51 protein-coding genes and 4 pseudogenes (1 of these 55 running past the window's edge) are annotated in these 56,663 nt (G+C 60.0%); 31 read left to right on the top strand and 24 right to left on the bottom strand.

All coding sequences use genetic code 11. The features are described 5' to 3' along the window. A protein-coding gene (locus tag B7L09_RS30295) for a LysR substrate-binding domain-containing protein (protein ID WP_064452214.1) crosses the window boundary here: on the top strand, positions 1 to 817 show its 3' portion. Its footprint begins 59 nt before the window's first position; the window shows 817 of its 876 coding nt (coding positions 60–876); its start codon lies beyond the left edge, outside the window; the stop codon is at positions 815 to 817. Between the two features lie 81 nt (positions 818 to 898). On the opposite strand, the gene B7L09_RS30290 is transcribed toward B7L09_RS30295, so the two are convergent. The 4 genes from B7L09_RS30290 to fae all read right to left on the bottom strand — a co-directional run bounded on the left by B7L09_RS30290 (position 899) and on the right by fae (position 5,326). Further along, on the bottom strand, positions 899 to 2,245 hold the full coding sequence (locus tag B7L09_RS30290; protein ID WP_094471892.1) for an MFS transporter: 1,347 nt from the start codon (positions 2,243 to 2,245) through the stop codon (positions 899 to 901). Positions 2,246 to 2,338: 93 nt separating this feature from the next. Further along, positions 2,339 to 3,772, bottom strand: coding sequence for an NAD-dependent succinate-semialdehyde dehydrogenase (locus tag B7L09_RS30285; RefSeq protein ID WP_064452213.1), 1,434 nt, complete (start codon positions 3,770 to 3,772; stop codon positions 2,339 to 2,341). Beyond that, positions 3,769 to 4,803: an aldo/keto reductase gene (locus B7L09_RS30280; RefSeq protein ID WP_064452212.1), complete on the bottom strand. Its 1,035-nt coding sequence runs from the start codon at positions 4,801 to 4,803 to the stop codon at positions 3,769 to 3,771. Before B7L09_RS30280 ends, B7L09_RS30285 begins: the two co-directional genes overlap by 4 nt. A 10-nt stretch (positions 4,804 to 4,813) precedes the next feature. Further along, a complete protein-coding gene (gene fae / locus B7L09_RS30275) occupies positions 4,814 to 5,326 on the bottom strand; it encodes a formaldehyde-activating enzyme (protein ID WP_064452211.1) in 513 nt (170 codons plus the stop codon). Positions 5,327 to 5,615: 289 nt separating this feature from the next. On the opposite strand from fae, the gene B7L09_RS30270 reads away from it, so the two are divergent. Then, positions 5,616 to 6,557, top strand: coding sequence for a class I SAM-dependent methyltransferase (locus B7L09_RS30270; protein WP_094471891.1), 942 nt, complete (start codon positions 5,616 to 5,618; stop codon positions 6,555 to 6,557). 140 nt (positions 6,558 to 6,697) lie between these two features. On the opposite strand, the gene B7L09_RS30265 is transcribed toward B7L09_RS30270, so the two are convergent. After that, positions 6,698 to 7,471, bottom strand: a complete 774-nt coding sequence (locus B7L09_RS30265) for a helix-turn-helix transcriptional regulator (protein WP_094471890.1) — start codon at positions 7,469 to 7,471, stop codon at positions 6,698 to 6,700. Positions 7,472 to 7,582: 111 nt separating this feature from the next. Between B7L09_RS30265 and B7L09_RS30260 the strand changes: the two genes are divergently transcribed. Both B7L09_RS30260 and B7L09_RS30255 read left to right on the top strand, forming a co-directional pair. After that, positions 7,583 to 8,686: an extracellular solute-binding protein gene (locus B7L09_RS30260; protein WP_094471889.1), complete on the top strand. Its 1,104-nt coding sequence runs from the start codon at positions 7,583 to 7,585 to the stop codon at positions 8,684 to 8,686. Positions 8,687 to 8,751: 65 nt separating this feature from the next. Beyond that, the gene (locus tag B7L09_RS30255) at positions 8,752 to 9,879 is read left to right on the top strand and encodes a DmpA family aminopeptidase (RefSeq protein WP_094471888.1); all 1,128 of its coding nucleotides are present in this window, start codon (positions 8,752 to 8,754) and stop codon (positions 9,877 to 9,879) included. A gap of 48 nt (positions 9,880 to 9,927) precedes the next feature. Here B7L09_RS30255 and B7L09_RS30250 read toward each other — a convergent pair whose 3' ends face one another. Together B7L09_RS30250 and B7L09_RS30245 are read right to left on the bottom strand one after the other, a co-directional pair. Next, positions 9,928 to 10,380 (bottom strand): cupin domain-containing protein, encoded by a 453-nt coding sequence (locus B7L09_RS30250; protein ID WP_094471887.1) that lies wholly within the window; start codon positions 10,378 to 10,380, stop codon positions 9,928 to 9,930. Positions 10,381 to 10,525: 145 nt separating this feature from the next. Further along, entirely contained in the window at positions 10,526 to 10,975 is a 450-nt protein-coding gene (locus B7L09_RS30245; protein ID WP_094471886.1) for a winged helix-turn-helix transcriptional regulator, read from the bottom strand. Positions 10,976 to 11,182: 207 nt separating this feature from the next. Between B7L09_RS30245 and B7L09_RS30240 the strand changes: the two genes are divergently transcribed. The 5 genes from B7L09_RS30240 (at position 11,183) to msrA (ending at position 14,793) form a co-directional block, all read left to right on the top strand. Continuing rightward, on the top strand, positions 11,183 to 11,965 hold the full coding sequence (locus B7L09_RS30240; protein ID WP_094471885.1) for an SDR family NAD(P)-dependent oxidoreductase: 783 nt from the start codon (positions 11,183 to 11,185) through the stop codon (positions 11,963 to 11,965). A gap of 170 nt (positions 11,966 to 12,135) precedes the next feature. Then, on the top strand, positions 12,136 to 12,555 hold the full coding sequence (locus tag B7L09_RS30235; RefSeq protein ID WP_094471884.1) for an organic hydroperoxide resistance protein: 420 nt from the start codon (positions 12,136 to 12,138) through the stop codon (positions 12,553 to 12,555). Between the two features lie 547 nt (positions 12,556 to 13,102). Beyond that, positions 13,103 to 13,555, top strand: a complete 453-nt coding sequence (locus B7L09_RS30230; RefSeq protein ID WP_094471883.1) for an Ohr family peroxiredoxin — start codon at positions 13,103 to 13,105, stop codon at positions 13,553 to 13,555. Between the two features lie 108 nt (positions 13,556 to 13,663). After that, positions 13,664 to 14,116, top strand: a complete 453-nt coding sequence (locus tag B7L09_RS30225; RefSeq protein WP_094471882.1) for an Ohr family peroxiredoxin — start codon at positions 13,664 to 13,666, stop codon at positions 14,114 to 14,116. Positions 14,117 to 14,286: 170 nt separating this feature from the next. Continuing rightward, the gene (gene msrA, locus B7L09_RS30220; RefSeq protein WP_094471881.1) at positions 14,287 to 14,793 is read left to right on the top strand and encodes a peptide-methionine (S)-S-oxide reductase MsrA; all 507 of its coding nucleotides are present in this window, start codon (positions 14,287 to 14,289) and stop codon (positions 14,791 to 14,793) included. A 156-nt stretch (positions 14,794 to 14,949) separates the two neighbouring features. On the opposite strand, the gene ptrR is transcribed toward msrA, so the two are convergent. Then, positions 14,950 to 15,828: a putrescine utilization regulator PtrR gene (gene ptrR, locus B7L09_RS30215; protein ID WP_094471906.1), complete on the bottom strand. Its 879-nt coding sequence runs from the start codon at positions 15,826 to 15,828 to the stop codon at positions 14,950 to 14,952. 101 nt (positions 15,829 to 15,929) lie between these two features. On the opposite strand from ptrR, the gene B7L09_RS30210 reads away from it, so the two are divergent. Beyond that, positions 15,930 to 17,321: an aldehyde dehydrogenase family protein gene (locus tag B7L09_RS30210; RefSeq protein WP_094471880.1), complete on the top strand. Its 1,392-nt coding sequence runs from the start codon at positions 15,930 to 15,932 to the stop codon at positions 17,319 to 17,321. A gap of 74 nt (positions 17,322 to 17,395) precedes the next feature. Here the strand turns inward: B7L09_RS30210 and B7L09_RS30205 are convergent, their stop codons facing one another. Together B7L09_RS30205 and B7L09_RS30200 are read right to left on the bottom strand one after the other, a co-directional pair. Continuing rightward, on the bottom strand, positions 17,396 to 18,340 hold the full coding sequence (locus tag B7L09_RS30205; protein ID WP_094471879.1) for an aldo/keto reductase: 945 nt from the start codon (positions 18,338 to 18,340) through the stop codon (positions 17,396 to 17,398). Then, complete coding sequence (locus B7L09_RS30200) at positions 18,327 to 19,613, bottom strand: NTP/NDP exchange transporter (RefSeq protein WP_094471878.1); 1,287 nt, start codon at positions 19,611 to 19,613, stop codon at positions 18,327 to 18,329. Before B7L09_RS30200 ends, B7L09_RS30205 begins: the two co-directional genes overlap by 14 nt. 124 nt (positions 19,614 to 19,737) lie before the next feature. Here B7L09_RS30200 and B7L09_RS30195 point away from each other — a divergent pair, with 124 nt between their 5' ends. Continuing rightward, a complete protein-coding gene (locus tag B7L09_RS30195; protein WP_255142999.1) occupies positions 19,738 to 20,502 on the top strand; it encodes an alpha/beta hydrolase in 765 nt (254 codons plus the stop codon). 45 nt (positions 20,503 to 20,547) lie between these two features. On the opposite strand, the gene treS is transcribed toward B7L09_RS30195, so the two are convergent. Then, complete coding sequence (gene treS, locus B7L09_RS30190) at positions 20,548 to 22,614, bottom strand: maltose alpha-D-glucosyltransferase (RefSeq protein WP_094471876.1); 2,067 nt, start codon at positions 22,612 to 22,614, stop codon at positions 20,548 to 20,550. A gap of 371 nt (positions 22,615 to 22,985) precedes the next feature. Here treS and B7L09_RS32595 point away from each other — a divergent pair, with 371 nt between their 5' ends. Continuing rightward, positions 22,986 to 23,777, top strand: a complete 792-nt coding sequence (locus B7L09_RS32595; protein ID WP_010455347.1) for a hypothetical protein — start codon at positions 22,986 to 22,988, stop codon at positions 23,775 to 23,777. Positions 23,778 to 23,937: 160 nt separating this feature from the next. Here the strand turns inward: B7L09_RS32595 and B7L09_RS30180 are convergent, their stop codons facing one another. Further along, complete coding sequence (locus tag B7L09_RS30180) at positions 23,938 to 25,341, bottom strand: MFS transporter (protein ID WP_094471875.1); 1,404 nt, start codon at positions 25,339 to 25,341, stop codon at positions 23,938 to 23,940. Between the two features lie 128 nt (positions 25,342 to 25,469). Here B7L09_RS30180 and B7L09_RS30175 point away from each other — a divergent pair, with 128 nt between their 5' ends. Beyond that, positions 25,470 to 26,369, top strand: coding sequence for a LysR family transcriptional regulator (locus tag B7L09_RS30175; RefSeq protein WP_094471874.1), 900 nt, complete (start codon positions 25,470 to 25,472; stop codon positions 26,367 to 26,369). Positions 26,370 to 26,460: 91 nt separating this feature from the next. Beyond that, a complete protein-coding gene (ilvD, locus tag B7L09_RS30170; RefSeq protein ID WP_094471873.1) occupies positions 26,461 to 28,143 on the top strand; it encodes a dihydroxy-acid dehydratase in 1,683 nt (560 codons plus the stop codon). A gap of 115 nt (positions 28,144 to 28,258) precedes the next feature. On the opposite strand, the gene B7L09_RS32970 is transcribed toward ilvD, so the two are convergent. After that, positions 28,259 to 28,984 carry a methyl-accepting chemotaxis protein gene (locus tag B7L09_RS32970; RefSeq protein WP_438269360.1) on the bottom strand — a complete coding sequence of 242 codons (726 nt, stop codon included), beginning with the start codon at positions 28,982 to 28,984 and terminating at the stop codon, positions 28,259 to 28,261. A gap of 132 nt (positions 28,985 to 29,116) precedes the next feature. Next, a pseudogene (locus B7L09_RS32965) lies at positions 29,117 to 29,872 on the bottom strand (MCP four helix bundle domain-containing protein); the annotation flags it as partial. A 223-nt stretch (positions 29,873 to 30,095) separates the two neighbouring features. Between B7L09_RS32965 and B7L09_RS30160 the strand changes: the two are divergent. Together B7L09_RS30160 and B7L09_RS32590 are read left to right on the top strand one after the other, a co-directional pair. Next, positions 30,096 to 30,896 carry a CAP domain-containing protein gene (locus B7L09_RS30160; protein WP_094471871.1) on the top strand — a complete coding sequence of 267 codons (801 nt, stop codon included), beginning with the start codon at positions 30,096 to 30,098 and terminating at the stop codon, positions 30,894 to 30,896. Beyond that, positions 30,848 to 30,997 (top strand): annotated as a pseudogene (locus B7L09_RS32590) (GFA family protein); the annotation flags it as partial. The gene B7L09_RS30160 and the pseudogene B7L09_RS32590, both read left to right, overlap by 49 nt. Here B7L09_RS32590 and B7L09_RS30150 read toward each other — a convergent pair. From B7L09_RS30150 to B7L09_RS30130, 4 genes are all read right to left on the bottom strand, one after another. Continuing rightward, positions 30,994 to 31,353: a hypothetical protein gene (locus B7L09_RS30150; protein WP_094471870.1), complete on the bottom strand. Its 360-nt coding sequence runs from the start codon at positions 31,351 to 31,353 to the stop codon at positions 30,994 to 30,996. The pseudogene B7L09_RS32590 and the gene B7L09_RS30150 sit on opposite strands and share 4 nt — an antisense overlap. Positions 31,354 to 31,746: 393 nt before the next feature. After that, positions 31,747 to 32,247 carry a CinA family protein gene (locus B7L09_RS30140; protein WP_094471905.1) on the bottom strand — a complete coding sequence of 167 codons (501 nt, stop codon included), beginning with the start codon at positions 32,245 to 32,247 and terminating at the stop codon, positions 31,747 to 31,749. Between the two features lie 71 nt (positions 32,248 to 32,318). Then, complete coding sequence (locus B7L09_RS30135) at positions 32,319 to 32,591, bottom strand: hypothetical protein (protein WP_094471869.1); 273 nt, start codon at positions 32,589 to 32,591, stop codon at positions 32,319 to 32,321. Positions 32,592 to 32,715: 124 nt separating this feature from the next. Further along, complete coding sequence (locus B7L09_RS30130) at positions 32,716 to 33,438, bottom strand: cysteine hydrolase family protein (RefSeq protein ID WP_010455367.1); 723 nt, start codon at positions 33,436 to 33,438, stop codon at positions 32,716 to 32,718. A 152-nt stretch (positions 33,439 to 33,590) separates the two neighbouring features. Between B7L09_RS30130 and B7L09_RS30125 the strand changes: the two genes are divergently transcribed. The 5 genes and pseudogenes from B7L09_RS30125 to B7L09_RS30105 form a co-directional block, all read left to right on the top strand. Next, positions 33,591 to 34,484 carry an AraC family transcriptional regulator gene (locus B7L09_RS30125; protein WP_094471868.1) on the top strand — a complete coding sequence of 298 codons (894 nt, stop codon included), beginning with the start codon at positions 33,591 to 33,593 and terminating at the stop codon, positions 34,482 to 34,484. Between the two features lie 193 nt (positions 34,485 to 34,677). After that, a complete protein-coding gene (locus B7L09_RS30120) occupies positions 34,678 to 35,193 on the top strand; it encodes a hypothetical protein (RefSeq protein WP_094471867.1) in 516 nt (171 codons plus the stop codon). A 396-nt stretch (positions 35,194 to 35,589) separates the two neighbouring features. Further along, positions 35,590 to 36,888, top strand: a complete 1,299-nt coding sequence (locus tag B7L09_RS30115) for a sialidase family protein (protein WP_094471866.1) — start codon at positions 35,590 to 35,592, stop codon at positions 36,886 to 36,888. Continuing rightward, entirely contained in the window at positions 36,885 to 37,499 is a 615-nt protein-coding gene (locus B7L09_RS30110; protein WP_094471865.1) for a hypothetical protein, read from the top strand. Before B7L09_RS30115 ends, B7L09_RS30110 begins: the two co-directional genes overlap by 4 nt. A gap of 31 nt (positions 37,500 to 37,530) precedes the next feature. Then, positions 37,531 to 39,060 (top strand): annotated as a pseudogene (locus tag B7L09_RS30105) (LTA synthase family protein); the annotation flags it as partial. On the opposite strand, the gene B7L09_RS30100 reads toward B7L09_RS30105, so the two are convergent. Beyond that, positions 39,017 to 40,162, bottom strand: a complete 1,146-nt coding sequence (locus B7L09_RS30100; RefSeq protein ID WP_094471864.1) for an ISAs1-like element ISPa60 family transposase — start codon at positions 40,160 to 40,162, stop codon at positions 39,017 to 39,019. The pseudogene B7L09_RS30105 and the gene B7L09_RS30100 sit on opposite strands and share 44 nt — an antisense overlap. Before the next feature lie 23 nt (positions 40,163 to 40,185). Here B7L09_RS30100 and B7L09_RS30095 point away from each other — a divergent pair. After that, positions 40,186 to 40,806: pseudogene (locus B7L09_RS30095) on the top strand (sulfatase-like hydrolase/transferase); the annotation flags it as partial. A gap of 388 nt (positions 40,807 to 41,194) precedes the next feature. Then, positions 41,195 to 43,450: a catalase/peroxidase HPI gene (gene katG, locus B7L09_RS30090; RefSeq protein ID WP_094471863.1), complete on the top strand. Its 2,256-nt coding sequence runs from the start codon at positions 41,195 to 41,197 to the stop codon at positions 43,448 to 43,450. A gap of 143 nt (positions 43,451 to 43,593) precedes the next feature. Here katG and B7L09_RS30085 read toward each other — a convergent pair whose 3' ends face one another. Continuing rightward, positions 43,594 to 44,325 carry a glucose 1-dehydrogenase gene (locus tag B7L09_RS30085; RefSeq protein WP_094471904.1) on the bottom strand — a complete coding sequence of 244 codons (732 nt, stop codon included), beginning with the start codon at positions 44,323 to 44,325 and terminating at the stop codon, positions 43,594 to 43,596. A gap of 197 nt (positions 44,326 to 44,522) precedes the next feature. Between B7L09_RS30085 and B7L09_RS30080 the strand changes: the two genes are divergently transcribed. The 3 genes from B7L09_RS30080 to tspO all read left to right on the top strand — a co-directional run bounded on the left by B7L09_RS30080 (position 44,523) and on the right by tspO (position 46,863). After that, positions 44,523 to 45,506, top strand: a complete 984-nt coding sequence (locus tag B7L09_RS30080) for an AraC family transcriptional regulator (RefSeq protein WP_094471862.1) — start codon at positions 44,523 to 44,525, stop codon at positions 45,504 to 45,506. Between the two features lie 37 nt (positions 45,507 to 45,543). Continuing rightward, positions 45,544 to 46,359, top strand: a complete 816-nt coding sequence (locus B7L09_RS30075) for a DUF1206 domain-containing protein (protein ID WP_094471861.1) — start codon at positions 45,544 to 45,546, stop codon at positions 46,357 to 46,359. A 63-nt stretch (positions 46,360 to 46,422) separates the two neighbouring features. Beyond that, positions 46,423 to 46,863, top strand: coding sequence for a tryptophan-rich sensory protein TspO (gene tspO, locus B7L09_RS30070; RefSeq protein ID WP_094471860.1), 441 nt, complete (start codon positions 46,423 to 46,425; stop codon positions 46,861 to 46,863). Between the two features lie 37 nt (positions 46,864 to 46,900). On the opposite strand, the gene B7L09_RS30065 is transcribed toward tspO, so the two are convergent. Beyond that, positions 46,901 to 47,359, bottom strand: coding sequence for a winged helix-turn-helix transcriptional regulator (locus tag B7L09_RS30065; protein WP_094471859.1), 459 nt, complete (start codon positions 47,357 to 47,359; stop codon positions 46,901 to 46,903). Positions 47,360 to 47,484: 125 nt separating this feature from the next. On the opposite strand from B7L09_RS30065, the gene B7L09_RS30060 reads away from it, so the two are divergent. The 4 genes from B7L09_RS30060 to ycaC all read left to right on the top strand — a co-directional run bounded on the left by B7L09_RS30060 (position 47,485) and on the right by ycaC (position 51,027). Continuing rightward, positions 47,485 to 48,768 carry an MFS transporter gene (locus B7L09_RS30060; RefSeq protein ID WP_094471858.1) on the top strand — a complete coding sequence of 428 codons (1,284 nt, stop codon included), beginning with the start codon at positions 47,485 to 47,487 and terminating at the stop codon, positions 48,766 to 48,768. Continuing rightward, a complete protein-coding gene (locus B7L09_RS30055; RefSeq protein WP_094471857.1) occupies positions 48,765 to 49,724 on the top strand; it encodes an EamA family transporter in 960 nt (319 codons plus the stop codon). The genes B7L09_RS30060 and B7L09_RS30055 overlap by 4 nt, the downstream gene beginning before the upstream one ends. A gap of 51 nt (positions 49,725 to 49,775) precedes the next feature. Further along, positions 49,776 to 50,231: a VOC family protein gene (locus B7L09_RS30050; RefSeq protein WP_094471856.1), complete on the top strand. Its 456-nt coding sequence runs from the start codon at positions 49,776 to 49,778 to the stop codon at positions 50,229 to 50,231. 163 nt (positions 50,232 to 50,394) lie between these two features. Then, entirely contained in the window at positions 50,395 to 51,027 is a 633-nt protein-coding gene (gene ycaC / locus B7L09_RS30045) for an isochorismate family cysteine hydrolase YcaC (protein WP_094471855.1), read from the top strand. 200 nt (positions 51,028 to 51,227) lie between these two features. On the opposite strand, the gene B7L09_RS30040 is transcribed toward ycaC, so the two are convergent. Continuing rightward, positions 51,228 to 52,136 (bottom strand): glycine betaine ABC transporter substrate-binding protein, encoded by a 909-nt coding sequence (locus B7L09_RS30040; protein WP_010455394.1) that lies wholly within the window; start codon positions 52,134 to 52,136, stop codon positions 51,228 to 51,230. 318 nt (positions 52,137 to 52,454) lie between these two features. Between B7L09_RS30040 and B7L09_RS30035 the strand changes: the two genes are divergently transcribed. After that, positions 52,455 to 54,491: an NADH:flavin oxidoreductase gene (locus tag B7L09_RS30035; protein ID WP_010455395.1), complete on the top strand. Its 2,037-nt coding sequence runs from the start codon at positions 52,455 to 52,457 to the stop codon at positions 54,489 to 54,491. A gap of 68 nt (positions 54,492 to 54,559) precedes the next feature. On the opposite strand, the gene B7L09_RS30030 is transcribed toward B7L09_RS30035, so the two are convergent. After that, positions 54,560 to 55,336 carry a pyrroline-5-carboxylate reductase family protein gene (locus tag B7L09_RS30030; RefSeq protein WP_010455397.1) on the bottom strand — a complete coding sequence of 259 codons (777 nt, stop codon included), beginning with the start codon at positions 55,334 to 55,336 and terminating at the stop codon, positions 54,560 to 54,562. Continuing rightward, a complete protein-coding gene (locus B7L09_RS30025) occupies positions 55,326 to 56,033 on the bottom strand; it encodes a TetR/AcrR family transcriptional regulator (RefSeq protein WP_010455399.1) in 708 nt (235 codons plus the stop codon). Before B7L09_RS30025 ends, B7L09_RS30030 begins: the two co-directional genes overlap by 11 nt. Positions 56,034 to 56,663: the final 630 nt, after the last annotated feature.

Here is a 56,663-nt window from a genome sequence, read left to right as displayed (position 1 = left end):
CAGCTTCAGCCAGGCTGCCGTGGGCCTTAACGTGACCCAAGGCGCCGTCAGCCGCCAGATCAAACAATTGGAAGACTACCTCGGCGTCGCCCTCTTCATCCGCACGCCCCAGGGCCTGTCCCTGACCGAAGCCGGCTTCGCCCTCTCCCCGCACCTGAGCGACGCCTTCGACCATATCGAACGCGCCCTGCAAGCCGTGCGCGTACCCAACCTGCGCCAGCGCCTGCGCATCGTCGCGCCGCCGACCTGGGCCACGCGCTGGCTGTCGGCGCACTTACGACGCTTTTGCGAGCGCTATCCGGCTATCAACCTCAGCGTCACGCATCAGAACAGCCATGACAGCCTGGCAGAGATCGACTGCCGAATTCGCTTCGGCCTTGAACCAGACCCGCATTGCCGCAGTGAATTGCTGGTGATGGAACGCCACATCGCCGTGGCCAGCCCGGAGCTGTTCAGCGACGGCCAACCGCCCAACCTGCAGCGTTTCCCATTGCTGCACATCCTGCACGACGGCAAGCGCTTGAAGGTCTGGGAAAACTGGCTGGCCGCCATGGGCCGGGACGACATCGACGCGGGCCAGGGCCTGGAATTCAGCACCCTGGACCAAGTCATACACACCGCCCTGGCTGGCGGCGGCCTGGCCGTGATAGACCGGCAAATGATCGAGCGCGAACTGGCTACTGGCAGTTTATTGCCGATCACCGCGGTGGAAGTGATCGGCCCGTATGGTTATTGGCTGGATGTGGCGGCGGACAAGCAAGGGTTATCCAAGGTTCGGTTGTTTACCGAGTGGTTGAACCGAGTGCGTAACCCTTGATAGCGACTACATAGCCATTGTTTGGGTAATGGCGGCGATGGGCTCCATGGAAGCTGGCCTGCCTGCAATGGCATCCACTGCTTATGCCTGATATACCGACCCACCCTCTACCGGACTCTGCGCCTTGCACGCCTGGCTCAGCGTCAACGATTTAGTCTCCGGCGCCCAAGCCCAGGACAGCAACGCACCCAGCGCCAGAATCGCCGCCAGAATGCCCATCGTCGGGCTCAGGCCAATCCCCGCTACGCTCACCGGCAACAGGAACGTACTCACTGCCGAGCCCAAACGGCTGACCGCGGTCGCCAGGCCAATCCCGCTGGCCCGCACTTCGGTGGGAAAGCTCTCGGCCGGGAACACGCCCACCAGGTTGCTGACCGCGGACAACACCAGGGTAAACAAGCCAAACACCAACACCATCAAGAACGCAGCGCTACTCGGCAACACCGCCAACCCGAACAACGCAACGGCCAGAATAATGAACGAGTTGATCAGGAACCCCCGGCGGGAGAATTTGATCGTGCACCAGATCCCGATCAGCGCACCGAGGATCAGCAGCATGTTCAGCATCAGTTCGGTGCCAAAACCTTCGGCCAGGCCCATTTTCTGCAGAATCGACGGCAGAAAGGTGTAAATGGCGAAGTACGGCATCACGATGCAGACGAAGAACAGGCAATTGAACGCGGTGCGTTTGCGGTATTCACGGCTGAACAGCACGGCGTAGCCGGAACGGGTTTCGGTGGATCGGGTTTCGTCGAGTTCAATGTTGTCGCCCAAGTGCTTCTTGACGATCGCTCGTGCCTCGGCGATTCGGCCCTGATTCACCAACCAGCGCGGCGACTCTGGCGTGCCAATGCGGGCAATTAGGATCAACGCTGCCGGAATGGCCGACGAAGCCAGCATCCAGCGCCAGGCATCGTCGCCCAGGCTGAGCATGGCGGTGCCGACGAATGTCGCAGCGACGTATCCGAAGGTCCAGATCACGCTGAATGATCCCAGCAGCACACCGCGATGTTTCTTCGGTGCAAACTCGGCCAACATGGCGTGACCGACGCTGAAATCACCGCCCAACCCGATGCCGATCAACACTCGGCAGAGAAATAACCCCATCGCCGTTTCCGCATAGAACTGCATCAAAGAAGCGAGGGTGATCAGCACGAAGCTGACCAGGAAGATTTTCTGCCGCCCCACTTTGTCGGAAATCCAGCCGAAAAACAGACTACCGAGAAACAGCCCGATCAAGGCCGAAGCACCGATCAACCCTTGCCAGAACGCATCAAGCTGCATCTGTGGACTGAGCAATGTGAATGCAATACCGATCAGGCCAAGGATGTAGCCATCGGTAAAGTGCGCGCCGAAGGTCAGGCCGGCGATTTTCAGGTGAAAGCGCCCGATGGGCAGGTCGTCGATTTTTGTTGGTTGAACGGACATGTGCGTCTCCCATTGTTGTTATTGACGGAGAAATGCACCCCCAACACCCCGCTACCGCAGCCAAGCCAGCGCCCACCTTAGAGCGACGTTGTCTCACAAGCCCCCCATCAACAAGTATTTGATCTCCAGATAATCATCCAGCCCGTACCTGGAACCCTCACGGCCCAACCCAGACTCCTTGATACCGCCAAACGGCGCGACTTCAGTAGAGATAATCCCTTCGTTGATACCCACCATGCCGGCCTCCAGACCTTCAGCCATGCGCCACACCCGGCCGATATCACGACTGTAGAAATACGCAGACAACCCGAACGGCGTGTCATTGGCACGTTGCAGCACCTCGGCCTCATCCTTGAAACGGAAGCACGCCGCCACCGGCCCAAAGGTTTCTTCCCGGGCGATCAACATATCGCCATGGGCTTCAGTCAGGATGGTCGGTTCGAAGAAGGTGCCCCCCAACGCGTGGCGACGACCGCCACACAGCAGCTTGGCGCCCTTCTCCAACGCATCGCCGACATGGGCTTCAACCTTGGCCAGCGCCGCCGCGTTGATCAGCGGGCCCTGTTCGGTTTCGCCGTCCAACGCGCTGCCCACACGCATCGCGCTGACCGCCTCCGCCAATTTGTGGGTGAAGGCCTCATACACCCCGTCCTGGATAAAGAAGCGGTTGACGCACACACAGGTCTGCCCGGTGTTGCGGAACTTGGAGGCCATGGCACCTTTGACGGCGGCCTCCAGGTCGGCATCGTCGAACACAATGAAGGGCGCGTTGCCGCCCAGTTCCAGCGAAACTTTTTTCAGCGTGTCGGCGGCCTGGCGCATCAGCAGTTTGCCGGTGCGGGTGGAGCCGGTGAATGACAGTTTGCGCACCACGCTGGAAGCTTGCAGTGCGCCGCCAATGGCGACGGCATCACCGGAGACGATGTTGAACACACCCGCCGGAATACCCGCCTGCTCCGCCAGCACCGCCAGGGCAAATGCCGACAGCGGGGTTTCTTCCGAAGGCTTGAGGATCATGGTGCAACCGGCCGCGAGCGCCGGGCCGACTTTGCGGGTGACCATCGCCAGCGGGAAGTTCCACGGGGTGATGGCAGCCACCACGCCAATTGCTTCCTTGGTCACGATGATGCGTGCATCAGCCTTGTGGGTCGGGATCACGTCGCCATAGGCGCGCTTGGCTTCTTCGCCGAACCACTCCAGAAAACTCGCGGCGTAGACCACTTCGCCCATCGCTTCGGCCAGGGGTTTGCCCTGTTCCAGGCTCAGCAGTTGGGCCAGGTCCTTCTGGTGGCCCAGCATCAGTTCGCTCCAGCGCTTGAGGCGCTGGCTGCGCTCCTTGGCGGTGAGCTTGCGCCAGGCCGGCAAAGCGCGGTTGGCGGCCTGGATGGCCAGGTCGGTGGCTTGCGCGCCCGCGCGCTGGACGTCTGCGATCAAGGCGCCATTGGCCGGGTTGAGCACCGGGTACGTCGGCCCACCGCTGGACCATTGGCCATCTATGTAGTTGCCAGTACGGATCAGCGGGTTCATGCCACGGCCTCGATCAGGTTGAAACGGTCCAGGCCCGGGCGGGCCTCGCGCAGGATGCGCTTGCCGGCGGTGTAGTCGTTGATCACATCGCACGGGGTGTAGTTGCGTTCCAGCTCGTGCAGTTCTTCGGCATCCAGCTGGGTGTCGAGGGCCGCGAGTGCGCTGTCAAATTGCGCGGTGGTGTCGGCGCCCACCAGCATCACATCGACGCCGGGATGGTTGGCGACCCAGGCCTGGGCGATCTGCGCATTCGACACGCCACGGGCACGTGCCACGCGTTGCACCGAATGGGCGATGTCGAACGACGCCTGGTCGCTGTACATCTGCTGGGTGAAGAAGTCGGTCTGGTTGCGGGTCGACTGCACTTCGCCGGTGAGCAAGCCACGGGCCAGCGGGCTGAACACCGAGACACCCAGGCCCTGGTCGCGGCAGAACGGGATCATCTCGCGCTCTTCTTCACGGTAGGCGCAGTTCAGTTGCAGCTGCATATTGATCGGCTTGACCCAACCATTGCGCTCGCAGGCCATGAGGATCTTGGCCAGTTGGCCGGTGAGCATGGTCGATACGCCGATATAACGGGCCTTGCCGGAACGCACAATGTCGTTCATCGCGGCCATGGTTTCTTCGACCGGTGTATTGACATCGAAGTAATGCAGCATGAACACGTCGACGTAATCCATGCCCAGCCGGCGGAGGGACGCGTCGATGCTGTCCATGATGTGCTTGCGCGAGTGGCCGCTGGCGTTGATGCCATTGCGGGTGCCATAACCGACTTTGGTGGTGACCACGATGTCTTCACGCCGTGCCACGCGCTTGAGGATGCGCCCCACCACTTCTTCGCCGACACCCGCCGAATAGAAGTCAGCCAGGTCGATGAAGTTGACGCCGTTGTCCAGAGCGTGAGCGACGATCGGCTCGCTTTGCTTCTCATCGAAGATCCACGGTTTCCAATCCGGGGTGCCCATGTTCATGGTGCCCAGGCACAGGCGCGAGACTTGCAGGCCGGAGTTGCCCAAACGGATGTAGTGCATGGCAGTCTCCTCAGGCCTTGGGCGTGTAGAAAGGATTGCTGATGTGGTTGACCACGTCGGCCAACTGCGCAGTGTGCGGTGTGCCGGTCAAGGCGGCGCGGATCGCGGTGCGGCAGGCGTTGTAGTTATTCAGGTAGACGGCGTCCAGGTCATCGCAGGCCGGGTTAACCCAGTTGGCGGTAACGATGGCCCACTCGTCTTCGGCTTCCGGCGGCAACGTGCTGTCGAGCAAGGCTTCGAGCACCGCCTTGGCGATCCCGGCCTGGGACGCGCCCCAGGTGGCATTGCCGTGCAGGTCACTGCCGATGGCGGCTTTGTTGACGTAAAGGGTCATGGGTTTGACCGGGATATTCGGCTGGGCAATCACCATGAACGGGCAATGGCCCTGGCTTGGGGATGCGAGGCTGGTGGCGAACGCTTGGCCGGCAGGGCCATTGCGTGGGCCGATCAGGATGTTGATGTGGGCAGCATTGACGCCTGGGCCTTCGAAGCCTTCGCCGATGTACAGATCAAGTGATTTCATTTTCGCAAACGCTCTTCAGAGATAGAGGTTGAGCACAGATGCACGCCGACCGTCGCGGCCGCGTGACAACAGGCGGGAATTGAAGAGCGCAGGACGTGACAATGAGGATGAGTCATGGGGGCAAACNTCAAATCCGCTGTCTATCAGGTATGAGCAGCGGACTCGGCGGAAATTCATTTTTGATACACGCGTCTTGAATATTCTGCGTACATCCCGACCATCGCAGCCGTTCGCCCGCCCACAATTGTGTTTAAAATGCCGCCCCCACAATTTTGCTGGCCCCTGCCCGATGAACGCTGACGCTCTCTCCACCCTTCACGACCATTTGCTGACGGCCCTGGCCGATGCACCCGCAGAAACCCGCCGGCTGTTCCATGGCCGGGGCCGGTGCTGGCCTGGGCTGGAGCAATTGACCGTCGACTGGCTGCAGGGGGTGGTGCTGGTGTCGCTGTTCAAGGAACCTGAAGCAGCGCATCTGGAAGAGTTGAAGCGGTTGCTGATGGCGGTCACTGAATCGGCGCAGTGGCAACAGTCAGGGGCGCAGACCCTGTTGCTGCAACACCGCTACCTGCTGCAAAGCACCACCGAATGGCTGCTTGGGGAAGCGATGGATGAGCTGACCATCACCGAAGGTGGCCTGCGTTACCTGATCGACCTGGGCCGCAAGCAGAACACCGGGTTGTTCCTCGACATGCGCTACGGTCGCGACTGGGTAAGGGCCAATGCCGATGGCAAGCGCGTGTTGAATCTGTTCGCCTACACCTGCGGCTTTTCGGTCGCCTCCATTGAGGGAGGCGCCGAACACGTGGTCAACCTGGACATGTCCAGCCCGGCGCTGAACCGTGGTCGCGACAACCATCGGCTNAATGGTCACGACCTGAGCAAGGTCACCTTTCTGGGCCACGACTTGTTCAAGTCCTGGGCCAAAGTCACCAACAGTGGCCCCTATGATCTGGTGATCATCGATCCGCCGTCCTTTCAGAAAGGCAGTTTCCTGCTGACCAAGGATTACCAGCGCGTATTGCGTCGGCTGCCGGAGTTGCTCAGCCCCCAAGGGACGGTGCTGGCGTGCATGAACGATCCGGCGTTCGGGGCGGACTTCCTGATTGATGGCGTGATGCGTGAAGCGCCGGGTTTGCGGTTTGAGCGGCGGCTGGAGAATCCGCCGGAGTTTCCGGATGCTGATGTTGAATGCGGGTTGAAGGCGTTGGTGTTCACACTCGGCGATTGAGTCCGGTCCCTGTGGGAGCGACGGTGCGACGGTGCGACTTGTTCGCGATGGCGGTGGGTCAGCCGGTATCTGTGTTGAATGATAAACCGCAATCGCGAGCAAGCTCGCTCCCACAGGGGGATGGGGTGATTCGTAATGGATCAACGCGGCTGCAACACCAACGCAAACAGCTCGCCGTGACCGTTCACATTGAGCTTGTGATAGAGGTTGCGTCGATGCACTTTCACTGTCTCCGGCGAGATGCCCATTTGCTGGGCAATGGCTTTGCTGGAGAAGCCTTGGAGAATCAGTCGAGCCGTTTCGACTTCCCGCACGGACAATCGCGCATCGAAGCGATCCAGCAAGGTTGCCAGATCACCGGCCACGGCTTCGGCAGTCGTGCCTTCTGGCGGCATCAATTGCTGATGCCGGCGCATGGCCGACAGCACCCAATCGCGCACGCACAGCAACCGCCCCTGCTCATCAAGCGTGAACCGCGTCGAGCGACCCAGCGATAAGCCGAGCACGGCGCCGTCGATGTTGATCATGAACTGCAACTCGTCACCGCCGACCACCGAGCGGAAGTAGCTCAGGTAATACTCGCTCTGCTGAAACTGGTCGGGGGCCACCGAGTCAAGGCTGTGCAGGCCATCGGCAATGCCCGCGCAAGCCGCTTGGTAAAACGGATCGAGCAGGTACATGCCGGCGCTGTAGTCCGCCAGTTCTTCGTGTTCGGTGGCACCACCTTTTGAGTCGAAGTCGATCAACAAGCGAGGCACTCGCCCCTCCCGCATCACCGCCACCAGTGCGTTGTCCAGCGGCACCAGCAGCCGCAGCGTGTCGACCAGCGCGCGCCAGAAACCGTCGTGACCCAACGCGCCAAATACCCGCGCCAGCCCCTGGTGCACCGGCAACTCTTTCAACAACGCGTCCACGCACTACCCCTTTCGAGTAACCCATGATGGGAATGGGTGTGTACCCCGCCTGCCGATACGCTGCAAGCACCTGTTCATCACCGGCCTGCAGCAGGCCAGGAGTGCCGCATCATGAGTCGTCGCCGTCAACAGATCAATCTTGGACTGAGCGCCTGTTTGTGCGTTTCGCTGTCGGCGCTCGCTGCCGAGGGGCCCACGGTGCATGTCTACAACTGGTATGACTACATCGGCCCCACCACCTTGCACGACTTCAAGCGCGACACCGGAATCGAGCCGGTTTACGACACCTTCGACAGCGCCGAAGTGCTGGAAGGCAAACTGCTGACCAGCCGCAGCGGGTACGACGTGGTGGTGGCGAGTAACTTCAGCCTGCCGACCCTGATCAAGGCCGGCGCCCTGGCGCCATTGCCTCGCGCACAGATGCCGGATTTCAAGAACATGGACACCGAGCTGCTGGCGAAACTGGCCAACAACGATCCGGGCAACCAGTACGCCGTGCCGTACCTGTGGGGCACCAACGGCATCGGCTACAACATCGACAAGGTTCGGGCCGCGCTGGGTGACAAGGCGCCGGTGGATTCCTGGGACCTGGTGTTCAACGAAGAGAACCTGGCCAAGCTCGGCCAGTGCGGCGTGGCGATGCTCGACTCGCCGTCGGAGATGCTGCCGGTCGCCCTTCACTACCTGGGCTTGCCACCGAACAGCACCAATCCCGAGGACTATAAAAAGGCCGAAGCGCTGTTGCTCAAGCTGCGGCCGCACATCGCCTACTTCAACTCCTCCAAGTTCATCAGCGACCTGGCCAACGGCAACATTTGCGTGGCGGTGGGCTGGTCCGGCGCGATGCTCGAAGCCAAGACCAACGCCGAGCAGGCCAAGAATGGCGTGAAGATCGCTTATAGCCTGCCGAAGGAAGGTGCGCCGGTCTGGTTCGACACGCTGGTGCTGCTCAAGGACGCACCGCATCCAGAGCAAGGCCTGGCCTTCATCGACTACCTGATGCGCCCCGAAGTCATCGCCCCGGTCAGCGATCACCTGTCCTACCCCAACGGCAACCGCAGCGCGACACCGCTGGTGGCCGAAGCGACCCGCAACAACCCCGCTGTTTATCCGTCGGCCGAAGCACTGGCCACGTTGTTCACCCTTCAACCGTTGCCGCCGGCTACCGAGCGGGTGCGCACACGGATCTGGAGCAAGGTGAAGAACGGGCAGTAATCCCAGCTGCTACAGGGATCGCATCAGCCACGCATTTTTTGAATAAATTCAAGATGAGAGAAACGATGAAACCACGTGCCCGCGACTTGAACATCCAGTTCGGCCAGCTGCAACCCGGCCCCCTCAACGCCATCACCGATGTGCCCGGCGTGCGCGTCGGCCACAGCGATGTGCGCGGACGGACCGCCAATGGCCGTGACATCTATACCGGCGTGACCCTGATCGAACCGCGTGCCGGGTCCACCAATCAGCAACCGTGTTTTGCCGGCGTCCATGTGCTCAACGGCAACGGTGACGCCACGGGGCTTGAGTGGATTCGTGAAGCCGGCCTGCTGACCAGCCCGATCGCCTTCACCAACACCCACAGCCTGGGCGTGGTGCGTGATGCGCTGATTGCTTTGGATCGCGAGGCTCAGCCCGATGACGGACGACTTTACTGGAACATGCCGGTGGTGCTGGAAACCTTTGACGGTCTGCTCAGCGACATCAACGGTTTTCATGTGAAGCCCGAACATGTGGCCGAGGCCCAGCGCAATGCCGTCGGCGGACCGGTGACGGAAGGCGCAGTGGGCGGTGGCAGCGGGATGATCTGTCACGAATTCAAGGGTGGCATCGGCACGTCTTCGCGCCAATTGAGCAAGGCGCAGGGAGGCTGGACCGTCGGTGCGATCGTCCAGGCCAACCATGGCATTCGCAATGAACTGCGCGTCGACGGTTACCCGGTCGGTCGCTATATGGAACAGGCTGACTCACCGTTCCTCAGGGCATCGCTGCCTTATCCGGGCATGGGCTCGATCGTCGTTTGCCTGGCCACCGATGCGCCGCTGCTGCCGCATCAATGCACACGCCTCGCACAGCGTGCCAGCCTCGGGCTTGCCCGTACCGGCGGCGGCAACGAAGACCACAGCGGCGACATTTTCATTGCCTTCGCCACCGGCAACCAACACGTGCCACCGGCCGCTTACGAAGGGAAAGGTGCGCCTACTTGCGACAACCTGAGCATGGTCAACAACGACCACATCAGCGAGTTGTTTTTGGCCGCGACTGAAGCGGTGGAGGAAGCGATCATCAACGCCGTGCTGGCCGCTGAAACGACTGAAGGTAACGGCCACACCGTGCCGGGTCTGGACGCGAAAACACTGCTCAAGGCCTTGCGTCAGGCGGGTTGGCCAGGGGAGACGGTCGGGATCTGAATACCCTTTAACGAAGACGCCCGATGCAGTGCATCGGGCGGCTATCGCTTATTTTTCCAGGATCAACAGCGGCGTGTCTTTTTTCACGAGGTACGTCGCCAGCTCCGAGGCTTTGCCGTCACCGATGTTCTTCGCGACATGCGCAGTGCCTGCGGGGATGTACAAGGAGTCACCGGCCTTGAGCGTGACGGGCGCCCGCCCTTCGAGTTGATACTCAAACGTGCCCGAGATGACGTAAGCGACTTCCACCCCAGGATGAGAATGCTTGGGGGAAGTGACGCCCGGGTCGAAATCGACACGCACCTGAATCACCTCACCCTTGGAAATGTCGAGGTCCTGGCGCACCAGGTCCGTGCGGTGAAGGCCTGTCTGCCAGCTTTTTGCCGGAGTGGCTTGCGCCGGCGCTTTGGCTTCTTCAGCCGCGAAAGCGTTAAGTGATACGGCGGCAGCCAGGGCGATGCCGAGCAGGCCTGCGGTGTGACGGGATGTGATACGGGACATCGCAATTCTCCAATGAATGCCGCGGTTGCGGTGGCTTCATTACGAGGTCGCGGTGTATCGCGCAAGTGTCGAGAACAGCATGGTTTTGTATGCCCAGGTAACTACCGGCGCCGGGGATACGTTCGGATACAACCGCAGATGCGCGTCAATGCGCAACGCCGAATTTGGTCACGATATCTTCTGGCTTGAGACGTCGCCCGTCCGTTGAAACCAACTGCAATTTCTGGATGGGCTGACGATCCTGTGCGTCGACCATGACGGATCCCGCTTCGCCGGGTTCGTACAAAAACTCGTTGCCCCACTGCGACAAGGCAATCAGGACGGTTTGCAAGGCCCTGCCCTTTTCAGTGAGCACGTACTCCTTGTAGATACTTCCATCAGCCGCCGGCTCCATCCGCATCACACCTTCTGCCACCAGGCCTTTGAGGCGGGTGCTCAGAATGTTTTTCGCGACATTGAGGCTTTTCTGAAAATCGCTGAAGCGCCTTGTGCCTGAGAGCGCGTCACGAATGATCAGCAAGGACCACCAATCGCCAATGAGGTCCAGGGATCGAGCGACCGGACACGGACTGCCCTGCAAGCTTTTGCGTTTCACGTAAACGAACCTCCACCAAAAGGGTGCCAACGCTGACGCAAATTCGGTCAGATGGCAGGTGGTTGCATAATACAACCCATACTGGTAAAAATCACTTCCGTTGGTTTCATAATGAAACCTACAACCCGATTTCGAGTGATTCCCTGTGCCAGACGCACAGTGATTTCGCCCTCAATGGTTGCATGATAAAACCGTAGGAGATTCCCAATGAAACTGGCTGGAAAAACTGCATTCATCACCGGCGGCAACAGCGGCCTGGGCCTGGCCACCGCCAAATTGTTCATCGCTGAAGGCGCAAAAGTGGCGATCACCGGGCGCAGTCAAAAAACCCTGGATGAAGCCCGGGAAGCGCTGGGTCCCAACCTGCTGGCGATCCAGGCGGACCTGACCGACGTGAAAGAGATCGAGCGCGCCGTATCAGAAGCCGTCGCGGCATTCGGCAAGCTGGATATCGTGTTCGCCAATGCTGGCATTGCCGGACAGACCCCGGTCGGCGGCACCTCGCTGGAAACGTTCCAGACCATCATCCAGACCAACCTCACCGGCACGTTTTTCACCGTGCAGGCAGCCGAACCGCATCTCAACCCGGGCGCTTCGATCATATTGAACGGGTCGGTGCATGCCGTCATGGGATGGCCGGGTTACAGCGCCTACGCAGCAAGCAAGGGCGCCGTTCGCTCGATGACACGGGTGATGGCCGCAGAATTTGCGCCGCGTGGCATTCGCGTCAACCAGATTACCCCCGGGGCTGCACGCACACCGGTCTGGGACCCCCACACGGCAAAAGTGGGCATGGATGCGCTGGAGGAAAAACTGAACACCACCATCCCGCTCGGTCGCATTGGCGAAGCTGAAGAAGTGGCCACCGTCGCCTTGTTCCTCGCCTCCAGCGACTCTTCGAATGTCGTGGGCGCAGAGATTGTCGTCGACGGTGGCGCAACCAGTTCGCCATTGGGCGCACCGGCTCACCGAAAAAACTGGCAGGCGTAACGGGTTTGTATCGGTGTGTATGTTCGCTGACGATCTTACACAGCGATACACAACCAGCGGATCAGGACATATAGGCACTACATAAAGGTGGAAAAGTGGGGCTTCTCCCGTTCGTCCGTAACGCGGCGACATAAACGGTGAGGCCCCCAACCCTTTAGCAGGAACCCGTCATGATCAATGAAATCGACACCGTGCTGTATACCGGCAAGACCCACACCACTGGCGGCCGCGACGGCGAATCGCGAAGCGATGATGGGCGTCTGGACATCAAGCTTTCCCCGCCAGGCTCTTCAGGGGCTGGCACCAACCCGGAACAGCTGCTGGCTGCTGGCTGGTCGGCCTGTTTCATCGGCGCGATCGGTAAAGCGGCTGCCGCGCTGAAGGTGACCTTGCCGAGCGGCGTCGCCGTTGATGCCGAAGTGGATCTGGGCAAGACCGACAACGCCTTCTTCCTCCAGGCTCGCCTCAATGTCAGCCTTCCTGGCCTTGATCCTGTCGTCGCACGGGCGTTAGTGGATGCTGCCCACCAGACCTGCCCTTACTCCAAAGCAACCCGTGGCAACATCGACGTCACCCTCAATCTGGTTTAAGCCGGGCCCCATGGCGGCCTGCCTTCCCGGCAGGCGGTACCGGGTTGTTCCCTGAGCATTTATCCATCCTGCCGCCGTTGCCCAAGGATGAAATCGGTCTAAAAAGTCCGGTTTGCGATTCGCAGCCTTTGCTATTCTAAAACCTGTAGGTGAAGACGCAGACTGATGCGCAAGAGGATAGCGAGGAAGCGTGGGGCGCGCTCCTAAGGGTACACGGTTAGAAAGATCTCCGAGGTGAGGTCCAGCCCTTATGCCGTGTGAAGCAGGACAGCACAAAACTGTTCTGTCAGAAGCCTGATAAACCTTGTAAGCCAGAGACCAGCGCTGGCCACCTACTCGATTTCGAAGCCCGCCCTGTGCGGGCTTTTTCGTTGTACGAATAACCGGGAGCCAATGCCACTTCCTTCCCATCCGACCGTTTGTCGCCAAGCAGGCCTTTCCCCTATTGACTTCAATTGGCAACTGCGCGAGTATTATTTCCATCGCATACGATACAAACGTATACGCCATACAACCAAACCTTACTGCACCTTTGAGGATTCATCCCATGAGCAAGATCGAAAAAGTCCTGGCCTCCGGCAAAACCCACACCACCATGAGCAGCACGGGTACCACTTCGCGCGGCCATAATGGCAGCCTCGACATCGTGCTTTCGTCGCCCGGCAGCGACAAGCCCGTTCATGAATTCAAAGGCACTCAGCCACACCCGAAAGCCGAGCAACTGTTTGCCGGTGCCTGGTCGGCCTGCTACATCGCCGCCGTCGGTCTTGCTGCCAAACAGCGCAACGTTGAGCTTCCCTCGGATTTGTCCGTCGATATCGAAGTCGACCTGGGCCAGACCGGCGACGCTTACTTCCTCCAGGCACGCCTGACGCTGCGCGCTCCAGGTCTGGAGCAGGGTGTCGCAACAGAAATCGCCCACGCCGCCGACCAGATCTGCCCGTACTCCAAAGCAACCCGCGGCAACATTGACGTGGCCCTGAACGTCATCACGGCCTGATACACCGCGAAGCTTTGACATCAATTGGCTTTCTAGAAATATCTTATATATCGCATGCGATGTAAGCGCATACGAACACCAAATATTGAAACATTCAGGTAATCATCCATGAGCAAGATCGAAAAAGTACTGGCCACCGGCAAAACCCACACCACCGCCAGCAGCACCGGCAGCACCTCGCGCGGCCACAACGGCAACCTCGACATCGAACTCTCGACGCCCGGAAACGCCCAGCCTGCGCACGTCTTCGCCGCTACTCAACCGCATCCGACCGCCGAACAGTTGTTTGCCGGTGCATGGTCGGCCTGCTACACCGCCGCCGTCGGGCTGGTGGCCAATGACCTGAACGTGGTGCTGCCGGCGGACATGTCCGTCGACATCGAAGTCGACGTCGGTCAGACCGGTGCGGAGTACTTCCTTCAAGCTCGTTTGACCCTGCGCGTGCCCGGCCTGGCGGACGACGTTGCAAAGACATTGGCCCACACCGCCGACCAGATCTGCCCGTACTCGAAGGCAACCCGTGGCAACATCGACGTGGATCTGAAAGTCCTCACGGCGTGACACACCGCGCGGCGGGTTCGACGTGTCCGTGCACGTCGACCCGTCGGAAGGCAGAAACGAGGTTTTCGGGCGCGACCGGTCTGATGCAGAATGAGTTCACGCCACTGCAGACCTCGATCGAGCCCCTGCGCAATAACCTGATCACATCAATGAACACTGAGGAGTAAGCGATGACCACGCAAACTGAAACCGCCCTTCTGGCCGGCGGCTGCTTCTGGGGCATGCAGGATCTGATAAGGAAACAAAAAGGCGTGCTGTCGACGCGCGTGGGTTACTCCGGCGGCGATGTGCCCAATGCCACGTACCGCAACCATGGCACCCACGCCGAAGCGATCGAGGTCGTGTTTGATCCGGCCATCACCAGCTACCGCCAGATCCTTGAGTTTTTCTTCCAGATTCACGATCCGTCGACCGCCAATCGCCAAGGTAACGACATAGGCCTCAGTTACCGCTCGGCGATTTTCTATCTGAACGAAGAGCAGCAAGCGGTGGCCGAGGACACAGCGGCCGATGTGGATGCCTCCGGTCTGTGGCCCGGCCGGGTCGTGACTGAAATCGTCCCTGCGGGCCCGTTCTGGGAGGCGGAGCCGGAGCATCAGGATTANCTGGAAAGACTGCCCACCGGTTACACCTGCCACTTCATTCGGCCGAACTGGAAACTGCCGAAACGAGCGTGATGCTTTGAGGTCTGGGTTCCGTCAACGGAACCCAGGCAACTTTGCGTCAGGTGTTGGTTTTCAGCTTGGTCCACAACCGTGTGCTCAACCGTGCAATCGNCAGACCGCTATCGCGAGCAGGCTCACTCCCACAGGGTTTTGTGTTTATTCAGGGATTCAGGTTTCTGGCCGCACCACACCGCGCTCTTCCAGCAGGCGCACAAACATGGTCAGGCTCTGCGACACCGTCCCTCTGCGCCACACCAGCCAGGTGCACAAAAACCGGAAGGATTGCGACAACGGCCAGACGCTGACCGTGGTGCAGCCCGGCATGCTTTCGANCATGCTGCGCGGCATCAGCGCCAGGCCGGCGCCGGCGCTGACGCAGGCCAGCATGCCGTGATAGGACTCCATTTCGAAGATTTTCCCGGGCACTGCCGCGTCCTTGCTGAACCAGCTTTCGAAGTGGTGGCGGTACGAGCAGTTGGAGCGGAAGGCATAGATGTTTTCGCCGTTGACCTCCCGCGCCCGATGGATCGGTGAATGATTGAGCGGCGCGATCAGCACCATTTCTTCTTCGAACGCCGCCACGCCCTCCAGCGTGGCATGCAGCACCGGGCCGTCGACAAACGCCGCCGCCAGGCGCCCCGACAACACGCCCTCGATCATCGTGCCCGACGGTCCGGTGCTCAGGTCCAGCTCGACCTTGGTGTGCTTCTGGTTATACGCCGCGAGCAACGCCGGGATACGCACGGCGGCCGTGCTCTCCAGCGAGCCGAGGGCAAACGCGCCCTGGGGCTCCTCGCCCGCCACCGTCGCGCGGGCTTCTTGCACCAGGTCGAGAATACGCCGCGTGTAGCCGAGGAAATTCCACCCGGCCGGTGACAGACGCAGGCGGCTTTTCTCGCGGATAAACAGCTCCACGCCCAAGTCCTGCTCCAGTTGCTTGATACGCGTGGTCAGGTTCGACGGCACGCGATGGATCAACTGCGCGGCGGCGCTGATGCTGCCTTGCTCGGCAACGGCCTTGAAGATTTCCAGCTGCACCAGATCCAAAGTCATTCTCCAAACGTGAACGATATGCTCAGCATTATTCAGTTTCCAGAAAACTAACGCCACCGTAACCTGAGCGTATTCCCACCTAGCAGGACGGTGCCATGACCAACGTTTCCAGCCTCACCCACGCCATTTCGATCAACCCCGCCACCGGCGAGCAGATCGGCCACTACCCGTTTGAATCCGCTTCGGCGCTGCAAGCCGCCCTGTCCCGTGCCGCTGCCGGGTTCCGTGTCTGGCGCAGCACAGCGGTTGCGCAACGCTCACAGCTTTTGATCGCCCTGGCGCAAGCGTTACGCGCTAACGCCGCAGCGATGGCGAACATGATTACTCTCGAGATGGGCAAGCCGATCACCCAGGCCCGCGGTGAAATCGAAAAATGTGCCCAGCTCTGCGAGTGGTACGCCGAACACGGCCCGGCCATGCTGACCGCCGAGCCGACCCTGGTTGAAGGCGGCAAAGCACGCATTGAATATCGTCCGCTCGGCCCGATTCTCGCGGTGATGCCGTGGAATTTCCCGATCTGGCAAGTGCTGCGCGGCGCCGTGCCGACGATGCTCGCCGGCAACACCTACGTGCTCAAACACGCGCCAAACGTGATGGGCAGCGCCTACCTGATGAAAGCGGCGTTCCAAAAAGCCGACTTCCCTGAAGGTGTGTTCGAGGTCATCAACGTCACGCCAGAGGGCGTCTCCACGGCGATCGCTGATCCNCGCATCGCCGCCGTCACGCTCACCGGCAGCGTACGCGCCGGCATGGCCATCGGCTCCCAGGCCGGTGCNGCGTTGAAGAAATGCGTACTGGAACTGGGCGGTTCGGATCCTTTCATCGTACTCGACGATGCCGACCTCGACGAAGCGGTCAAAGCCGCCGTGATTGGCCGTTATCAGAACACCGGGCAAGTCTGCGCAGCCGCAAAACGCTTGATCGTCGAACAAGGCATCGTCGAGGAATTCACACGCAAGTTCGTCGAAGCCACGCGCAACCTGGTGGTCGGCGATCCACTGGCCGCCGACACTTACATCGGCCCGATGGCTCGCTTCGATCTGCGTGATGAACTGGATCAACAGGTGCGCGACACCCTGGAAGAAGGCGCGACATTGCTGCTGGGTGGCAAGAAGGCTGAAGGCCCGGGCAACTTCTACGAGCTGACTGTCTTCGGNGATGTCACCGACCAGATGACCTCGTTCAAACAGGAACTGTTCGGCCCGGTGGCCTCGATCATCACCGCACGCGATGCCACCCACGCGCTGGAACTGGCCAATGACAGCGAATTCGGCCTCGCCGCGACGATCTACACCGGCAACGTCGAACGTGCCCAGCAGATGGCCGGCGAACTGGAAACCGGTGGTGTGTTCATCAATGGCTACTGCGCAAGCGACCCGCGCGTCACCTTCGGCGGCGTGAAGAAAAGCGGTTTTGGCCGCGAGCTGTCGCACTTCGGCGTGCGCGAGTTCTGCAATGCCCAGACGGTGTGGCTGGATCGTCGCTGATCGCCCCCAGCAATAACTAGCGCCTAACCGACGTNNCTGGATCGTCGCTGATCGCCCCCAGCAATAACTAGCGCCTAACCGACGATATCGATCAACTGCTCACGCTGCGCACCGGTCAGCATCGGCCCGAAACCGGCGCCGGCGTTGTCCGCCATGTAGCGCGGGTTGCCGGTGCCGGGAATCACGCAGGTCACCGCTGAATGCGACAGCAAGAACTTCAGCGCCATCTGCGGCCAACTGTTGACCCTCACGTCCGCCGCCCAGCGCGGCAAGGGTTTGTCCTTCAAACGGGTAAGCAGGTTGCCGCCGCCGAACGGCCGATTGCAGATCACCGCCACGCCGCGTTCGCGGCACAACGGCAGGATGCGTTTCTCGACGCCGCGGTCATCCAGCGCATAGTTGATCTGCAAGAAATCCAACGGCTCGGCCTTGAGCACCGCTTCCACCTCGTCATACGCCGACGCCGTGTAATGGGTGATGCCGATGTAGCGGATGCGCCCTTCTTCCTTCCATTTGCGCAACGTCGGCAAATGGGTTTGCCAGTCCAGCAGGTTGTGGATCTGCATCAGATCGATGCGATCGGTTTGCAGCAGCTTGAAGGACTGCTCCATCTGCGCGATGCCTTCTTCGCGGCCACGGGTCCAGACCTTGGTGGCCAGGAAAGCGGGCGAACGTGGCTCATGAATCGACAGCAACTCACCGGTCGTCTCTTCCGCCCGGCCATACATCGGCGAGCTGTCGATGACCGTTCCGCCCTTCTCGAACAATGCGCGCAGAACGGCGGGCAACTGCTTGTAGGCGGGGCTCGACGGCTCGACATCAAACCCGCGATAGGTGCCCAACCCGACGAGGGGCAATGGCTCGGAGCTGGAAGGAATGGCGCGGGTCAGCATGTTCTTGCCTCCTGTGTCCTTCGACGGCGTGGTTGCAGCGAAGGCCGGGCCGAAGGTAAAAACCGCCGAAGCACCGGCAGCCAGCGTGAGTATTTGGCGACGTGTGTATTGATCAGTGTGGCTCATGGAATGACCCTTCCACCTTTTTGCTTTCAGCCTGTTTTTCCTGATGCCTGGCCAGCCACAGGCATAACCAGCCCCACAGCCCGGCAAACGGCACGATCACCAGCGCCACCAGACCAAAACCGGCGCCCAATGCCGTCAGACCGACCGACAACCAGCCACTGGCGGCGTCTCCGCCGCGATACACCAGGGTTTCGATCACATTCTTGGCCTTGTACTTTTCCTCGCGGCTGACCACGGTCCACAACACTTCACGCGCCGGCCGCACGATGGCGAACTCGACCGCACGACGCAGCCCCTGCGCCAGGGCGACGGTAGCGGGCACCGGCGCCAGCGCCATGGCGCTGAACGCCACGATGGTCGCCAGCGGCAATGCCACCAGCGCCCCGCCGACACCGACCAGCCGAATCAACGGCGCCGTCAGCAGCAGTTGAAAGACCAAGGTCAGCGCCGACACGATCAAATCGACCACGGCGAAGAATTGCGTCCGGCTGGCCACATCAGCATAGCTACCCGCCACAATCCGTCCCTGCTCGAAATACAACAAGGTTGCGGCGCTGGTGTGCAGCAGCATGAACAGCACCAGCCCCAGCAGATAAGGCGAACGCGTAATCAACGTGATCCCGGCCAGCATGCTGCCGCCCATGCGCCGATCATCCATCAAGCGGCTGCCGGACTGCGATTGGGTCCGGGAGAGCAGCGCCCGATAGCAGCGCACCGCGACTTCCAGCAGCAACGCCGCCGCGACGGTCAACGCCACCGGGCCCAGTCGCGTGGCCATGGTCGCCGCCAGCAACGGCCCGATGAACGTGCCCAGGGTGCCCCCCGCCGCGATGAATCCGAACAGCCGCCGCCCTTGTTCACTGGAAAACCGGTCGACCAGCACGCTCCAGAAAATGCTGACGATGAACAGGTTGTAGAGGCTGATCCAGACGAAAAACACCCGCCCGACGGCCACCGGCGCGATGTGATTGGCGATCAACACACCAAACACCAGCATCGACGCGGCGATCACGCGATAGATCAACGGCACGAACCGCGTGGCGGGCAGCCGCGACGCCAGCGCGCCGAACACCGGCACCATCAGCAACATCACCACGAACGTCGCCGTGAACAGCCACTGCAATTTGTCGGCACCGCCCTCAAGGCCCAGGGCATCGCGCAGCGGTCGCACCAGGTAATAACTGGCCAGCACGCAGAAATGGAACGCGAACCCCAGCATCAGGGCGGTTCTTTCGCCGGGCTGCACGTCGAGCCATTTTGCCGCGATGGGCATGGGCGCCCTCCTCTGTAGCCGGGCTCGATGTGCCTCGCTACCGATGAACTAAACTCTGGCTCCGATCCAGTGGATTGGGTTTCTCAGCCCAGAGCCGTCAATGTCGCCCACTAAAGTTAGCCGAATGCCACGAACCCTGGTGTTAATCGTCGTCATCCTGGCCGCGTTGTACCTGGCGCTCTGTGCGGCGCTGTTCGTGTTTCAGCGCGCGCTCATCTACTTCCCGCAGCCCAGCGCCATCGAGACGCCCGAAACGCTGCTCAAGCTGACGGTAGTCGATGCGGACGTGCGGGTGTCGGTCAGGCCCCACGACGGGCCGAAGGCGTTGATCTATTTCGGCGGCAATGCCGAGGATGTTTCTCGCAACCTGCCCGGCTTCGCCCAGGCTTTCCCGGAGCATGCGATCTATTTGCTGCACTATCGAGGTTTCGGGGAAAGCTCCGGCTCGCCTTCGGAGGAGTCGATTCAGCGCGATGCCATGACCTTGTTTGACAAGGTCTACGACACTCATCCGCACATCGCCGTGGTCGGCCGCAGCCTCGGTTCGGGGGTCGCCGTGCGTCTCGCCAGCCAGCGGCCGGCCTCGAGCCTGATCCTGATTACGCCCTACAACAGCCTGGAAGACCTCGCCGTGCGTCAGTTCCCGTGGTTTCCGGTGAAGTGGTTGCTTCAGGAGCGCTTTGAATCATGGAAGTACGCGGCGCACATCACGATACCGACGCTGCTGATCGCGGCGGAGCACGACGAAGTCATACCGCGTTCAAGCACCGAGCAGCTCTACACGCATTTCGCCAAAGGCGTGGCCACGCTGCGGGTCATACCGGGGGTGGGCCACAATTCCATTTCCGAGAGTCCCGAATACCTGAAATTACTTGGCGATGCGCTGTGAACAACGCCTGTCTACGACCTTGTCCCCTGACACCTGCCAACGCCCTCAAATCATCGGCGAACTGCTCACCACGCGCAGTGCCAACCCTTCGTAGGCGTCCAGCGTAATGGTGAAATCACCCTCAGGCGTGAGATCACCTTCGACTCGCTCGTTGATGATGTCGACCACCGGGCCCGGCGCAATGTTGGGTAGGTGCAAGGTTTCGGTGATCGGCGTCGAGCCGAAGTTAAGCGCAGTGATTTGCGTGCCCTTCCCTGCCGGCAATTCGTGGACCATGACCAGCAGCCCCGGGTGCTGAACGTCCGGAATAAGGATCTGCCGACTGGCGGCGATATCGTAGGCGCGGCGCGCGGCGAGGATTTTTTTGAGTTGCGAGACGAACGAATCCGGGTCTTTCAATTGGCTGGGCAGGCTGCCGTACAAGGCCTTCGGACGCGGCATTTGCCCTGCGGACANNNCGGCATCCGGNTTNAAGTCCACCAGGTCATAGGCACCACGATGAATCCAGCGGGTGTCGCCGTCCCCCATTAAGTGCTCGACCTGTTCGGCCGGCAACGGCAGCGCGCCGACCAGGTCCCAGCCCGACAGCGCGAATACGCCCGGTTGCATGGCGTTGTACATCACCAACAGCAAATGCACCTGGCGAATCTGTTGGATGTCCGCCGCCGTCATCGCGTCGAGATCACGTATCCCCAGCGCTGCCGTGATGATGCTGACGGTGGTGCACGACACACCGTTGGTGACGAACTTGAGGTTGTAGGGCGCGTGCTCCCCCGCCAGACGTTCGTACATCTGCTCGCGAATGTGTTCACGCAGGATGTTGCCCGGAAAGGTCTGACCCTGGTAGAGGTAGGTGTCATGGGCGTGCAAGGTCCAGAAGTGCACCAGTTCCAGGGTCAACTCATCATGATTCTGCAAGGCATGGATGAGCGAACCGGGGTCGATCCCCTGGCTGTGCATCTCACGCAACATCAGGCGCAGGAACTCGGTGTCGCCCATCAGCAACGCATGCTGATAAGCCGGCCGGGTGATGAAGTCATAGGAAAGATCGGCGCCGCCGTGGGACATGGCCGCGATATCGTCCACGGTGAGGTTCAGCTCTTGAAAACTGAAACCGCCGGCCTTGCGGATCGCCCCGGCCAGCAGCTGGTTACCGGTGATCGATAACGGATGGCTTTCCGACCAGGCGGTGCCATCCAACTTGCGCTCCACGCCGAGAAATCCGTTGGCGTCGAGGCGCAGGATCTTGGCGCCCATCACATCAATCGCATGCAGGGCGTCGCCGATGATCATCTGCTGCGCCGCAAACGACGGGTCCAGCCAGTTAAGCGACGGTTGGCCTTCCTTGAAGTAATGCAGGTAAACCCAGCGGCGCGGCTTGCCATCCACGCCCATAACCACTGGTGTTGCGCTCCAGTCGGTTTCCTTTACGCCGGGCTCGAAGAAGATCACCCGCTGCAACTGGCCGACGATGTAATGCTTGTCGCGCAGCGCATCCACCTGCAGCGGGCTGAGGTTCTGCGCATCACGGCCCTCGGCTACTTCGGGTAGCAGCGGCCAGTCCTCTTCGCGAATTTCCACCATGTGGTAGAGGCCCGGATAGTCTTCATAGGCCATCTCGGCCAGGCGGAAATCGGCGCCCTTGCCGGTATGGGACGGAATCACGTCGTCAATGATCACCGCATTGTGCGCGGCGGCCATGCGCGTCAGCGCCTGCAACTGTGCCTCGGTGCCCAGTTGCGGGTCGATGTCAAAACTGATGCGGTCGAAATTACCGTCGATGGTCGGGGTATGCCGTGTGCCCGTCAGGCCGCCCGACATTTTCAGCGGCCCGTTGTGAATGCCTTGAATGCCGATTTTCGACAGGGCATGCCATAAGGTTTCATCGCCCAAAGCCTCCAGCACGCTGCCGTCTTCGCGGGTGACGATGGACGCCGGGTAGGCGGTAAACCACACCGACGACAAGGCGGTGGCATCACGGGGCCGGGTATGCGCATACGGCTGCTGCCACAACCGCCCCTGGCCCGAATAGAGCTTGGCCCGTTGGCGCGCCGCGTTGAGCATCGATTGTTCAACCAGCCAGGTCACATGGTTTTTGTCAGCCGCGGTCATAAAAGCAATCACCTGTTGTCGGGTTCAATGTGCGCGTGGCCATCCCGTGCGTACCTGCACCGGTGGACCCGTCCTTTTCATATGAGGCCCTGCGTTGGCATTCGTTGCATGCCGGGTTGACGATTCAGAACCCGCATCCTGTTTCACGTCATACCGGTGGGTGAATCCTTAGCACCTCTATGTCCCCCCGGAGCAACCTAGGCATAAGTGACGTAAATTCGCCTCTGTTACGCCACCACGGGTTCTCTTTTCAGCGCGGGTAGGACCCAAAAACGTCCAGGCTCAAGTTAATTCGACGCTGACGTCGGATCGCCGGACTCATGCAAAGCCTCTTGGCGTTTGAACCTCCCCTGATCAAATAGGAAAACAGGATGAAAACGCCAAACGTTGTATTGGGCATCGCCCTCCTTGCCACCACCGGCTTGATATCGGCGATGACCCACGCCGCCGAACCACACGCTGGCGCTGCCGGCGGCAGCCGGGGAGGCGGAGATCGGGATGCAACGGCCCCTTTGGTCCAACACGCCGCTGATAAACCCGCTGACCAACACCTTGCCGAGGGCGGTGCTGACCGCTTGAAAGAACGGCAACTGGCATCCGACGGTTCCGACCACCTCAAGCAGAACAGCCTTGCCGAAGGCGGTGCTGACCGCTTGAAAGAGCGGCAACTGGCATCGGATGGCTCCGATCATCTGAAGCAGAACAGCCTTGCCGAAGGCGGTGCTGACCGCTTGAAAGAGCGGCAACTGGCATCGGATGGCTCCGATCATCTGAAGCACAACAGCCTTGCCGAAGGTGGCGCTGATCGCTTGAGAGAACGGCAACTGGCGTCCGACGGCTCCGACCACCTCAAGCAGAACAGCCTTGCCGAAGGCGGCGCTGATCGCTTGAGAGAACGGCAGCTGGCATCCGACGGCTCCGACCACCTCAAGCAGAACAGCCTTGCCGAAGGCGGCGCTGATCGCTTGAGAGAACGGCAACTGGCATCCGACGGCTCCGACCACCTCAAGCAGAACAGCCTTGCCTACGGTGCCAACAGCAATATGCGCGGTACGCGTGTAGCGGAAGGCGGGTCTGATCGTTTGATGCAGAACCGTGTTGCCGACGGTGGCTTTGACTTCGGTTCCGACACGAACTCGGACTTCTGCTACGCCTGCCGCTGATCGAGCACCCATTCAATGCTCGATAACAAAGCCCCTCACCACAAAAGCTCCACGCTCAGGTGAACAGCAAGACGTCTACAAGGGGCTTTTTCAGTTCCTGAATAGCACCTCTATGTCCCCCCGGAGCAACCTAGGCATAAGTGACGTAAATTCGCCTCTGTTACGCCACCACGGGTTCTCTTTTCAGCGCGGGTAATGCAATGACGAGCGCCAGGCCAATCAGTCCCGCCGCAACTGCAAAGGTGATTGCCATGCCATGGGCGACCGCTTCCGGGGCTGCGCGGGTGACGTCGGTCGTCGATGCCGCCAGCGTAAACACTGCGCCCATGACAGAGGCGCCAGTGATGAGCCCGAGATTGCGTGACAGGCTGAGCAGACCGGCAATGACGCCGCGCTGATCCTGGCTCACACCGGTCATGATTAATGTGTTGTTGGCCGCCTGAAACAGCGCATAGCTGGCGGTGATCACAGCGATGGGCGCGAGGTAGCCGAGGACGCCGAAACGCGTCGGCATCATCGACAGCACACACGCACCGAGCGCCATCGCGACGAGCCCCAAAACGGTCATGCGCTGAGCACCAAAACGGTCCACCAAGCGGCCGGCGGGCACGCCAGCCAACGCCGCAACGAGCGGACCGACGGACAACGCGAGCCCGACCAACGCGGCATTCAAACCGAGTGCGCCCGAGAGATAAAACGGCCCGACCACCAGCGTCGACATCATCACCGTCGAGACGAGCATGCTCATGGCCAGGCTCGCGCTCAATCCCCGATCACGCAACAGCGCCAGTTTGATCAGGGGCGACGCAACCGTCGCCTCGATGAACAGGAAAACCCCTGCCCCGGCAACAGCGATGAGCAATAACCCAAGGTTGAGCGATCCCCACTCGCCTTCCCCCCCTGTCATTGCCAGCGCATACGCACCGAGCGTCAAGGCTAGCACCAGCGTGCCCGCAAAGTCGAAACCGCCGCGCCGAGCCTTTGGCATTTGGCGATCCGCAGGCAAGTAGCGATACGCGAGCACCCCATTCAAAATGCCCAACGGCAGATTAATCAGAAAAATCGCCTGCCAGCCGAAACCAGAGATCAACACACCGCCGAGCGACGGACCCAGCGTAGTGCCGATCGCCGACATCGTGCCGAGCATTCCCATGGCGCTGCCGGTCTGCGCCTTGGGCACCGTCTCACCGACCAACGCCACAGTGAGCGCCAACATGATTGCCGCGCCGAGGCCTTGCACCGCTCGCGCGGCGACCAGCCACCCCAGCGAAGGCGCGAGGCCACAGGCCAGTGAAGCCAAGGTAAAGATGCCGATTCCGCTCAACAGCAAGCGACGGCGACCGACGATGTCGCCCAAGCGCCCGACGCTGACGATCAACGTGGTGATTGCGAGCAGATACGCGAGGACGATCCACTGGATTTGCTGGAAAGAAGCGTCGAGTGCCTGGGACAAGGCTGGCAAGCCGGCATTGGCGATGCTGGTGTCGAGTGAAGGCATCAACATCGACAACGACAGGCTGGCGAGCGCCCAGCGAGCCGAGCCGGATGGCGTGGTGCGTTTCATGGTTGTGCCCTTGATGAAGTGTCGGCCTTCAGCGTATGCCCGCGCCTGGCATGGCGGAAGACGCACCACTTGCACTTGATACCTGCACATGACGCCATGTCATCACCCAGCCGTGCTAACGTTGAACCATGACCACTCCCGACCTGAACCTGCTGATTACCCTCGATGCGCTGCTCACCGAAGGCAGTGTGGCGCGTGCCGCCCAACGACTGCGGCTGAGCCCTTCGGCGATGAGCCGGGCGCTGGCGCGACTGCGTGAAACCACCGGCGATCCCCTGCTGGTCCGCGCCGGACGCGGCCTGGTGCCGACGCCCCGGGCACTGGAACTGCGCGAACACGTCAGCCAACTGGTGCAGCACGCCGAAGCGGTACTGCGCCCCGCCGAGCAGCTCGACCTCAAGCACTTGATGCGAACCTTCACCCTGCGCACCAGCGACGGCTTTGTAGAGAACTTCGGGCCAGCGCTGATTACCCGGCTCAGCGAAGAAGCACCCGGGGTACGGCTGCACTTTTTGCAGAAACTGAACCAGGACAGCACGCTGTTGCGGGACGGCACGGTCGATTTGGAAACCGGCGTTGTCGCGGACACCACCAGCCCGGAAGTGCGCACCCGCGCGTTGTACCAGGACCGTTTCATCGGCGTGGTACGGCCGGGGCATGCACTGAGCAAGGACAAGATCACGCCCGCCCGGTACGCGGCCGGCCGGCACGTCCTGGTCTCGCGGCGCGGACGGGACCAAGGGCCGATGGATGATGCATTGAACACGCTTGGACTGACCCGGGAGATCGCCACCATCGTCGGCGGTTTTTCCGCGGCCCTGGCGCTGGCCCGGGCTTCGGACCTGATCGCTACGGTGCCCGAACGTCACACCCACACGCTGCGCGCCGGCCTGCACAGTTTCCCCCTTCCGGTCGCCACGCCAGTGATCACCGTTTCAATGCTCTGGCACCCGCGAATGGACGCCGATGCCGCGCACCAGTGGTTGCGTGGGTGTCTTCGGGAAGTGTGTTCGGGGTCGCTGGATTAGCAAACTGATTTTTGTCACCGCCGGGTCTAGACTCTATGCGTTGCTTCGGGCCATACCGGTCGGGCCAGCGAGCTGGATAGGAGGGAACGTCATGAGCGACAAAGACGATTTGCGTAAGTACTCCTCTCAAGTGGTCGACGGCGTGGAGCGCGCGCCCGGCCGCTCCATGCTGCGGGCCGTGGGCTTCACGGATGAGGACTTCAAGAAACCGCAGATCGGCATCGCCTCGACGTGGGCGATGGTCACGCCGTGCAACATGCACATCGACAAACTCGCCGTTGAAGCTGAAAAAGGCGCGAATGCCGCAGGCGCCAAGGGCGTCATTTTCAACACCATCACCATTTCCGACGGCATCGCCAACGGCACCGAAGGCATGAAGTACTCGCTGGTGTCCCGGGAAGTGATCGCCGATTCCATCGAGGTGGTGGCCGGTTGCGAAGGCTTCGACGGGTTAGTAACCGTGGGCGGGTGTGACAAGAACATGCCGGGGTGCCTGATCGGCATGGCGCGGCTGAATCGCCCGTCGATCTTCGTCTATGGCGGCACCATCCGCCCGGGCGCTGGCCATACCGACATCATTTCCGTGTTCGAGGCCGTGGGTCAGCACGCCCGCGGTGACATCAACGAGATTCAGGTCAAGCAGATCGAGGAAGTTGCAATCCCCGGCCCCGGCTCCTGCGGCGGCATGTACACGGCCAACACCATGGCCTCGGCCATCGAGGCTTTGGGCATGAGCCTGCCCGGTTCCAGTTCCCAGGACGCCGTCGGCAGCGATAAAGCCTCGGACAGTTTCCGCGCCGGTCAGCAGGTCATGGAGCTGCTCAAGCTGGACCTCAAGCCACGCGACATCATGACCCGCAAAGCGTTCGAGAACGCCATCCGCGTGGTGATCGCCCTCGCCGGCTCGACCAATGCCGTGCTGCACCTTTTAGCCATGGCGCATGCAGTGGACGTCGAACTGACGCTGGACGATTTTGTCGAGTTGGGCAAGATCTCCCCAGTGGTGGCCGACCTGCGCCCCAGCGGCAAGTACATGATGAGCGAGCTGGTGGCCATCGGCGGCATCCAGCCGTTGATGAAGCGCATGCTCGCAGCCGGCATGCTGCACGGCGACGTGCTGACCGTGACCGGCAAGACTCTGGCAGAAAACCTGGAAAACGTGCCCGACTACCCCGAAGGCCAGGACGTGATTCTGCCGTTCGATCGGCCGGTCAAAAAGGACTCTCATCTGGTGGTACTGCACGGCAACCTCTCGCCGACCGGCGCGGTGGCCAAGATCACCGGCAAGGAAGGTTTGCGCTTTGAAGGCACGGCGCGCGTGTACCACGGTGAAGAAGGCGCGTTGGCCGGGATTCTCAACGGCGAAGTCCAGGCTGGCGACGTCATCGTCATTCGCTACGAAGGGCCCAAGGGTGGGCCGGGCATGCGCGAAATGCTCTCGCCCACGTCTGCGGTCATGGGCAAAGGGCTGGGCAAGGACGTCGCGCTGATCACCGACGGCCGCTTCTCCGGTGGTTCCCATGGATTCGTGGTGGGGCATATCACCCCGGAAGCCTTTGACGGCGGGCCGATTGCGCTGATCGAAGATGGCGACAGGATCACCATCGATGCTGAAACCCGGCAGATCACGGTGGATGTTTCTGACGCTGATCTGGCCGAGCGCAAGACCCGCTGGGTACGGCCGGAATCAAAATACAAACGCGGGGTGTTGGCCAAGTATGCGAAGACTGTGTCCAGTGCTTCGGAGGGGGCGGTGACGGATAAGTACCTTTAAGATCAACAGATCGCAGTCTCGTTTCACTCGACAGCTCCTACAAGGGTTTTGCATTCNACAGCTCCTACAAGGGTTTTGCATTCCCCTGTAGGAGCTTGCGATCTTTTAACGATGCCTACAGTCGAAACCGATCCACCGACTGCGAAAGCTTACCCGCCAGGCTCGACAGTTCATCCGTCGTCGAAGCCGTCTGGCCAATAATCTTGCTGTTGCCTTCCGACATCCCGGCAATCATGTCCACCTGATGCGCGATTTCGTTGCTGGCCAGGCTCTGCTCGCCGATCGTGCGGGTGATGTCATTCACCAGTTCAGTGGTATTGAGCGTGGCTTCGAGGATTTCGCGGATCGCGCGCTCGACGTCGGCCGTCACGGCCATGCCTTTGTCGACCTGTGCTACGCCCGCCTCCATGCTGGTCACCGCCTCACGGGTGCTTTGCTGGATGCGCGAGACCATGCTGGCAATTTCCTGCGTGGAGGCGCTGGTGCGTCCCGCGAGACTGCGGACTTCGTCGGCCACCACGGCAAAACCGCGGCCCTGCTCACCGGCGCGAGCAGCTTCGATGGCGGCGTTGAGGGCCAGCAAGTTGGTTTGATCGGCGATGCCCTTGATCACCTGAATGATGCTGAAAATCCCCTCGGACTCCTTGTCCAGCGTGCGAATCACCTGGGCTGACTGCTGCGCCGAACGCGCAATGCCGTCCATGTCATTGACCACCTGATGGATCACGCGACCACCATCCTTGGCCAATGCCTCGGCCTGGTTGGCCATGTTCAGCGCGCGCTCGGCGTGACGGGTGATTTCCTCGATGCTGGCGGTCATTTCACTGGCGGCAGCGGCCATGGTGCTGGCGGCGACGCTTTGCTGTTGGCTGCTGTCGGCGACCTGATGGCAGCCGCTGCTCAACTGCACGCTCATGCCGCTAACGCCATGCGCATTGCTGCGAACCACCTCGATCATGCCGCGCAAGTCACGCTGCATGGTGGCCAGGCTGCGAATCAAGGCGCTGGCTTCGTCCTTGTGGGTCGGTTCGACGATAGGCTCGCTGAGGTTGCCATGGGCGATGCTTTGGGCAATGCGGCTGGCGGTCTGTAACGGCCCCATGATGCTCAAAATCACCCAGCGGCCCTGGATCAGTAGCAACAACAGGCTGGCGATGAGCACGATACCCAGGGTGAAATTCGCACTGCTGATGGCCTGTTCGGTGCCTTTGCTGGTCTGTTGGGTGTTGGTTTCAATCACCTCGCTGAGGGCGGCCATCTGGTCTTCCAGTTGGCTGAACGCGGTATTGAACGTGCCGAGTTCCTTTTGTGCCGAATCCGGATTTTCCAGCGCGAGACCAACAATGCGCTCGGCCGCGCTGATGTAGGTGTCGAGGCTCGGCTTGACCTTGTTCAGGCCCGCCTTGATGGTGTCGTTGACCGGCAACTTGAGGTTTTCACCCAGCACTTCACGAAAATGCGCCGCATGCTCCTCGATGGAACTGCGCACCTCGGCTTTGCTGCTGGTGCTTTTGCCCAGCCCGACCACCATCGCGGACAGCACATCGGCGCGCAGTGCGTCGTGCATCATGTCGGCTTCGAGGTGATTGCGCAGCGCGGTCATGCTGACCTCGTTGTCCTTCACCGCTTCGGCCATCCGGGTGTTTCCCACGTAACTGACCAGGCTCACGATCAGCGCGGTGAGCAAGCTCGTACCAATCAGCAGCAACAAACGTAATTTTATAGACATGGGTAACCCTCTCGGTACGTCGCTTTTATGAACACGTTATCGGCTGCGCTGGCCAGTCTTTGAAGCTGGACGCCGGACTTTCAGTGTTTTGCGACATGCGGTAGGTGCCGCCGGTCCTCAGTGTGATTGCGCGCCGCCGCTTTCTGATCGCTGCAGCCATCGCCAAACCTTGCGCAGGGCCGCTAAAGTAGCGCGACGAAAATCAGGGACCCCATGAAGTCCCATGCGCCAACCTCGCCTTGCCTTGCGTTTTGTCTCGCTCTGTTTCATGCCTTTGCTTGCTCTGTTTGCCAGTCCTGCTTATGCCAGTGGTGAACGGCAACTGGTGGAAGCCATCAACGACTACCGCGCCCACCCGCAACGTTGCGACAGGCGCCCGGCCCAACGTTTGGCCCCGCTGTCATTGAAGTCGAACCTGGCGTTGCCGATTGGCTATGGCGGCGGTTTGCGCGATCGATTAAAGGCTTCAGGCTATGCAGCGGTGACGGTGCGCACCCTGCGTGTGGTAGGCGCGCAGGACGCCGACGAAGCGTTTGACCTGTTTCAGGACGAATACTGCGGGGCGCTGCTGGATAACCAGTACGCCGACATTGGCGTCAGTCGAGCCCGAAGCGAGTGGCAGATCGTGCTGGCGCAACCCGTTCTCGATAGCCGTGTGGGTGATTCCCGTGCGGCGAGCAAGGGGCTGTTGGCGCAGGTCAATGCCGCCCGGGCCAAATCACGGATGTGCGGTCGTCAGCGCTACCCCGCCGCACGACCGCTGAGCTGGAACCCCGCCCTCGGCGCCGCGGCGCAAGGGCACAGCAAGGCCATGGCCTATGGCAATTACTTTGCACACCGTGACCCCGACGGTGATGGCCCGGCGGATCGAGCAAGAGCCGCCGGTTACCGAGGTCGGCAGATCGGCGAAAACATCGCCGCCGGGCAGAGCTCACCGGGCAAGGCAATGGCAGGCTGGCTGGCCAGCCCCGGGCGCTGTTCTGGTCTGATTCGAAGGGGGCGTTTTCGGACTGGGTTTCGATAGCGATCGGTACGCTGGATACGCCTTTCCTGGCCTTAAAGCAGAAACACACCTGTATTGAGTCCAAAGCGTGCTGGTACGAAGCCGATTCGCTACAGGGCTAGCGCTTGCGCGCCAGGCGTTGCTGCCAATTGCCGCCATTGGCGCGCTGGCATTGTTCTTCAGAATCAAACTGCACATGGGCCGCGACCGATCTGACGTGTACATCCGCTTCGCTTAATGCTGTAGCCGTCAGTTCGACCATGCGTTCGCCCTGCCCGCCCGCCAGCGCCTGATCCTTGTTGGTCTGGGTGTCGAAAACCCAGACAACCCTGAGGCTGGAAGGAAATTCGTCGTAATCGACTTCGTGGGTCAGCCATTCAAAGCCGACGATTTGCGTTTTGGCCGTTTCGCACGCTTCAGTCAGGGTGGCAATCAGGCGACGCTCGATGTGTGCCTGATCGCGTTTGCTTAAACCCATGGGGAATCCTTGTCATTGTCGATAATTTAGAACGATTTCACTCGTGTACTTCTTCGGGCAATCGATGCTCCCGGCAAATCAAATCGATTTCGCCGGACTCAAGGGGTTCCTGAGTCAGCCCACAAAAGGCCCCGCCAGCCACTGTCTGATGGAAGCGACAAGACCGGCAAAGTCCGAAACCCGGCACATTTTCCCCTTGCTGGATATTCCTCAACAGCTCCAGCAGCAACCCTTCCAGATCCTCTGATCGAGCGCCCATACGCTTGGCGGCAGCGACCAGAAAATCCNNCGTCATCCTGCTTCAAGTCGATGCCCAGATTTTGGGCGCTGATGGTTTTGTTCATGCTGTCGAGCCCCGACTCACTCGAACGGGATGACCGAAGTCTTCATCATCTAACCCCGCTCGCCGTTGAGCATGGCCTGATGAAACGTCGGCAATTCTTTCAAAGCATACAACGACGCCTGCTGGAGCACGGACTCCCGACCGCCAGAAAATCGCTGCTTGCGGCTGAATACCGCCATTTCCTGCCCTGCCATGAAGGCCCATGCAAAGCAAACCGTTCCGGCTGGAATACCATCAACATCCTCCGGCCCCAGCAGCCCTGTCGTGGACACCGCCACGTTGGCCGGGCTGTCACGCAGCGCGCCGATGGCCATTTCCCGAGCCACTTCGCAGCTGGTGAGATTAAAGGTCTCGATAGTGATTGCACTGACGCCGAGCAAGCGTTGCTTGGCCTCGGGTGAGTAAACCACGTAGCCGCTTTCAATCAGCTCACCGCTGCCGGGCACCTGGGCCAGCAGCGTGATGATACTTCCCGCCGTGCAGGATTCTGCGGTGGTCAGCCGCAACGACTGTTGACGCAGATAATCGACGACTGTTTCAACGATCGACATCGCCATTAACCCGTTTTCCGTGTTTAACACCGAATCAAACTTCAGCCTCAGCGGTGCACCGGCGAAGCTCATCAACCGCTCCTCTTCCTTAGTGCTCGGTGATAATCCTCGCCCGCGATGGCGCGCAGGTACGCTTGATCGGCCTCAACCCTGAGGTCGCGCCATTCCTGCCAGCTCACGATTCCCAGACGATCCATCTCGTCAGACTGACGAATCAGCGCCTCGTGATACGCATCGGGGCACTCCATGCGCAGCTTCAAGTCCTCAAGGACAAGATGCCAGGTGTTGAGCGCACGCAGCTTTTGCTCTTGCGCCGGAGTCAGCAGATTGGCAAACGAGTGCATGGCAGCGCCCCCCGAGAGTTCTTTCAGAATGGATCAATCCATCGTGAAAGCGGTTCAGGTACACCGACCAAAGGCAGTTTTTCAAGGCTGCGCCCAATGGTGAGACGCAGTCCATTGTCATGGCTTATTTCCCGTTAAGAAACTCGACCGTTTGCGCCGTACTCCACAACGCATTGGCGATGTAGCGATAGTTGATCAGCGCTGCCAGGTAGCCATCGCCCTCGGGAGTCGTCGGGCCGGCGGTGGCGTCCCGAACCACGGCCACTTCGAAGCCAAGCTCCAGCAATTCACGCAAGTGCGACTCGACACAGAGGTTCGCCGCCATGCCCGCCAAAATGATTTGCGACACGCCGTGCTTGCGCAGCTGCAACGCCAGGTCATTGGTTTCCGGGCCGTACACCTTGTGCGGTGACGCGATGATGGTTTTGCCGTCGAGAATGTAGGGCTTGTACTCGGGCATGAAGTCGGCACCGGAGTTCTCGAAACCGTCGAGGGTCAGCGGCCCCTTGCGATCAAACATGCAGATACTGTGCATGACCTTCTCAAGCGGTCCGCCGAAATGCCAGTCGTGGTCACATGGATAGTAATAGTGCGGCGAAACGGCGACCGTGATGCCCGCGCCCTTGGCAGCCGCAAACAGCTGGCCGATGTGCTTGACAGTATCGTGCTCGACGATGCTTTTTCCAAACACGCCCCAGCTCACGCCTTCGGGGCTGAGGAAGTCGATTTGCGGATCGATCACCACCAGCGCGGCCCGCGAGAGGTCAAGCTTCATGCCGGGATCGGGCAGCGCAGGCTCTGCCGGGTCTGCATACTGGGGGGCGATGCGGTTCGAATCGTTGCTCATGACAGTGGACTCCGGTCGATAACAGGAAAATCGCTCTGCGCCATGGCGCCCGGGTGGGGCGTTGTCTACCATCGGCGAGAACTTCATCCTATTGCCCTGCCCTGCGCGGCTTTTGCCAGGACGTGCAGAGTCTTTACCCGGTCGTCTCTATCATGGATATCCTGTCCGAATTCTTCGAACGCACCAACCTTCAGGGCAGGCTGTTCTTCTCTGGCAGGGTCGATGGCACGCTGGTGCTCGACAAGCCTCCTGGCATGGCGTTCATCCATGTCATCAGTGAAGGCGGGATCGACATGGTGCAACCCGGCCTGCCGAAGATTTCCATCACCGAACCCAGCGTGTTGTTTTGCCCGAGCAGCTGCCGCTACCAGTTGCGCGCCAGTTCGGCACACGGCGCCGAACTAATCTGCGCCTCGTTCCAGTTCGGGCGCAACGCCCTGCAACCCTTCCCTCTGGGCCTCAAGGAAACACTGGTTTTCCCGTTCAGTGAACTGCAGAACATCACGCCCGTGATCGGCTCACTGCTTGCCGAATTCAAGGATCAGGCCCCCGGCAGAACCAAAGCGCTCAACCTGTTGCTTGAGTACATTTTCGTGGTGTTGGTGCGCCGTTCGGTCGTCGAGCAAAAGATTTCCAGCGGCCTGCTTTATGCGCTTCAGGATGGGCGTCTTGGGGCGGTTTTCCAACGTGTTCACCAGGCGCCGGAGGCGCTGTGGACTGTCGAGAAACTTGCTGGCCTGGCGAACATGTCCCGGTCGAAATTCTCTGCGTATTTCACGCAGATCATGGGTGCATCACCAATGGGCTACGTGACGGCCTGGCGGATGAAAGTGGCCCAGGATCTGCTACGCAACGGGGTTCAGATCAAAGTGGTTGCCGCGTCGGTTGGGTACAGCTCGCAAGCTTCTTTCTCCCGTACTTTTCTCAACGTGATTGGCTGTCCACCGGCCGAATGGTTGAAACGTGACGCAGGTGGGGAGTTGCCGCGGGTGACCGCGCGCGTGCAGCGGGTTCGGTCGGATGACGCGGCAAATGAAACTGCGTGAGCTCGCGTTTTTGTGTCTTCTAGCGCCTTGAGTTTTATACTTCTGTCCCGGCGGCCAATACACCGGGGTGCGGTATCACCACCTCCCATGGAAGACGTCCGCGCACGACAAATGAATCGAATGGAATCCATCACAATGAGTTTCCACCGCTATAAAGAAAGTATCCGCTAAAGCCTGGATCGCGCTTGCGGCCTTGATTACGGCGTCAAGCGGCATTGCAACGATTTACGCCACGCTTCACGAAACCAACCCCAACAATCCCCGCTTCATCGGTCGCTGGATGACCGATTACACCTACCCGATCACCAACGGCACGTTCGAATTCAAGGGGATGACAGAGTATTTCCGCAACGGGCGGTACAACGTCAATGGCGTTGTCTTTGTGGACGGAACCGTTGAAGCCAAACCTTACCGGCTTGAGTACAGCGTAAATGGAGCCGGCAGCTGGACGGCCGATTCCAGCCTGCTTTCGTTCACATTGGCTGACATGAAATCGATTCCCAAGTCTTACGTGATCAACGGCACAGCCATTCCCCCCTCGCTGGTTGCCAGGTTTGCCGGGCCTTCCATGCCGACCTTTAGCGACGGCTTAGCGTCCGGCGCTTCCGACGAACTCAAAATCCTGATGATCAAGGACAATGAGATAACGCTTGAGGGTAAAGACCCGGCAGGGAATGCCTTCACCCTACAGACGTACAGACAGCACTAGGTTCCTGGTGGGTTCTGGTCTGAAAGATTCTGTGTCTGTGCTGCCTTACTCGCGGGCAGCCACGCTCCCACAGAGGGATTTTGTCGATCACTCCTCATGTGAACGACGCAAATCCTGTGGGAGCGTGGCTTGCCCGCGAAGAGGCCCGAACAAACAACCCACCCCCCAATGACTCGACAGTGACAACCCCGGCCTTTGCGACCAGCGGCAAAATGTCATACAGCCCGCCTCAACCCCTCTAGTTCGGCAGTCTCAGACACCCAATCAAACTCCGCGCATCGACATGACCGCACGCTACAAATACCCGCTTACAATTTAGCCAATCATAAAACCCGATCGTGTACTACCAAGTGTTAGGTTGAGCGCCTTATCGATCCATGAGATGCCAACGTAGTCATGCGCATCAAACCTCCCGGTTTTCCTGCCTTCTGTGCTTACCTTCTACTGTCCTGCCTGTTTGCGACCGCGTGGATCATCAATCCTGCCAATACGCACTCTTCCTTTGCCCTGATCAGTCCCGTGATGGCAGTGGCCGGCAAAGTGGCCAAGCCCATCTATACCAGCCGTTTCGCCTCCTCCGGGCTGGTGGATTTCGTGCATTCCTCGGCGGTCACCGCCCTGCCCGACGGCAGTCTGATGACGGTCTGGTTTGCTGGCTCCCGCGAAGGCGCAGCCGATGTACAGGTGCGCTCCGCCCGGTTCGACTCGAAAACCGGCGAATGGGGTGCTGAACAGGTATTGGCCACTCGGGACTCGACCCAACAGGGCACTCGTAAATACATCCGCAAGCTGGGCAACCCGGTGGTGGCCCTCGCGCCGGATAATCGCGTGTGGCTGTTTTATGTCTCCGTGTCCATGGGTGGCTGGGCCGGAAGCGCGGTCAATGTGATGGTTTCCGACGACTTCGGTGAACATTGGTCCGCTCCGCGCCAACTGATCACCTCGCCCTTTCTCAACATCAGCACCCTGGTCCGCTCGGCACCGGTGTTTCATGCCGACGGTTCCATCGGCCTGCCGGTCTACCACGAGTTCCTGGGCAAGTTCGCCGAATACCTCTACTTGAGCGCGGACGGTGCGGTGATCGACAAATTCCGCATCAGCCACGGCACGAATTCATTGCAGCCCACGGTGGTGCCGCTGGACGGCCAGCGAGGCATCGCCTTGCTGCGTTATGCCGGCAACACCCACCACCGTGTTCTGGCGACACGCACTGACGACGCAGGGCAAACCTGGAGCGAGCCTTATCCGCTCGACCCCTCGAATCCGAATTCCTCGCTCGCCGCCGTCGCAACACCCGAACATGGGTTGCTGGTGGCGCTCAACGACCTGATTGAGGGGCGCTTCAAGCTGAGCCTTTATGGGACCGACGCCAAAATGGACGATTGGCGCTCGTTGCGCGACCTGGACAAATCACCCGATCCACTGGGCGCGCCGTTTTCTCCCGAAGCCTACAAGGAGATCATTGGCAGAGAATTTCGCGGCTCCAGCGGCGCACGCCGCCAATCACTGGAAGCGGAGTTCCTGGATAATCTCGACAACCGTGTCTGTAAAAACCAGGAATGTGAATTCGAATACGAATACCCCTACTTCATCCGCAGTCCCGACGGCATGTATCACTTGGTTTATTCCTGGAACAACACCTTCATCAAGCACGTTACCTTTAACGATGCATGGCTTAACGAGCGTCTCAAATGATCAGTCTGTGGCAAGCACATGTCAGCTTCGCAATGATCATCTTTCTGGTGCTGCCTTCGTTCGGTTTGCCCAGGACCCGGCGGATGGCACTGCTGGCCGCGTTGCTGGCCGTCAGCTTCATCTCGCTGGAAGGGTTGTCGTTGGCCGCGTATTTGCGCAGCTACATTGATGACCTCGCGATCACCACCCTGGTGTTCATGGCGTGGGGCTGCTTGCGTCGGCTGGACATGTTGCCACCGGCACGGGGCAAAACCGGCGTATTGATCCTCTTCGCCGCGATGGCCGTGGTGCTGTACCCGGCCACTCTGGGCATGAGTGATGTGGACCCCTATCGGATCGGCTACAGCCCGCGCCCCATGTTGATGTTCTTCGCAGCGCTCACGCTGGGCCTGTTTTACCTGCGCAATGGCCTGGCCGTCTTGATGCTGGCCACCGCAACCCTGGCCTTCATCGTCGGGATCAAACCTTCGCAAAACTATTGGGATTACCTGGTTGATCCGCTGCTGGGTCTGTACTGCTGCGGGGCACTGCTGATGCTTGCCCTGCGCTGGACGTATCGCTGCTCAATCAAGCGGCGTGGTGCGGTGGCCGACGAATGCAAATCCGTTTGAGATTTAACGACTTTTTAACAGGGGATCAGGGATGGGTTGGCTGCACTCGAGACGTTTACATTATTGGCTAGGCGCTACAGCGATTGCGTTTGTGCTGTTTGCACTGCTGAGGGTGGTGTTCTTCTTCGGCTTTTCCGGGTTCGAACCCAACGCCCTGATCGACACAAAGGGCGTCTGGAAAACCCTGAGCATCGGCTTCAATTTCGATCTGCGCCTGGCCATTCTGACGATGTTGCCGTTGGCGTTGCTGGCCTGGATGCCTCGCTGGAACCTGCTCAGCAGCCGTCTACTGCGCCGCATCGCACGCGTTTACCTGGTCGCAGCCCTGAGCGTGCTGCTGCTGATCTACATCATCGACTTTGGCCATTACGCCTACCTGGGCGTGAGGATCAACGCCACCGTGCTGCGCTTCATCGAGGATGCGCAGATCTCCCGCGACATGGTTTGGCAGACTTACCCGGTAATCTGGATTTCACTGGGTTGGCTGGCGACGGTCGCGTTGGTGACACTGGCCCTGGTGCGTCTGGAGCGCGTCACGCTGGACCGCCCTCGCAAGGTCATTCGCAAGCTCTCCGCGGCGTGGGGTGGCGCGTTGATGGTCGTCTTGGTGCTGCTGGGCATCTTGGGTCGTGTCGAAAACATGAACCTTGAAAACCCCGTTCCGTTGCGCTGGAGCGATGCGTTCTTCTCGGGTAATAACCAGATCGCCGCGCTGGGCCTGAACCCGGTGCTGTTTCTCTACGATACGGGCAAAGTCGGGCAGTCGCGTTATGACGAGGCGCAAGTGCGCGAACATTACGCGGTCATGGCCAACTACCTGGGCGTCGACAAGCCCGACCCGCAGACCCTTGATTTCGTGCGGCACCAGGCGCCCCAACCGTACAAGATCCCGGGTTCCCGTCCCCCGAACGTGATGTTCATCATGCTTGAATCGCTGGGCACCAGTGCCGTCGGGGCCTACGGCAACCCGATCAATCCGACGCCCAACCTCGATCGGCTGGCCACTCAGAGCTGGTTCTTCGAGCATTTCTACGTACCCGTAACGGGGACCGCGAAAACCGTCTGGGCCAGCATCAGCGGGGTACCTGATGTCACGCGACAGGAAACCGCGACGCGTAATCCGCTGATCACCCAGCAAAACACGCTGATCAATGCGTTTACCGGTTACGAGAAGATCTACACCATCGGCGGCAACTCTGGCTGGGCCAACATGAATGCCCTGATCCGGCAGAGTATCGACGGCGTGCGGCTGTTCGAAGAGCGGGACTGGAAATCGCCGGTGGTGGATGTCTGGGGCATTTCCGATCTGGACCTGTTCAAGGAAACCGACCAGATCCTGCAAGCACTGCCCAAGGACAAACCGTTCTTTGCGTATGTGCAGACGGCCGGCAATCACCGCCCGTTCACGATCCCCAAGAGCAATGACGGCTTCGAGGTCAAGCACCCGACCCTGGACGAAGTACAGGCTGCCGGATCGCGCAGTGTCGAGCAGTACAACGCCGTGCGCCTGCTGGACTTCAACCTCGGCCGCTTGATGGAAATCGCCAAGGCCGGTGGCTTTCAGCCCGATAATCATCAGAGGTTGCAGCAATCAGCCTTCGTGCCTTGATGCCACCCTTGCGCTTGACCGGATCCAACCGGATCAAATTCAATGTAAGTTGCTTGAGAACGGCCATGTTGTGGGCAGCATGCCCGGTTCGGATCCGCATCTGATCGTCACCAAAAATGACATCCATGCACCAGTGGACGCGGTTCTCCACGCCCCAGTGCGCCCTGATGGCATGTGCGATGCGCTCTGCATCCGGAGCAAGACTGCTGATGTAGTAACGGCGCTCCAGGCTGGTCTGGTTGCCCACAGTCCGCTCGGACTCCAGCATCACGAAAGTGCGCAGTCCTGGCCAGCGTTCTGGCTGTGGCAGGCACTGGAGTTGGTCGAAAACATGGCAGCGACGAACCTCCAGCCGGCCATGGTCCTTCTCGACATGCTCGAAGTGCGCATGGGGTACCCGGGCAGGATCGCCGTCCAAAAAGGTGTCAGCGAAGTCATCGATCGCTTCGGCCAGCTTCGGCTGGTTTCCCTTGATGGCCAGCAGATAGTGCGCCCCGCGATCGAGAATGGCCTGTGCAATGTCCGGCTGGGTACCCATGGCATCGATCGTCACGGTGCAGCCCTCAAGCGCCAGTGTGGCCAGCAGCTCAGGAATGGCGGTCTTCTCGTTGGACTTCTGGGAGGTCGCCCTCTGCCCGAGAATCAGCCCTGAATCAGCCGCAAAAGCGCTGACCAGGTGCAACGGGGCCGTGTTTTTCTTGCCGGAGCGGCGACTGGTCTTGCCGTCTAGGGCAACCACTTGCGGAGAAAGGGCCGGTAGGATCGCCGCAACCCAACAGCGGAAGGCCTGCTCGAACTCCTCTGGATCGATCAGGCTGAATAGCCGTCCAAAGGTGTCGTGTGAGGGAATGCCGTGGGGTAGTTTCAGAATACGGCGGAACCAGTCCAGCCGCTGCTCAGCCCAGAGTTCGATTTCGATGAAGGTGTCAGCGCCGGCAAGCACGCCGCAGATAGCCACGACCAGTGTTTCGACCAGGTCGTGACGAATCTTGCCCTGCTGACGGGGATCATTGATGGCGACCAGAACATCGGAGATTGGTATGTGATGCGACATTGCAGGGCATACTCAATAACGTGACGCTGGAGCAAGCCCAGGCTGCCGGTTCACGCAGCGTCGAGCAATATAACGCGGTGCGCCTGCTGGATTACAACATCGGCCGCCTGATGGAAATCGCCAAGGCCGGCGGCTGGTACGACAACAGCATTTTTGTGTTTTTCGGNGACCACAACACCCGGATCGCGCAGATCCCGTTCCTGGCACCGGCCTACGAGCAACTGGGCCTGGAAAGCAACGCGGTGCCGATGATCATCCACGCACCTGGCTTGATCGGAACGCGCCAGGTCAAGGAAGCGGTTGGTCTGGTGGACTTGCTGCCCACCGTGGCGGGGATGGCCGGCCTTGAGTTCCGCAACAGCGGCATGGGCCGTGATATCCAGCAGCCCGCGCCCGAGGGTGAACGCGTGGTGCCGCTGGTATTGCGTGAGGGCACGTTCCCGCTGATTGCCGGCGTGACTCAACACTACATGGTGCAGATGGAGCACGACGGCAGCTCGCCGACCCTTCACGACTTGGCCTCAATGACGCCACGGGACAATGTTGCCGAGAAAAACCCTGAAGAGTTCAAACGCCTGTCGGCGCTGACCCGCGCCATGCATGAAACCTCAAGGTTGATGCTGTATCAGAACGTGCGCAAGTAACCGCTCAGGCCTGCAAACCCGCGTCTAAGCTCCAGATAGACGCGGGCCCTCCCCGCGCCCCCCGTAAAAGACTCTGCCTATCACTCCCCAATACTCCACCTATTAGCTGACTTCCCAAGTGGGGTCTAACCTGTATCCAGCGCTGGCGGAACAAGCTGGCCGGTTTAGTGCTGATAAGGAGACAGGAATGAGCCCGACGCTTGACTAGGCCACCCGTGGGCCACCGCCGCTGTCCANGCCACCGCCGCTGTCCAATTCCCGTGTGGTCCAGACCATCAGTTGATCCAACTGTGGGTCCTGCAGCCTATGTCATTGAGTTCGCTCGTTGCTATCTAACGCCCACCCCGGGCCGATAGCCGGATGAAACACGACCAAAGGTAGCTCACACATGGCAAATGAATCGAAATGCCCGTTCAATCACGCCGCTGGCGGTGGCACGACGAACCGCGATTGGTGGCCGAACCAACTGAATCTGAAGATCCTGCACCAGCACTCGTCCCTGTCCGACCCTACGGACGAGGGCTTCAACTACGCCGAAGAATTCAAGACCCTGGACTTTGAGGCGGTCAAGCGCGACCTGACGGCGCTGATGACCGATTCCCAAGACTGGTGGCCGGCGGACTTCGGTCACTATGGGCCGCTGTTCATACGCATGGCCTGGCACGCCGCTGGCACGTACCGCACGGGCGACGGTCGTGGCGGTGCCGGCTCCGGCCAGCAACGCTTTGCACCCCTCAACAGCTGGCCGGATAACGTCAGCCTCGACAAGGCGCGCCGGCTGCTCTGGCCGATCAAACAAAAGTACGGTCGTAAAATCTCCTGGGCCGACCTGATCGTCCTCACCGGCAACGTCGCGCTGGAGTCCATGGGCTTCAAGACCTTTGGTTTTTCCGGTGGCCGTGCGGACGTCTGGGAACCCGATGAAGACGTCTACTGGGGCTCGGAAAACAAATGGCTGGGCGGCGACACCCGCTACGGCAAAGAAAGCGCTCCCGTGGAAGCTCCCGGTGACGGCCCTCTCGTCGCCGAACCCGGTAAAAATGAGGAGAGCCGTACCGACCACGGCCGCAACCTCGAAAACCCGCTGGCCGCCGTGCAAATGGGCCTGATCTACGTCAACCCCGAAGGCCCGGAAGGCGAACCAGACCCGGTCAGATCCGCCTTAGACATCCGCGAAACCTTCGGCCGCATGGCAATGAACGACGAAGAAACCGTGGCGCTGATTGCCGGCGGCCACGCCTTCGGCAAAACCCACGGCGCCGGCCCTGCCGACAACGTCGGCGCCGAACCCGAAGCGGCGGGCCTCGAAGCTCAGGGCTTTGGCTGGAAGAACAGCTTCGGCACCGGCAAAGGCCCGGACACCATCACCAGTGGCCTGGAAGTGACCTGGACCACTACGCCTACAAAGTGGAGCAACAACTACCTTGAAAACCTGTTCGGCTTCGACTGGGAACTGAGCAAAAGCCCGGCCGGTGCGCACCAGTGGGTCGCCAAAAACGGCGCCGGTGCCGGTACCATCCCGGATGCTTTCGACCCGTCCAAACGGCGTAATCCGACGATGCTGACTTCGGACCTGGCCCTGCGATTCGACCCGATCTACGAACCGATCTCGCGGCGCTTCCTGGCCAATCCGGATCAGTTGGCCGACGCCTTCGCCCGTGCCTGGTTCAAACTGATCCACCGTGACATGGGCCCCCTCTCCCGCTACCTTGGGCCAGAAATGCCCAGCGAAGAACTGCTGTGGCAGGACCCGATCCCAGAGGTCGACCACGCGTTGGTCAACGACAGCGACGTCGCAGCACTCAAGAGCAAAGTGCTTGCTTCGGGCCTGAGCGTCTCGCAGCTGGTATCGACGGCGTGGGCAGCGGCTTCCACCTTTCGTGGCTCCGACAAACGTGGCGGCGCCAACGGTGGTCGTCTGCGTCTGTCTCCGCAGAAAACCTGGCAAGCCAACCAGCCTGAGCAACTGGCAAACGTGCTGGCGAAGCTCGAGAGCATCCAGAGCGAGTTCAACAACAGCGGCAAGAAAATCTCGCTGGCGGATTTGATCGTTCTGGCGGGTGATGCAGGTGTCGAACAGGCGGCGAAAAACGCCGGCCACAGCGTCACGGTGCCGTTCACACCAGGGCGGATGGACGCCTCGCAAGAGCAGACGGATGTCGAATCTTTCGGCTTCCTCGAACCCATCGCCGATGGCTTCCGTAACTACCTCAAATCCCGCTACAGCGTGTCGGCCGAGCATCTGCTGATCGACAAGGCGCAACAGCTGACATTGACCGCGCCTGAAATGACCGCGCTCGTGGGTGGTCTTCGCGTGTTGAACACCAACGTCGGGCAAACTAAACACGGCGTGTTCACCCAGCAGCCAGAGGCGTTGACCAACGACTTCTTCAAGAACCTGCTGGACATGGGGGTGGAATGGAAACCGACCTCGGAGGCTAACGAGGCGTTTGAAGCACGCGATCGCAAAACCGGTGAAGTGAAGTGGACCGGCACGCGGGTTGATCTGGTCTTTGGCTCTCATGCGCAATTGAGGGCGCTGGCTGAGGTGTACGCGAGCAGTGACGCGAAGGAGAAATTTGTGAAGGACTTCGTGGCGGCGTGGACCAAGGTGATGAACCTGGATCGGTTCGATGTAAAGTGATGAAAACGTTAAGTCTATGAGGCCTGGAATGGGCCACCTCGATCCGGTGATACGGATGGGGGTGGCCCATGTTTTTTGACTGGACTAGACGGCTGTTGCTTCAGGCGACACTCAACCGGCAGGTGACAGATCAAAGTCCACCTTCAACCACCCGATGCCCGAATGGATTCGCCGGTGACCCAATGCGAGTCGTCGGATGCCAGGAAAACAGCCAGCGGCGCAATGTCTTCGGGCTCACCGAAACGGCCGAGCGGCGTACCGGCGATCAGCTGTTCACCAAACGCTCCGGCGAAGTTGCCCTCCGTCGCCGGCGTATTGGTGTGACCGGGCAAGATCGAGTTGACCCTGATCCCTCGCGGCCCGAGCTCTCTGGCCAAGGCAAACGTCAATGTATCAACCGCGCCCTTGGTGGCCGAATAAACGCTGGAAGCCAAATAGGGATCGGTGCTGAGAATCGAGCTGATGTTGATGATGCTGCCCGAGGGGCCAAACAGCTTGACGGCTTCTCGGACCGCCAGGAGATACCCAAGCACATTCAGATTGAATTGCTGGTGGAACGCGTCCTCGGTGAGGTCTTCGATCATTTGAAATACCGCGACGCCCGCATTGTTCACCAGAATATCCAGCGCCCCGAAGTCCGCCCTGACCGTGTCGAACAGGCGGACCACATCGGCTGATAGACTGATATCCGCCTGAATGGCGACGGCTTTACCGCCCTGCCCCTGAATCTGCGCGACCACCGCATCGGCGTCGGCTTTGCTCGACGCGTAGTTCACAACGACCGTTGCTCCTGCCGCGCCCAATGCTTTGGCAATACCTGCGCCGATGCCTTTCGATGCGCCCGTGACAACAGCAATTTTTCCTTCAAGTTTCATGAGGCTGACCTTTACCTGAGTTGATTGATCCATCGCAGGTCTGCCTGCCATCAGGTTTTGAAGGCCTGAACGCAACCTGCCGCTTGCCCCCAGTATCCGGGCAGGTGAAGGACAAACGTTTGCCAGTTGTTATCGAATGCTTGCCTATTCTTCTCGCATGGCTTGCCCTGCTCGCGGCGATGGCTCATGTTCAGCGCATGAATCCTGCGATCGAAGAACTGCGCCGCCTCGTGATGCGCGCGGAAAACAAGTGGACGGACACCGGGCTGCCGCGTGTGGCGATGGTCCAGGCGGAGGCGTGTGCGAGCCAGGTGTATCAACCGATGCTGCACCTGGTGCTCCAGGGTGCAAAAACCTTGTCTATCGGCGATCAGGTTTATCAGTATCTGCCGATGACCTACTTCCTCGTGCCGGTGGACGTGCCCGCCACCGGTGAGATACACCCCGGCGGACCAGGCTTGCCCTATCTTGCGATCAGCCTGACCCTGGACCCGAGCGTCATCGCGACGCTGCTGACAACCGACATCAAGACGACCGCGCCGCCACCCGCAAGCCGCTTTGCGGCGGTGCCGGCACAGGCTGAAATGATCGACGCCTGGTTGCGCATGATGCGGCTGATGGACCGCCCAAACGAAGCCGCGGTACTGGCGCCGATGCTTGAGCGGGAGATTCTGTTTCGAGCCTTGCAAGGACCGCTAGGGCCGATGCTGCGTGAAATCGCTCGCCCGGATGGTCGTCTGGCGCAGATACGCCGCGCCACCCAATGGATCCGTGAGCACTACACCGAACCCTTTCGCGTCGAGCCACTGGCGACCATGACCGACATGAGCGTTGCGGCGTTTTATCGGCATTTCAAATCCATCACAGGCATGACGCCCATTCAATATCAAAAGCGCCTGCGCCTGCTCAGGGCTCGCTGGTTATTGCTGTTCGACCCTCGCGATGCCGCTTCAATTGCCTTCACCGTGGGGTATGAAAGCGCATCACAATTCAGCCGTGAATATGCACGCCTGTTCGGCATGCCACCGGCGCGTGATGCTGCAAGGTTCAGGGCGCCCGTTGTATACGGATGGGGGTGGCCCATGTTTTTTGACTGGACTAGACGGCTGTTGCTTCAGGCGACACTCAACCGGCAGGTGACAGATCAAAGTCCACCTTCAATCGAACCCCTCCCAGCCTGAAAGGTCTGCTGCTTAGTACTTCTCTGGAATAGCCCCCATGTCTGCGCACCAAAGCCTTGTTGTACTCGCTCGGGGAGGGTATGCCGCTCGAGGCGTTCTTTACCTGATCATTGGCATCTTCGCGTTGCTGGCGGCTCAAGACTCGACAAAACCGAAGGACAGTCATCGGAGTCTGGAGGCCGTGTTAAGCCAGCCTTTCGGTTATGTTTTAGTTGGATTAGTGGTGGCGGGGCTGCTCGCGTTCGCCTGTTGGCGAGTGCTGCAAGCCCTGCGCGACGTTGATCATCACGGTAACAATATGAAGGGCCTGGTCATTCGGGCAGGACTGTTGGCAGGAGGTTTGGTCAACGGCGCGCTGGCGTTTTTTGCGTTGGGCTTGCTCATCAGCGGCATCAGAAGCTCGGGCGACTCCAGCGGTGGGCAGACCAAGGATCTACTGGCGCATCTGTTGTCCTGGGAACACTCGAATGTCTTGGTGTACCTCGTCGCACTCGTCCCTCTTGGTGTAGGTATTGCCCACATCATCAAGGGCTGGAAGTCGTCGTTCGAGAAATATTATGAAGCGGACGAAGACGTCATGCGCTACGTCCGTCCCGTCTCTCGGTTCGGTCTGATCGCCCGTGGCGTCGTCTTTATCGAGATCGCCCTGTTGCTGATGATCAGTGGCTCCCGCTATAAAGCCATGGACCCACCCGGCATGAAGGAGGCCCTCGATGCGCTGCAGAATCTACCGGCGGGCGGCGTCATCTTGATGGTGATGGCCCTGGGGTTGATCGCCTTTTCGGTGTACAGCTTGTCCGAAGCCGCCTGGCGCAAGATCAACATGGATGTGCCTGGCGTACCGGGCGCATAGCGGCATGAACGTCCGACCGGTTTTTGCATCCCCCACACAGCTGACCTCAACCAAGGACTGATGATGACTTTTCTGATTTTTCTTTTAGCCTGCGGTGCTGCGGCCAGTACTGGCCTACTTTTCAAACCGGGCCAGTGGTACGAATCACTCGTCAAACCGAGCTTCACGCCACCCAATTGGCTGTTTCCAGTCGCCTGGTCGATTATCTATCTGCTGCTCGCCTGGACCGGGTACCGGTTGTCGCTGATACCTGGAAGCCAGGTGGTGCTGGCGTTATGGGCGGCGCAGATTGCCCTGAATACGCTGTGGACACCGGTGTTCTTCGGCGCGCACCGCATTTTCGCCAGCATGGTGATCCTGACGCTGCTCTGGCTGGTGGTCGCCGCCATGGTGGTGATGGCGATGCGGCTAGATGTAATCACTGGCTTGATCCTGTTCCCCTACCTTGTGTGGCTTTGTGTGGCGGCGGCGTTGAATTTTTCCATCTTGCGCAATAACCGCTGATGACGAACTTCGAGTGGGCAACTCGACGGCTGTCTATTCACGACTCGCCGTCGACAAGTCTCACCCGGTGGCAGTCTGAAGGTCCCAGTTTTTGCCCGGTGGATGAACGAACATCCATCGGCATCAGGGCCTGGCCGGACGCGTTGTCCAACAGCACAGAACGCGTCTCCTGCGGCTGGAACAGAAAACGTTCGCCCCACTGCCTCATGCTGATCACCACCGGAAAGATCTCCCGCCCTTTGTCCGTCAGGACGTACTCCTTGTAGGCGCTACCATCTGACGCCGGTCGAACGTCGAAGACCCCGACCTCAACCAATGCCTTCAGCCGCGAGGCCAGAATATTTTTGGCCACGCCCAGGCTCTTCTGAAATTCGCTGAATCGGCGAATGTCATCAAAGGCGTCGCGAAGGATCATGAGCGACCAGCGATCCCCAATCACCTCAAGTGTTCTTGCTACCGGGCATTCGCTGCTCTGCGGTGAAGTGCCTTCGACCATCGTATTTACCTTTTGGATAACGGTTGCCAAGTCTGTCGACCAAGCTGGTTGCAATTTGAAACTTGATTCAGCAATAATCAAATCAGGTTTTTAATTGCAACCAGCTTAACGCCATGGAGGCGTTCATGACAGCAGATGCCGACGCAATAGCCAAACGTAACACCGGGCAGCCTTCGGGATTGCCGCCTGCGGAAGCCGGAGAAAGCAGTAGGACTGACCCGTCTTCGGGGCTTTCTCCGTCACTCACGTTATTGTTTTCTGTCACCTGCGCGCTGGCCGTCGCCAATGTTTACTTTGCCCAACCTTTGCTTGCCTCGATGGCCGACAGCCTGGGGGGCACTTCAGGATTGATTGGGGTCGTGGTGACGGCTACTCAGGCCGGATACGCGCTGGGGTTATTGTTCATCGTACCGCTGGGCGACAGGGTCAACCGTAAACGGCTGATTTTGACTCAAGTGATGCTGTCTGCCCTTGCGCTGGCGGCCGTCGGCGCATCACAGCAGTGGCTGGCTCTCTTGGGCGCCATGATTGTGATGGGCTTACTGGCCGTGGTGGTTCAGGTGCTTGTAGCCTATGCCGCCGCGCTCGCAACGCCGTCACAACGCGGGCAGGCCGTGGGAACCCTAACGAGCGGAGTTGTCCTGGGCATTCTGCTGGCGCGGTTTATCTCTGGGCTGATCGCCGATCTGGCGGGCTGGCGCGCCGTCTATTTCGTGTCCTCAGGGTTGATGCTGACCCTCGCGGCGGTCCTGTGGAAAGTGGTGCCCGCCACGGCTTTGCCACGCAATCAAGACACCTACCCCGCGCTGATCCGGTCGCTCTTCAAGCTGTTTATGTCCGAACCGGTTTTGCGGATCAGGGGCCTGTTGGCCTTGTTGATCTTTGCCGCTTTTTCCGTGCTGTGGACCTCCATGGTGCTGCCGCTGAGCGCTCCGCCACTGTCGCTTTCACACACGGCCATCGGCCTGTTTGGCTTGGCCGGCGTCGCCGGTGCCTTGGCTGCCAGAAGAGCCGGCCAGTGGGCCGATAGAGGTTGGGGGCAACGGGTGACCGGCCTTTCGCTGGGGCTCCTGACGCTTTCCTGGTTGCCCATCAGTTTTGCCGAGACGTCCCTGATCGCGCTGGTTTTCGGCGTGGTCGTGCTCGACTTCGCAGTGCAAGCCGTGCACGTCACCAATCAGAGCTTCATTTTTGCTGCACGACCCGACGCCCAGAGTCGCATGGTCGGCGCCTACATGTGCTTCTACTCGGTCGGCAGTGCGCTGGGGGCGGTCGCCGCAACCCAGGTTTATGCGCGCTGGGGCTGGACGGCTGTGAGCCTGCTGGGCGCATTAATCAGCGCTGCGGCTTTGGCGCTTTGGGTTTTTACGAGTCATCTATCACCGACCAATCAAGGACGATCAACATGAAAGCCAGACACCTGCTGCTCGCCATCTCGATTACGGCCATTTGGGGTGTGAATTTTTCAGTGATCAAACTGGGCCTCACCACCATTGACCCGCTGATTCTTGCCGGCATTCGCTTCACGCTTTGCGCACTTCCAGCGATCTTTTTCATTCCGAAACCTGATGTGCAGTGGCGCTACATCATTGGTTACGGCCTGGTCTTCGGCATAGGACTCTGGGGCGTTGTTAACCTCGGCATCAAGTCGGGCCTCTCCGCAGGCATCGCTTCGCTGGTGCTTCAGTTCAGCGCGTTTTTCACGATCCTGCTGGGCTCATGGATATTCAAGGAAACCATTTCCCGCTACCAACTGGCGGGCATGGGCATCGCCTTCTGTGGCTTGTTGAGCATCATCTCGATTGTTGACGGGACAGTGACGACGGCCGGGCTGATCCTGGTGCTGCTGGGCGCGGTGGCCTGGAGTGCAGCCAACGTAATCAACAAAAAAGCCAGGACCACTCAGGTCTTTGCTTTCCTGGTGTGGTCCAGTGCGTTTTCGCCCATCCCTCTTTTCGCGCTTGATTACGCGGTCAACGGCTCGACGGGTTACAGCGCATTGGTGAATCAACTCGACTACCGTGCCGTCCTGTCGATCCTGTTCCAGGTCTACCCCAATACCCTGTTCGGCTACTGGGTGTGGAATTCACTTCTGAAACGGTACCCAGTGTCTACCGTCGCGCCGTTATCGTTATTGGTGCCGGTATTCGGACTGCTGGGTTCAGTCATGATTTTCAATGAGCCCCTGTCATTCAACAAAATCGTCGCCGTCGTTCTCATCGTGTCGGGGCTTGGCGTCGGCTTATACGGACAGCGTTTGCTCAGTGCCGTGCTCAGGCGAGAAGACCGACGCCATAGTGCAGCTGAAGCAAGTGCATCGCTGCCTCATGGACGGGCAACCGAGGCCACACGAAAAATCTTCTAATGCTGAGTCAGCGGTCGTTACCATGGACACGGGTTCAACAGGAGGAATGCAATGGAGCTGAAGTTCAGTCACGTCGATGTACTGGTCAACAACCTCGAAGAAGCCTGTGCTTACTACGCACAGATACTGCAAGCCAGGATCTCTAAAACGCTGGTCTGGGAACGCGGTGGTCTGCACGTGCGCTACGCGGTTGCGTTGATCGGTGCGGAGCGATTCATGCTGGTACAACCGCTGGCGGGGAACCTGAAGGAGCTCCTCGATTCAGCGGGCGAAGGCATGATTTACCGCCACTGCTACTCCACACCGGACATCGAGAAAGCCTATGACGAATTGATAGCCGCGGGTGTTCAGCCTGAAGACGAGAATGGAAAACCACTCGCCCGCGCGAACCTGCAATCTCCGTCCGGGACTCGCATCATCTGGCTGCCCAAGCGCTTCGGGCATTTCTCCATCGAGATATTGGAAGACACTGCGTTGGAGGCCTTTATCGAGGATGCTTTTGCCTGAATGGGGACATATGCGTGGAAGCAACGTCCCGGGTGGGGCCTCGATTGTCCCATCCGAGTTGACAGTCAAACCGTTTTCACCCTCTTTTTCCCTTTCTTGTAGATCATTAATCTAAGCCCATGTTGAACGAAGCCACTTACCCCTCCCGAGAAAGGATTTCATCATGAGCACTCCAACTCTCAGCCGCTTGAACAAAGACGACGCCGTAGTCCTGCTGGTCGACCACCAAACCGGTCTGATCTCGCTGGTGCAGGACTTCTCGCCGAACGAGTTCAAGAACAATGTGCTGGCCCTGGCTGACGTCGCCAAATTCTTCGAACTGCCGACCATCCTGACCACCAGTTTCGAACAAGGCCCCAATGGTCCGCTGGTCCCGGAGCTCAAGGAAATGTTTCCGGACGCGCCCTACATTGCCCGCCCTGGCCAGATCAACGCCTGGGACAACGAAGACTTCGTCAAGGCGATCAAGGCGACCGGCCGCAAACAGCTGATCATTGCCGGTGTCGTGACCGACGTGTGCGTGACCTTCCCGACGCTGTCGGCCCTGGCTGAAGGGTTTGAAGTGTTCGTGGTCACGGATTCTTCCGGCACCTTCAACACCACCGTGCAACAGGCAGCGTGGAACCGCATGACGCAAGCCGGTGCGCAAATGATGAACTGGTTCTCGGTCGCCTGCGAGTTGCAGGGCGACTGGCGCAACGACATCGAAGGCTTGGGGAACTTGCTGTCCCAGCGCATCCCGAACTACCGAAACCTGATGAACAGCTACTCGGCATTAGCAGCCCGTCAGGCGTAAATCTGGCACGCAAAAACCAAGGCCCGCTTTTGCGGGCTTTGGCAATCTTCTGATTTTTCATATCCGAAAATCGTGTGAATTGGCAGGAGTGGAGCATGACCGTTGTCGAGATCGAAGAGCGGCATTGACGAGGTGGCGGTTGTGTAATCAGTGAGAATGAAAACAAGGCCGCCTTCGCGGCCTTGTGTGTTTTCAGGTGTTCAAGGCTGTCGCGTGCTGACTCGCTGCCCGCCTTGCTCGAACATCGCTTCGAAACGCGGTTTGTTGGCCGCGTAATAAGCGGCCACGGCCTGGTCAGAGGAGGTTTGGCGTGCCTGCATCATCAGCGCTTCCAGGTCCGCCTGGGGGATCGAGTAATGAGCGAAGAAATATGCCACTTCCGGGTACTGCTGGCTAAAACCTTTGCGCGCCATGGCGTGAATCTGCTCGGCGCCACCAAAGATATGCTTGGGATCATCCAGGTAACGCAGTGACCACTTGGAGAACATCCAGTGTGGGCTCCAGGCATTGACCAGGGACCATTTGTCACGTTTGAGGTTGCGGTCCAGCTCATTGAGCATGCCGGTTTCCGAGGAGGCCACCAGCTTGTACCCGTCGAGCTTGTATTCTTCCATGGCCTTGACCGTGAGCTTGTATTGGCCATTGCCGACTTCAGAGGTGAGGATCTTGCCGTCGAGTTTTTCCCGGACCTGCGGTTTGTTCAGATCCTCGACGCTCGCCACTTCACTGATGGGCACCGAGGTGGGCACGGCCATGCCGATCCGCCCTTCATACAGCACGCCGAGGTCTTCCAGCCGGTCCTTGTACTTGTCGTAAAACGCCTTGTGGGTACTCGGTAGCCACACCATCGGGATCAGGTCGATATTACCGTTGGCCAGCGCCTGGAATTGAATGCCAATGTCGGCCATCACCAGTTTGACCGGTTGCTTGAGATGTTCCTGCAACGCGGTGCTGGCCAGTTTGACGGTGATTTCGGTGTCGGACCAATTGACCCAGCCAATGCGCACGGGCTCGGGTTCAGCAGCCTGTGCCAGTGCTGCACTTGCTCCAAGCGCAAAGCCGAAAAGGCAGGCACAGGCTTTTTTTCGATACGGCGAACGAGCGTTCATCAGGCGTCTTCCTATTGATGTGGGATAGGCAGGTTGTCTTCATTTGAACGGCCTTACGGTCGTGAACAGTGCAGTCTTCGCTGCTTTAAGCCCGGGCAGCGCAGCCCTCTTCTTCTGCCCCTCGCAATCCCATGCATGTCATCCATCCAGAACACTGACGACGGGGTCTCTGCACCCTTTCGAGCTTGATCTTATCGACGAGTTTTGCGGCGCGCAAGAAAAATGTACACCTGTGTCAACGATGATTGACACAGGTGTACAGTTATCCTAATTTCAACTCGCCAAGCCCGATAAAGCCCCACTACGGAGCGCACCACGATGTCCAGCGATCCCTTGCTGCAACCCTACAAGATCAAGCACCTGACCCTGAAAAACCGGATCATGACCACCGCGCACGAACCGGCCTACCCGGTCGATGGCATGCCGCAGGCGTTGTATCGCGCTTACCATGTCGAACGCGCCAAAGCCGGCGTGGCCCTGACCATGACCGCCGGCTCCGCAGCCGTGTCCCGAGACAGCCCTCCGGTGTTCAACAACGTGCTCGCCTACAAGGACGAAGTGGTCAAATGGATGAAGGACCTGACCGACGAATGCCATGAACACGGCGCGGCCGTGATGATCCAGCTGACACACCTGGGCCGCCGTACCCGCTGGGACAAAGCCGACTGGTTGCCCGTGGTATCGCCCTCGCACCGACGCGAGGCTTCGCACCGGTCCTTCCCGAAGAAGATGGAAGACTGGGACATCGAGCGGATCATCAAGGACTACGTGGATGCCGCCGAGCGCATGAAGGCCGCCGGGCTTGATGGCCTGGAATTACAGGCTTACGGGCACCTGATGGATCAGTTCTGGTCACCGCTGACCAATGACCTCGAAGGCCCTTACGGCGGCTCGCTGGAAAACCGCATGCGCTTTACGTTCGACATCCTCAGGGGCATCCGCCAGCGGGTCGGCGAAGATTTCCTGCTGGGTGTGCGCTATACGGGTGATGAACAACTGCCGGGCGGCTTCAATGCCAGCGAGGGCATGCAGGTCTCACACATGCTCAAGGACAGCGGGCTGGTGGACTTCCTGAACGTCGTGCGCGGCCACATCGACACCGACGCGGGCCTGACCGACGTGATTCCGATCCAGGGCATGCGCAATTCCCCGCACCTGGACTTCGCCGGCGAGATTCGCTCCGCCACGGGTTTTCCGACCTTCCACGCCGCGAAGATTCCCGACGTTGCCACCGCGCGTTACGCCATTGCGTCAGGCAAGGTGGACATGGTGGGCATGACCCGCGCGCACATGACCGACCCGCACATCGTGCGCAAAATCATCGAGAAGCGTGAAGAGGATATCCGCCCGTGCGTGGGTGCGAATTACTGCCTGGACCGGATCTATCAGGGTGGCGCCGCCTATTGCATCCACAACCCGGCGACCGGCCGGGAAACCACGATGCCCCATGACATTCCCAAAGCGGTGGTGAAGCGCAAGGTCCTGGTCATCGGTAGCGGCCCCGCAGGTCTGGAGGCGGCGCGCGTGGCCGGCGAGCGCGGCCACGATGTCATCGTGCTGGAAGCGGCCGACCGCCCTGGCGGCCAAATCCGGCTGACGGCGCTGAACGAGCGCCGACGCGAAATGATCGGCATCATCGATTGGCGGATGAGCCAGTGCGAGCGCCTGGGCGTCAAATTCCACTTCAACACCTGGGCCGAGGCCGACACGGTATTGGCCCATGAACCGGACGTGGTAATCGTTGCCACCGGCGGCCTGCCCCATACCGAGGTGCTGTCGCTGGGCAATGAGCTGGTGGTCTCGACCTGGGACATCATCTCCGGCGATGTAAAGCCTGGCCGCAATGTCCTGATCTTCGATGATGCCGGCGACCACGCCGCCCTGCAGGCGGCCGAAGTCATCGCGCAAAGCGGTGCGACCGTCGAGATCGTCACCCCGGACCGGTCGTTTGCACCCGAAGTCATGGCGATGAACCTGGTGCCCTACATGCGCAGCCTGCAGGACCTGGCCGTCACCTTCACCGTCACCTATCGGGTCGAGTCAGTCGAGAAGCGCGATGGCAGGCTCATTGCGACCTTCGGCAGCGATTACGGCAAGGTCCACAAGCAACGCGTGGTCGATCAGGTCGTCGTCAACCACGGCACGATCCCCCTGGATGACCTGTATTTCGACCTTCGTCCTCATTCGAGCAATGAAGGCGCAGTCGAACAGCACGACCTCATCGCGGGCAACGCACAGCACATCGTCACCAACCCGCAAGGGCGTTTCCAGTTGTTCAGGATTGGTGATGCGGTGTCCGCTCGAAATACCCACGCGGCGATCTATGACGCGTTGCGACTGGTGAAAGATATTTGACTCGACAGCCTCCTTCCCTGAGCGGAAGGAGGCGCTTCGGGCGCAAAGTGTGGGCACGGACCGATCGACTACATGCCTCGCCGGGCCACTTGCGCGCCTTCCTGCACGGCACGCCCCACCATGGCTTCGATGCCCTGATCAGCCATCGACTGCAGCACGGCCGCCGTCACCCCGCGATAAGCCATCAAGTTTTCAATCATTTGCCGGGGATCGTGGCTGGCGAGTAATTGACCGCCACCCACCACCACACCTTGTGCGGCTCGTTGTGCGATCGCGGCCGGGATGCCCGCCGCCACCGCCTGATTCATCAACGCCTGATGCAACATCGCCGCCAAGGCAGGCCCGGTGCCGGACAGCGCGCTGAGGTAATCGATACAGTCCTCATCCGGCACTTCATCCGCCGCACCCACGCACTCGAACAACCGTTGCACCAGCGCTCGGTCCTGCTCGCACAGGCTGGCAGGACAGCACCAAGGCGTGAACGATTGCCTGATTTCCACCGCCGCATTCGGCATCGCCCGTACCACCACTTCGGCGCCCGTTGCCGCGCGAATAGCCGTCGCCGGAACCCCGGCCATCAGGGAAATCACGAGCTTGCCCTTGGCGTTTATCCGCAGTTCGCGAAATTGTTCTGGCCGGATCGACAGCACAACGATATCGCTGAGATCCACCAGCAACTGGTTGTCAGCCAGCAGCCGCACCGGTGGTTCGAACGCGTGGGTGCCGGACCGGTTCGAGACCAGCAAACGATCAGGACGGATGAAGCCGGTATCGAGCAGCGCCTGCGCAATCGCGCGGCCCAGCCAGCCGGTGCCACCGATGATGCCCAGGGTTCTATTCTGCATCGGGGGTGGCCTCCTCAAAGCTGTCGACCCGTGACACGAAAACCCCCGGCTCTTTTTCTGCGTAGCCGAATTTCCCATAAAACCGGTCGAGCTCGCGCCGCTTCGGTGCTTTGCCGGTAAATACGGTGACGTACTCAGGGATTCGCCGGAAACGCACGACGATATCCTCAGTGGTTTTCATGGAGATGTAGCCGATCTGGGTGAGATAGATCGTTCTGGCCCGAGCGTCGGCGGCCGCAACCTCATAACCGAACCGTCGGAACATCGCGGCCAGGGCATTGATTCGCGCTTCATCAGCCAGCGCGATTTCGGCGGACACCTCAGCCGATTGCAGCGCCCAGCTGCGCACGGCAAATTCAAACTGCGAGTCAAACAAATCAGGGTTTAACCAGCATTCGAAAACGTTGAGGATCGCTTCGGAAATACTTTCTGAATAACTCTCGCACTGGCCAATCAGGCCGCCGGTGTTCTTGTCCCGCCACCGCGCCAACAGCGCCGCGAGCAACTGCTCCCGGTCTTCATAAAACCAGTAGAAACTGGTGCGCGACAAATTCAGCCGCTTGGCTAACGGCATCACCCGCACGGCGTCCACACCGGACTCCTTCAGCGCATCGTAAGCCGCGTCCAGCCAGCCATTGACGGAGCCACGCCAACCCGCTTCTTGCGCCTTGATTCGCGTCTTTCCTGCCTGCGGCATTTCGGCTTCCTCTTTGATATCTGATGTCCCGGCAACTGTACGCGGCTGCGTGCAAGGCGTACATAAAATGTACATCAACGTACATTTTTTAGACGGCGGTGGACACTGGAATCCCGTCAGGCGTAAATCTGGCACGCAAAAACCAAGGCCCGCTTTTGCGGGCTTTGGCAATCTTCTGATTTTTCATATCCGAAAATCGTGTAGGAAACCACCCACTGTGGCGAGGGAGCTTGCTCCCGCTGGGCGACGAAGCCGCCCCAAACCCTGCCAAAATTTTAAACATGCCCACCTCCCGTAGCCGCTGGCGAAGCCTGCGTTCGGCTGCACAGCAGCCGCAAATCCGGCACGCACGGTTCATCTGACGTTAAACACGTTCTGATTTCCCGACTGTTATTCAGCTGAATGCAGGATCCGCCATCAGCCACAAAGCAACGATTTTCGTCCTACACACCCGTTTGCAGGCACCAAAATCGCCACCTATATTCGACCCGTCGCTGACCAAAGTTAGCGATAGGGTTTCGCAGCCCTCAAGATTGACACCAAAACACCGTCAGGCATGATGCAGCCGGCTCCGGCTGCAAAGTGTTTTATGGCGGCTGTGCGTGGGAGACCTTCGGGTCTGCCGGGTTT

The organism is Pseudomonas mandelii (genome assembly GCF_002251635.1).
GTDB classification, from domain to species: Bacteria; Pseudomonadota; Gammaproteobacteria; order Pseudomonadales; family Pseudomonadaceae; genus Aquipseudomonas; species Aquipseudomonas mandelii_B.
This window is presented reverse-complemented; position numbering and strand designations above follow the sequence as displayed.

What these genes read in the sequence shown, in the direction of transcription:
- B7L09_RS30150 (WP_094471870.1), bottom strand. Translation starts at nt 31,353, where the DNA reads ATGGGTTTAAGCAAACGCGATCAGGCACACATCGAGCGTCGCCTGATT.
- ilvD (WP_094471873.1), top strand. Translation starts at nt 26,461, where the DNA reads ATGAGCGACAAAGACGATTTGCGTAAGTACTCCTCTCAAGTGGTCGAC.
- B7L09_RS30235 (WP_094471884.1), top strand. Translation starts at nt 12,136, where the DNA reads ATGATCAATGAAATCGACACCGTGCTGTATACCGGCAAGACCCACACC.
- B7L09_RS30175 (WP_094471874.1), top strand. Translation starts at nt 25,470, where the DNA reads ATGACCACTCCCGACCTGAACCTGCTGATTACCCTCGATGCGCTGCTC.
- B7L09_RS30065 (WP_094471859.1), bottom strand. Translation starts at nt 47,359, where the DNA reads ATGGTCGAAGGCACTTCACCGCAGAGCAGCGAATGCCCGGTAGCAAGA.
- B7L09_RS30075 (WP_094471861.1), top strand. Translation starts at nt 45,544, where the DNA reads ATGTCTGCGCACCAAAGCCTTGTTGTACTCGCTCGGGGAGGGTATGCC.
- B7L09_RS30290 (WP_094471892.1), bottom strand. Translation starts at nt 2,245, where the DNA reads ATGTCCGTTCAACCAACAAAAATCGACGACCTGCCCATCGGGCGCTTT.
- B7L09_RS30285 (WP_064452213.1), bottom strand. Translation starts at nt 3,772, where the DNA reads ATGAACCCGCTGATCCGTACTGGCAACTACATAGATGGCCAATGGTCC.
- B7L09_RS30160 (WP_094471871.1), top strand. Translation starts at nt 30,096, where the DNA reads ATGCGCCAACCTCGCCTTGCCTTGCGTTTTGTCTCGCTCTGTTTCATG.
- B7L09_RS30025 (WP_010455399.1), bottom strand. Translation starts at nt 56,033, where the DNA reads ATGCCGCAGGCAGGAAAGACGCGAATCAAGGCGCAAGAAGCGGGTTGG.
- B7L09_RS32595 (WP_010455347.1), top strand. Translation starts at nt 22,986, where the DNA reads ATGAAAACGCCAAACGTTGTATTGGGCATCGCCCTCCTTGCCACCACC.
- B7L09_RS30060 (WP_094471858.1), top strand. Translation starts at nt 47,485, where the DNA reads ATGACAGCAGATGCCGACGCAATAGCCAAACGTAACACCGGGCAGCCT.
- B7L09_RS30260 (WP_094471889.1), top strand. Translation starts at nt 7,583, where the DNA reads ATGAGTCGTCGCCGTCAACAGATCAATCTTGGACTGAGCGCCTGTTTG.
- B7L09_RS30180 (WP_094471875.1), bottom strand. Translation starts at nt 25,341, where the DNA reads ATGAAACGCACCACGCCATCCGGCTCGGCTCGCTGGGCGCTCGCCAGC.
- B7L09_RS30205 (WP_094471879.1), bottom strand. Translation starts at nt 18,340, where the DNA reads ATGAGCCACACTGATCAATACACACGTCGCCAAATACTCACGCTGGCT.
- katG (WP_094471863.1), top strand. Translation starts at nt 41,195, where the DNA reads ATGGCAAATGAATCGAAATGCCCGTTCAATCACGCCGCTGGCGGTGGC.
- tspO (WP_094471860.1), top strand. Translation starts at nt 46,423, where the DNA reads ATGACTTTTCTGATTTTTCTTTTAGCCTGCGGTGCTGCGGCCAGTACT.
- B7L09_RS30100 (WP_094471864.1), bottom strand. Translation starts at nt 40,162, where the DNA reads ATGTCGCATCACATACCAATCTCCGATGTTCTGGTCGCCATCAATGAT.
- B7L09_RS30140 (WP_094471905.1), bottom strand. Translation starts at nt 32,247, where the DNA reads ATGTCGATCGTTGAAACAGTCGTCGATTATCTGCGTCAACAGTCGTTG.
- B7L09_RS30130 (WP_010455367.1), bottom strand. Translation starts at nt 33,438, where the DNA reads ATGAGCAACGATTCGAACCGCATCGCCCCCCAGTATGCAGACCCGGCA.
- B7L09_RS30125 (WP_094471868.1), top strand. Translation starts at nt 33,591, where the DNA reads ATGGATATCCTGTCCGAATTCTTCGAACGCACCAACCTTCAGGGCAGG.
- B7L09_RS30040 (WP_010455394.1), bottom strand. Translation starts at nt 52,136, where the DNA reads ATGAACGCTCGTTCGCCGTATCGAAAAAAAGCCTGTGCCTGCCTTTTC.
- B7L09_RS30085 (WP_094471904.1), bottom strand. Translation starts at nt 44,325, where the DNA reads ATGAAACTTGAAGGAAAAATTGCTGTTGTCACGGGCGCATCGAAAGGC.
- B7L09_RS30055 (WP_094471857.1), top strand. Translation starts at nt 48,765, where the DNA reads ATGAAAGCCAGACACCTGCTGCTCGCCATCTCGATTACGGCCATTTGG.
- B7L09_RS30280 (WP_064452212.1), bottom strand. Translation starts at nt 4,803, where the DNA reads ATGCACTACATCCGTTTGGGCAACTCCGGCCTGCAAGTCTCGCGCCTG.
- B7L09_RS30050 (WP_094471856.1), top strand. Translation starts at nt 49,776, where the DNA reads ATGGAGCTGAAGTTCAGTCACGTCGATGTACTGGTCAACAACCTCGAA.
- B7L09_RS30135 (WP_094471869.1), bottom strand. Translation starts at nt 32,591, where the DNA reads ATGCACTCGTTTGCCAATCTGCTGACTCCGGCGCAAGAGCAAAAGCTG.
- B7L09_RS30230 (WP_094471883.1), top strand. Translation starts at nt 13,103, where the DNA reads ATGAGCAAGATCGAAAAAGTCCTGGCCTCCGGCAAAACCCACACCACC.
- B7L09_RS30240 (WP_094471885.1), top strand. Translation starts at nt 11,183, where the DNA reads ATGAAACTGGCTGGAAAAACTGCATTCATCACCGGCGGCAACAGCGGC.
- B7L09_RS32970 (WP_438269360.1), bottom strand. Translation starts at nt 28,984, where the DNA reads ATGGCCGCTGCCGCCAGTGAAATGACCGCCAGCATCGAGGAAATCACC.
- B7L09_RS30255 (WP_094471888.1), top strand. Translation starts at nt 8,752, where the DNA reads ATGAAACCACGTGCCCGCGACTTGAACATCCAGTTCGGCCAGCTGCAA.
- B7L09_RS30250 (WP_094471887.1), bottom strand. Translation starts at nt 10,380, where the DNA reads ATGTCCCGTATCACATCCCGTCACACCGCAGGCCTGCTCGGCATCGCC.
- B7L09_RS30115 (WP_094471866.1), top strand. Translation starts at nt 35,590, where the DNA reads ATGCGCATCAAACCTCCCGGTTTTCCTGCCTTCTGTGCTTACCTTCTA.
- fae (WP_064452211.1), bottom strand. Translation starts at nt 5,326, where the DNA reads ATGAAATCACTTGATCTGTACATCGGCGAAGGCTTCGAAGGCCCAGGC.
- B7L09_RS30035 (WP_010455395.1), top strand. Translation starts at nt 52,455, where the DNA reads ATGTCCAGCGATCCCTTGCTGCAACCCTACAAGATCAAGCACCTGACC.
- ycaC (WP_094471855.1), top strand. Translation starts at nt 50,395, where the DNA reads ATGAGCACTCCAACTCTCAGCCGCTTGAACAAAGACGACGCCGTAGTC.
- B7L09_RS30225 (WP_094471882.1), top strand. Translation starts at nt 13,664, where the DNA reads ATGAGCAAGATCGAAAAAGTACTGGCCACCGGCAAAACCCACACCACC.
- B7L09_RS30200 (WP_094471878.1), bottom strand. Translation starts at nt 19,613, where the DNA reads ATGCCCATCGCGGCAAAATGGCTCGACGTGCAGCCCGGCGAAAGAACC.
- B7L09_RS30080 (WP_094471862.1), top strand. Translation starts at nt 44,523, where the DNA reads ATGAATCCTGCGATCGAAGAACTGCGCCGCCTCGTGATGCGCGCGGAA.
- B7L09_RS30195 (WP_255142999.1), top strand. Translation starts at nt 19,738, where the DNA reads ATGCCACGAACCCTGGTGTTAATCGTCGTCATCCTGGCCGCGTTGTAC.
- B7L09_RS30110 (WP_094471865.1), top strand. Translation starts at nt 36,885, where the DNA reads ATGATCAGTCTGTGGCAAGCACATGTCAGCTTCGCAATGATCATCTTT.
- B7L09_RS30030 (WP_010455397.1), bottom strand. Translation starts at nt 55,336, where the DNA reads ATGCAGAATAGAACCCTGGGCATCATCGGTGGCACCGGCTGGCTGGGC.